The following is a 56,979-nucleotide window of genomic DNA, read 5'->3' on the forward strand; positions in this document are numbered from 1 at the left end:
CGGCCCGCCCGCGGCCTGGCGCGCCCGTCCCCGGCGCGGCGGGCGCCGCCCCGCGTGGCCCCGCCTCGCGCGGCCACGCTTCGCCGCGATGCGGCGCGCGTGGCCTCTCCGCGCCGCTGTTGTCGCCGTGCTGGCCCTCGTCGGGCTCGGATTCGTTCCACCTGCGGCCGGGGCGGCGACCCCGGGGCGGTTCGTCGTGCGTCAGTGCACCGCGGGGGCGGCGTTCAGCGCTGTGGCGTGGAGCGCGAACACCGCCGTGGCGCAGACGTGTTACGCGCAAGGCGGGTCGGTGGTCATGACCGCGCCGGCGCATCGGCTCGCGCACTACGGCAGCGCGCTGCTGACGTTCGCCGTGCCGGCGTCGATGCCGAACACGACGATCGCCTCGTTCACGACGAGCTATCGGTCGACGCCGCAGGCGCCGAGCACCAACCCGGCGTACCTGCAGCTCGGGTCGGGGTCGACCCAGCTCAAGGACACCCCGTCCGGGACGGCGGGATGGGGCGAGTACTTCCAGACGCCCAGCGGAGCGCGCACGCTGCACTTCCACACGTGGTGCTCGCCGGCGAACGGGCCCGGCTACTGCAACTGGTCCGGGCCGCTGTTCTCGCTGTACGGCGTCGACCTCACGCTCGCGGAGGCGGTGCGGCCGACCGCGAGCGGCAGCGGCGCGGTGCTCGGGTCGGGGAGCCAGCGTGGGGTCCGGGCGCTGAGCGTGGTGGCCGCCGACGCCGACTCGGGCGTCAGGAGCGTCACGGCGACGCTCGGGGGCACGGCGGTCGGCGGGCTGTCGCCGGCCTGCGCCGACGACGTGTTCCCGCCGTGCCCGCAACGCGTCGACGAGATCATCGACATCGACACCACGCGCGTCCCCGACGGCACTCGGCTCCTTCGTCTGGTGACGGTCGACTACGCGGGCAACAGCGCGACGACGGATGTCGGCTTCGTCACGATCGACAACGTCCCGGCGCCCTCGAGCGCCAGCGCGCCGGTCGTCGCGGGCGTCGCGCGGCACGGCGAGACGCTCACCGCGTCGGACGGCACCTGGACCGGCACCGGCCTCACCCTGACGCGCCGCTGGCAGCGGCTGGAGTCCGGCACATGGACGGACATCTCCCGGGCGACGAGCTCCGGCTACGAGGTGACCCCAGCCGACTACGGCAAAGCGCTGCGGTTCTGGGTCCGCGCCGTCAACGCGGAGGGCGCCGCGGACGCGTACTCGGACCCGACCGACCCGGTCGCGGCCCCCGCCGCTCCGCGCCCCGAGCCGACGCCGGACCCGACCCCGGCGCCTCCGCCGGCCACGCCGCTGCCCGCTTCGCCGCCGGGACCCGCACCGGCGCCGCCCGAGGCGCCGGTGACGCTGCTCGCCGCGTTCGAAGGCTCGGACCGGACCTGGGCCAAGGTCACGTGGGGCGAGCGCCCCGTGATCGTCGGCACGCTCCGCGGCGGCGAGGGGCAGCCGCTGGCGCACGCGCGGGTCGAGATCGCGGCCGCGCCGCACGTGCTCGGCAATCCGGCGCCGGCGCTCGATCACGTGGTCAGCGACGCGGACGGTCGGTTTCGCTACCGCGTGCCGGCGGGGGTGTCGAGGACCCTGCGGCTGCGCGCCGGTTCCGCACGAGCGGTGGACCTGGTCGTGCACGTCACGCCGAAGGTGACGCTCACGGCGGAGCGCGAGCTGTTGAGGCCCGGGCAGACCGTCGCGCTCAAGGGCAAGATCGCGGGCGCGCCGGCCGGTGTGCGCAAGCCCCTCGAGCTGCAGGTCCGCGTGGGAGCGCGCTGGTGGACGTTCGCGACCACGCGCCTCGCCCGCCACGGCGGCACTTTCAGCGGCCGCTACCGGGTCACGGGCGCTCGGGTCCAGCAGGTCCGTGCTCTCGTGCGCGCGGACGAGGGCTGGCCGTTTCTCGCCGGGCACAGCCGTGCGGTGACGGTGCAGGTGCGGCCGTAGAGACAGAAATTCTTCTGTACACCGGAAGGGGTCCGGGCGACGGCACCGAACAGCGGCTCGATGGGCCGATCGCAGCAGCCGCTTGAACATCGACTGCTGCTCACTGCCACTTTCTGCCTGCTGGCGGGCGGGGCGGTGATGGTGTACTCGGCGTCGAGCGCCCGGACCGTGCTCCAGGGCCAGGGCGACGGAACGATGTACCTCGCAAAGTACGTGGGCTACGGGTTCTTCGGCCTGATCGCGATGCACATCATCTCGCGGCTGCGGCTCGATCTGATCCGCCGCTACACGTCCGTGCTGCTCGGGGCCTCGTTCGTCATGCTCGTGATGGTCAAGGTGCCGGGCTTGGGCGTCGAGGTCAACGGCGCGACACGCTGGCTCGGGTTCGGCCCGCTGCAGTTCCAGCCGAGCGAGATCGTCAAGCTCGCACTGGTCCTGCACGTCGCGGCCGTGATCGCGGAGCGGCCCAAGATCGCGCGCAACATCAGGACGGTCGTCGGACCCGTGCTGGCCGTCGGCGGCGGGGCGGTCCTGCTGATCGCCGCCCAGCCCGACCTCGGCACGTGCCTGGTGATCTGCTTCACGATGGCGGTGCTGCTGGTGATCGCGGGCCTGCCGATGCGCCAGCTGGGCCTGATGACGGGTGCCGGCGCGGTGCTGGTGCTGCTGTTCGCGATCCTCGAGCCCTATCGGCGCGAGCGCCTGACGTCGTTCCTGGACCCGTGGGCGCACGCGCACGACGAGGGCTTCCAGATCGTCCAGGGCCAGATCGCGATCGGCTCGGGCGGCATCTTCGGCAACGGTCTCGGGCAGTCCATCCAGAAGATCTTCTACGTTCCCGAGGCCCACACGGACTTCATCCTCACGATCATCGGGGAGGAGCTCGGCCTGGCGGGCATCGTCGGCCTCCTGAGCCTGTACGGCATCATCGCGTACGCCGGGTTGCAGACCGCCAAGAAGGCCAAGGGCATCTACGCCACCCTCGTCGCCGCCGGCATCACCTCACTCATCCTGTGCCAAGCCCTGCTCAACGTCTACGCCATCCTCGGCCTCGCGCCGCTGACCGGCGTCCCGCTGCCCTTCATCTCGTCCGGTTCGACGAGCCTGATCACGCTGATGGTCTCCATGGGCGTGCTGCTCAACGTCGCCTCGGGCGGCCACGCCCACACGCTCAGTGCCGTCCCGCAACGCTCCAAGTCCGCTCGTGACCGCGCCGCCGAGGATCGTCATCGCGGCCGGCGGGACGGCGGGGCACGTGGTGCCGGCGATAGCCGTCGCCGACGCGCTGCGAGCTGAGGGCGCCGAGGTCAGCTTCGTCGGCGGCCAGCGCGCCGAGGCCGAGCTCGTCCCACAGGCCGGCTACGAGCTGGACCCGATCAACGTCGAGGGCATCAACCGCTCGAATCCGGTGAAGGCCGCGCGCGCCGTCGGCAAGGCGGGCGGCGCGCTCCTCGCGGCGCGCCGGATTCTCAAGCGTCGCGGCGCGGACGCCGTCCTCGGGGGCGGCGGCTACGTCGCCGGCCCGGTCGGGCTCGCGGCCACGCTGGCGAAGCTGCCGCTCGTGCTCACCGAGGCCGACTCGCACCTGGGCCTGACCAACCGGCTGCTCGCCAAGCGGGCCGAGCGCGTCTGCCTCGCGTTCCCGCTCGCGGGACACGAGGGCGAGCGCTTCCGGGTCACGGGCCGTCCTGTCCCGGAGACCTACAGCGACCGGGCCCAGGCCCGTGCGCAGCTGGGCATCGGCACGGACGAGACCGCCGTGCTGATCTTCGGCGGCTCGCTCGGCGCCCGCTCGATCAACCACGCCGCCGTGGAGGCGTTCAAGGACGCGCCGTACCGCGTCGTCCACGTCGCCGGCACGCGCGACTACCCCGACCTCGAGGCGCCGGACGACAACTACGTCCTGCTCGACTACCTGACGCCGTTCGGCGTCGCGCTGGCCGCGGCGGACGTCGCGGTCGCCCGCTCCGGCGGCTCGATCTTCGAGCTCGCCCAGTACGGCCTCCCCGCCGTCCTGATCCCGTACCCGCACGCCACCGCCGACCACCAGACCACCAACGCGCGCTGGATGACCGAAGCCGGCGCCGCCCGCGTGCTGCCGGACGCCGAGCTCAGCCCGGAGCGGCTGCGCGCCGAGACGGACGCCGTGCTGGCCGCGCGCGCGGACATGGCCGCGGCCGCCCGCGCGCTGGCAAAGCCGGACGCCGCGCGCGACATCGCTCACGAGGTCCTCGCCGCGGTGGACCGGCACCGCTGAGGCGGGGCCGCGGGCGGGGCGGAGCGCGGGGATACCCGCACCCCGAACCGGCACGGGATCAGGGTCGTCCCTGAGGCGCGGTGGCCAAGCGGGCGGCAGAGTCCGGTGCGTGCCGACCCCAACCACTCCCCCAGGAATTGGCCGTGGAGCTAGCCGCACCTGGATCGACGCGGTAACCCCGCGGCGCGTGGGGGCGAGGCACGAAAGAGTTGTCCTCTCCTCCCCAAGAAAAGGAACTCCAATGATTCGTAAGTTGCTCACCTTTGCCGCCGTCGCCGCCTCTCTGACCGTCGTCGCCTGCGGCAACGAGGGCATCGACCAGGACGAGGCCGACCGCATCCAGGAGCGCGCCTCGCAGGTGCAGGAGGACGCCCAGCGCACCGCCGAGGAGGTCCGTGCCGGCACCAAGGACGCCGAGCAGGCGGCTGAGGAGATCCAGGAGGACGTCAACGGCCTGGCCAACGACACGATCGACGCCGCCAAGGACGCCGACATCCCGGACGAGGCCCGCGAGCAGCTCGAGGCCGCCCAGGAGCAGATGAACGCCGCGCAGGGCCAGAACTAGCCCTTGGGGGAGAGACCCCGGCGGGCGGCCACGCGGCCGCTCGCCGGCGGGCCCCCACACGGCGGCACCGGCGCGCAGCGCGCGGGCGCGCCTACACCGCGGTCAGCAGCTCGCGCTCGCGCACCACTTCCAGCGCGAGCGTCTTGTAGCCGGCCTCGTCGAACAGGACGACCATCGAGCCGTCGTCGTAACGCTGGACGACGCCCTCGCCCCACGACTCGTGGGCGACGCGCGCGCCGACCGGGAACGGCACGTCCGACGGCGGGGCGCTCACCCGACCCGACTCGCAGTTGTCGCAGTAGCCGCACGGCGGCTCGAACGGCTCGCCGAAGTAGGACAGGATGAATGCGCGGCGGCAGTCGTCGGTCTCGGCGTAGGCGCGCATCATGTCCACGCGCGAACGGTCGAAGGAGCGGCGCATCTCCTCGGCCTCCGCGGCGGCCGTCACCAGCTCCGACGACGGCGCGTCCGACATCGGCGCGATCTCGCCGTCCATCGCCACGCGCACCGCGCCCGCGTCCTCCAGGCGCGACAGGGCGGAGGCGAGCCTGGTGTCCGACAGATGGACCGAGTCCCCCAGGTCCGCCGCCGGAACGCCCTGGCGCACGGCGTCCAGCACGTGCGCGAGCTCGTCGACCTCGACGTGGCCGCCGGCGAAGAACCGGCGCAGCCCGACGTCCTCGCTGCGGTAGAAGAGCACGATCTCGGCGGGCTCCCCGTCGCGGCCGGCGCGGCCCGCCTCCTGGTAGTAGGCGTCCAGCGACTCGGCGACCTCTGCATGGAACACCCAGCGGACGTCGGCCTTGTCGATGCCCATGCCGAACGCGGTGGTGGCGACGACCACGTCGATCGAGCCGTCCATGAAGCGCTCCTGGACGTCGTCGCGCTCGGCCGACTTCATCCCCGCGTGGTAGGACGCCGCGCGCAGCGAGCCCTCGCACAGCTCGTCGGCGAGCTCTTCGGCCTCGCGCCGCGTCGACACGTAGACGATCCCGGGCGGAGGCGAAGCCGCGATCCGCTCGACCAGCGCCCGCCGCTTGCGCTCGGCGCCCTGCTCCCCGTGGAAGCGCTCGACCGAGAAGCGCAGGTTCGGCCGGTCGAACCCGCGGATCAGCAGCACCGGGTCACGCAGCCCGAGCCGCGTGACGATCTCCTCGCGCACGGGCGGCGCCGCCGTCGCGGTCAGCGCGAGCACGGGCGGGCGGCCCAGCGCCTCGATCGCGGCGCCCAGCCGCAGGTACTCGGGCCGGAAGTCGTGCCCCCACTCGCTGACGCAGTGCGCCTCGTCCACGACGAACAGCGAGATGTCCGCCACCGCGAGCTCGTCGAGCACGTCCTTGCGCGCCAGCTGCTCGGGCGCGAGGAACAGGAACTCGAGCGCGTTCTCGGCCAGCTCGTGCAGCGCCTCCTCGCGCTCGGCCCGCGGCAGCGAGGAGTTCACCTGCGCCGCGCCGCCCGCCGCGAGCTCGTTGAGCCCGTCCACCTGGTCGCGCTGCAGCGCGATCAGCGGGGAGACGACGACCGTCGCGCCGGGCGTCAGCAGCCCGGCGATCTGGTAGATCGCCGACTTGCCCGCGCCCGTGGACATGACCACCAGCACGTCGCGTCCCTCCAGCGCCGCCTCGATGGCTTCTCGCTGCCCGGCGCGGAGCTCGGCGTAGCCGAACGCCTCTCGCGCAACCCGTTCGATCCTCGATTCGTCGGCCAAGCGCCGTAGGGTGACAGGCGTGAATCAGCCGTGGTCAGGACGCAAACTGCACTTCGTCGGCATCGGCGGCATCGGGATGAGCGGGCTCGCGAAGGTGGCCCGCAGCCTGGGCGCCGAGGTGACCGGCTCCGACCGCGCGCAGGGCGGGCACGACGCGCGCAACGTCCCCGCCGGGGCGACCGTCGTCTTCTCGACCGCGATCGGCGCCGACAACCCCGAGCGCACCACCGGCGCGCCCGAGCTGCACCGCGCCGACCTGCTGGCCGAGCTCACGCAGCTCAAGCCGACGATCGCGGTGTCCGGCACCCACGGCAAGACGACCACCACGTCGATGCTCGTACACGCCATGCCGGGCGAGAGCTACCTGGTCGGCGGCGAGGTCCGCAGCACCGGCACCAACGCCGACTGGCACGAGGACAGCGCCTGGCTGATCGTCGAAGCCGACGAGTCCGACCGCAGCCTGCTCAAGCTGCACCCGACGATCGCGGTCGTGACCAACGCCGAGCTCGACCACCACACCACCTACGCGAGCTCGCGCGACGTGGACGACACGTTCGCCCAGTTTCTCGCGCGCGCGAGGGACGCGGTCGTCGCGCCCGACCTCACGCGCCTGCGCGCCGACGCGCACGTGTTCGGCGAGTACGACGGCCCGCTGGCCGTGCCCGGGGCGCACAACCGCAAGAACGCGGCGGCCGCGCTGACGGCGATCGAAATCGCCCAGGGCACCGCCGAGCTGGCGCGCGAGCTGCTCGCGACCTTCGAGGGCGCGGGCCGGCGCTTCGAGGTGGTCGGCACCGCCAACGGCGCCACGGTCGTCGACGACTACGCGCACCACCCGACCGAGGTGCGCGCGACGATCGAGGCCGCCCGCAGCCAGCACCCGCCGCGGGTGATCGCGCTCTTCCAGCCGCACCTGTTCAGCCGCACCCAACGCGAGGCCCGCGCGTTCGGCGAGGCCCTGGCCGGGGCGGACATGGCGGTGCTGCTCGATGTCTATCCCGCGCGCGAGCGCCAGGAGGACTACCCCGGCGTCAGCGGCCTGCTCGTCGCCGAACACGCCTACGACGCCCGCCCGGGGATGCCCGTGATCTGGGCCAAGACGCACGCCACAGCGCGTGCGTACCTGCAACGGGCGTTGCAGGAGGGCGACCTGTTGCTCACGATGGGCGCCGGAGACGTGAACGCGATCGGCAGGGACCTCGTCGCGCATAGCGAACCCCCCGGACGATGACGCGTCTCAAAGTCGGCCTCGCTGTCGTCGCCGTAATCGTGCTGACCGGCGGCGGCTTCCTGTGGCTGCGCGGGTCGAGCCTCGTCGCGGTCCAGGACGTCCAGATCACGGGCGTCACCGCCTCCGACGGGGACAAGGTCCGTGCCGCGCTCGAGTCGGTGGCCAAGGACATGACGACCCTCAACGTCCGCGAAGAGGTACTGCGCGAAGCCAGTGCCTCATACACGTCGGTCGACGACGTGAAGGTGCAGTCCGACTTCCCGCACACGCTCCGCATCCAGGTGATCGAGCGCCGGCCGGTGGCCGCGGTCTCCCGGCCGGGGGAGCGGCGCGTCCCGGTGACCAGCAACGGCACGCTGCTGCGCGGCGTGACCGCCGAGCGCGATCTTCCCAGCGTCAAGCTCAAGCGCGACCCGGCCGGAGCGCGGATCACGGACCGCCGGATCCTCAACGCGCTGACGGTTGCGGGGGCGGCGCCCGACCCGCTGCGCGGTCGCACCGACGAGGTCAAGGTCGACAAGCGCGGCGTGATCGTCGACCTCCAAGAAGGCCCCGAGCTGATCTTCGGGGGAGGCGACGAAGCGGACAAGAAGTGGGCGGCCGCAGCCCGTGTCCTGGCCGAGATCTCCGCGCAGGGGGCCACATATCTCGACCTTCGGATCCCGGGCCGAGTGGCCGCGGGCGGACTCGCCCCGATCGCCACGCCGACGCCCGACCCGAACGCTCAACCTGAGGCTGAGAATAGCCCAACTCTGAATCCGTAGTCGAGACTTCGGCAGTCTGCAACGATGCTTGCGCCGGTTCGCTCCCGTTGACATCGGGAACGAAATCCCCGTACCTTGCGGTAATCCGCGCCGTCGGCGAGCCTGCTAAAACGCTCGACCCTAACTAGAGGTCCGGACGGAAAAACCCACATGGAAGCCAGCGGTTATCTCGCAGTCATCAAGGTCGTCGGCGTCGGCGGCGGTGGAACCAATGCCGTGAACCGGATGATCGACGCCGGTCTCAGCGGCGTTGAGTTCATCGCGGCCAACACGGACGCGCAGGCGCTCCAGATGACGGACGCCGACCTCAAGCTGCACATCGGCAGCACGCTCACGAAGGGCCTGGGCGCGGGCGCCAACCCGCAGATCGGTCAGGGCGCCGCGGCGGAGTCGCGCGACGACATCAAGGAGGCGCTCAAGGGCGCGGACATGGTGTTCGTCACGGCCGGCGAGGGCGGTGGCACCGGCACGGGCGCCGCACCCGTGATCGCCGAGATCGCCAAGAACGAAATAGGAGCGCTCACGGTCGGCGTGGTCACACGCCCGTTCGCGTTCGAGGGCTCTCAGCGGGCCCGCCAGGCGCAGGAGGGCATCGACCGCCTGCGCGAGATGGTGGACACGCTGATCGTGATCCCCAACGAGAAGCTGCTCGCGATGGTCGAGCGGCGCACGAGCATCCTCGACGCGTTCCGCGAGGCCGACAACGTCCTGCGTCAGGGCGTTCAGGGCATCACGGACCTGATCACGATCCCCGGCCTGATCAACCTCGACTTCGCCGATGTGCGGGCGATCATGGAGAACGCCGGCAGCGCGCTGATGGGCATCGGCACCGCCCAGGGCGAGAACCGCGCCAGCGAAGCGGCCAAGGCCGCGATCAGCTCTCCGCTGCTGGAGGAGTCGGTCGAGGGCGCGACCGGCATCCTGCTCAACATCACCGGTGGTCGCGACCTGGGCCTGTTCGAGGTCAACGAGGCCGCGGAGCTCATCCACTCCGCCGCGGACGCCAACAGCAACATCATCTTCGGCGCCGTGATCGACGAGGGCATGTCGGACGACATCCGCGTCACCGTGATCGCCACCGGCTTCGACCACGGGGGCGTCCGTGCCGCCCGCGAAGAGCGCTCGCGCGCGCCGCGCGACCGCAACCCGCGGATCGACGAGCGCCAGCGCGATTCGCTCGTCATCCGCGACGACGATCTCGACATCCCGCCGTTCCTTCGCTGACCCGCCCTCCGTGTTGTCGGCCGATCGGCCGATCAACGCGGAGGAATGCTGTCGCGCCGGCCGATCCTGCTCGTCCCGCTGTTCGCCTGCGCCGCGTGGCTGCTGGGCTACGCCGTGAACGTCGTGGCTTTCGCCGGCGCGGATCTCGGCCCGCTCAGCTCGCGCTTCGCCCATGACGTGGTGCTCGCCGTCGCGGCGGGCATCTGCCTCACGCGCGGCGCGCTGGCCGCCCGCGAACGCTGCGCCTGGCTGCTGATCGGCGCCGGCGTCGCCGCCTGGACCGCGGGCGAGATCTACTACACCGCCGCCCTGTGGGATGAGAGCGCCCCGCCCATCCCGAGCTTCGCCGACGCCGGATTCTTGTTGTTCCCGCCGTTCACCTTCGCCGGCATGCTGGTCCTGCTGCGCCGACGTGTCCGGCTGACGCCGACCCTGCTCGTCGACGGCATTACGGCCGCGCTCGCCGTCGGCGCCCTGAGCGCCGCGATCGTCTTCCAGACCGTGCTCGAGCACGCCGAGGGCGATGGTGTCGCGGTGGCCACGAGCCTCGCCTATCCCATCGCCGATCTCGTCCTGTTGGCCGTCGGCGTCGGCGCGCTGGCCGCCGCGGGCTGGAGGCTCGACCGCACGTGGGCGCTGCTGGTCGCCGGCATCCTCGCCTTCTGGCTGGCCGACTCCGTGTTCCTCGTCAAGGCGGCCGAGGGCACGTTCGAGTCCGGCGGCTGGCTGGATATGGCTTGGTGGCTCGCCCTGCTGCTGATCGCGCTCGCCGCGTGGCAGCGCGGCCCGTCGACGCGCCGCCGGCCCGCCGACGACAGCCTGCGCCTGCTGATCGCGCCGCTGGTCTCCGGCGCCGTCTCCCTCGAGCTGCTCGTCTACGCCTCGACGGGCGCGCTGAACGGGCTCGCCGTGGCGCTCGCCGCCGCCGCGATCGTGTTCGTGATGGTGCGCCTGACGCTCACCTTCCGCCAGAACGTCCGCATCCTGCGGGCGAGCCGGACCGAGGCGATGACCGACGCCCTCACCGGACTCGGCAACCGGAGGGCGCTGACCCGGGCGCTGGACGCCGCGCTCCCCGAGGCCCACGAGGACGCGCCCCGCGTGCTCGCGCTGTTCGACCTCGACGGCTTCAAGCACTACAACGACACGTTCGGCCACCCGGCCGGCGACGTCCTGCTCGCCGACCTCGGCGGGCGCCTGCGGACCTACGTCGGCAAGCGCGGCCGCGCGTTCCGGATGGGCGGCGACGAGTTCTGCGTGCTGTTCAAGCCGTCCGCCGCCGACGCCACCGCGCTGGTCGAGGGCGCCGCCGAGGCGCTGTCCGACGAGGGCGAGGGCTACTGGGTCGGCTGCTCGTTCGGCTCCATCACGCTGCCCACCGAGGCCGACGATTCCGAGACGGCGCTGCGGATCGCCGACCAGCGCATGTACGCGTGCAAGAACTCGGGCCGAATGTCGGCGGCGCGCCAGGCGCGCGACGTCCTGCTCGCCGTCCTCGGCCCGCAGGACCCCGGGATCGCCGCCCGAGCGGAGGAAGCCGCGCTCAAGCTCGGCCTGGACCGCGAGCAGCGCGAGGCGGTCCGCTACGCGGTCGAGCTGCACGCGCTCGGCGAGGACGTGATCGCCGCGGCGCCCTCGCTACGCGCCGTCGCGCGGCTCGTCGCGGAGAGCCACGCGCCGTCGTCCCCGGCCGCACGCATCGTCGCGGCCGCCGTGGGCCGCTCAGTCGTCGCCTGAGCGCGCTAGGGTCCGGGGCCGCATGGCCATCGGGTCCGACACCACTCTGCTGAGAACCCCGCTCTACGACCGCCACGTCGCCGCGCGCGCCAAGCTGGTGCCGTTCGCCGGCTGGGAGATGCCCGTCCAGTACGCGGGCATCAAGGAGGAGCACCTCGCCGTCCGCGAGCGCGCGGGCGTCTTCGACGTCTCCCACATGGGCGAGATCGAGACGACGGGCCCGCAGGCGCTCGAGTTCCTGCAGCGCATCCTCTCCAACGACGTCTCGAAGATCGCCGAGAACGGGGCGCAGTACAGCGTGCTGTGCAAGGAGGACGGCGGCGTCCTGGACGACCTGTTCACCTACAAGCTGGCCGAGAACCACTACCTCACGGTCACGAACGCGGCCAACCACGCGAAGGACCTCGCGTGGTTCCGCAAACAGGCCGAGGCGTTCGACGTCCAGCTCAAGGACGCCCTGCACGACTACGCGATGCTCGCGGTGCAGGGGCCGCAGGCGCGCGGCATCGTCGCGAACCTCACGGAAGCCGAGCTGCCCAAGCGCTTCCGCACCGCCCGCGCCACCGTCGCCGGCGTTCCCGACGTGCTCGTGTGCGGCACGGGCTACACCGGCGAGGACGGCGTCGAGCTGCTGATCGACCCGCTCGGCTCGGTCAAGGTGTGGGACGCATTGCTGCAGGCGGGCGTCGCCCCGATCGGCCTGGGCGCGCGCGACACGCTGCGCCTGGAGGTCTGTTACCACCTCTACGGCAACGACCTGATGGAGTCGCGCGGCCCGATCGAGGCCGGTCTCGGGTGGTGCGTGAAGGAGGACACGGGCTTCATCGGCGCCGAGGCGATCCGCGTCACCCGTGAGAACGGGCCGTCAGAGACGCTCGTCCCGTTCGTCACCGAGCAGGGCATCGCCCGCCAGGGCAACGCGGTGATCGGCGGGGGAGAGGTCACGTCCGGCACGCTCAGCCCGTCCTTGAACCAGGGCATCGGCATGGCCTACGTCCCGGTCGACAAGGCTGAGCCGGGCACGAAGCTCGAGATCGACGTGCGAGGCCGCACCCGCGCCGCCGAGGTGCGCAGCAAACCGCTTTACAGCAAGGAGACCTGACAGATGGCCGAGGCCAGCTACCCCGACGATCTGAAGTACCACTCCGAGCACGACTGGGCCCGGATCGAAGGCGACACCGCCACGCTCGGGATCACCTGGTACGCCCAGGACCAGCTCGGCGAGGTCGTGTTCTTCGACCCGCCCGCGGTCGGCACCAGCATCAACAAGGACAGCCCGTACGCCGAGGTGGAGTCCGTCAAGGCCGTGTCCGACGTGGTCGCGCCGCTCTCCGGCGAGATCATCGAGGTCAACGAGGCCCTCAAGGACTCGCCCGAGCAGATCAACGAGGATTCCTACGGCGAGGGCTGGCTCGTGAAGATCAAGCTCTCCGACCCGTCCGAAGGCGACAGCTTGATGGACGCCGAGAGCTACCGCCAGACCCTGTCATAAGCTCAGTGGCTCACTATGAGCCGCTACACGTCTGCGACTGAATCCGACCGGCTCCAGATGCTCGACGCGATCGGCGTCGAGTCCATCGACGACCTCTTCGCGGACGTCCCTGAGGGCGTCCGCCTCGGTCGTCCTCTGGAGCTGCCGGCCGGCAAGCCCGAGCAGGAGGTCTATGGCCGCCTGCGCGACCTCGCCGCCAAGAACGTCTCCGCCGAGGACGAGATCTCGTTCCTCGGCGCCGGGATGTACGACCACTACGTTCCGGCGCTGATCGACAACATCCTTCAGCGCTCGGAGTTCCTCACGCCCTACACGCCCTACCAGCCCGAGATCTCCCAGGGCGGGCTGCAGGTGATGTTCGAGTACCAGACGGCGATCTCGGAGCTGACCGGGCTGCCCGTGTCGAACGCGTCCGTCTACGAGGGCCCGTCGGCCGTCGCGGCCGCCGGCTGGCTGGCGCACACGCACACCAAGCGCACGAAGTTCCTCGTCTCCGAGGGCCTGCACCCGCACTCGCTCGAGACGCTGATCACGACGTCCGCGGGCTGGGGCACGACGATCGAGACGCTGCCACTCGAGAACGGGCTCACGCAGCTCGACGAGGTGGGAGACGACGTCGCCGCGATCTTCATCGGCCAGCCGAACTTCTACGGCGCGGTCGAGGACGTCGCCGCCCTGAGCGCGAAGAAGAACAGCGCGCTGCTGATCGTCCAGGCCGACCCGCTCACGCTCGGCGTGCTGCGCTCGCCCGGCGAGGACGACGTGGACCTATGCGTCGGCGAGGGCCAGACGCTCGGGAACCGGCTGGACTTCGGCGGGCCGTCGTTCGGCTTCTTCGCCGCCAAGCAGGACTACATCCGCCGCATGCCGGGCCGCATCGCCGGTGAGACCACCGACGTCGACGGCCGTAGAGGCTTCGTGCTCACCCTGCAGACGCGCGAGCAGCACATCCGCCGCGAGAAGGCGACGCACAACATCTGCACGGCGCAGGCGCTCAACGCGCTGGCGGGGATGATCTACCTCAGCTGGCTCGGCCGCGAAGGTCTCACCGAGCTCGGCGAGCTGCTCGTCTCGCGCACCCACTACGCCCGCGAGACGCTGGCCGCGATCGAGGGCGTCGAGCTCTGGCACGACCAGCCCGTCGTGCGCGAGTTCGCGGTCAAGCTCAGCAAGGACGTCCACGAGGTGCTCGAGTTCTGCGCCGAGCGCGGCGTCAACGCGGGCTACCCGCTCGCCGACAACGGGCTGCTGGTGGCCATCACCGAACAGCGCTCGAAGGCCGACATCGACCGCCTCGCCGAGGTGCTGCAGGAGGCGCTCGCATGACGATCACCGACAATCAGTTGCACGGCGACCCGGGGATCGAGGCGCACGAGCAGCACCCGCAGCGCAGCGCGATCGTCGAGACCGAGCAGCAGCGCGACCGCGCCCGCACGATCTACGAGAAGTCCAAGCCGGGCCGGCGCGCGTTCGTGGCGCCCGAGCTCGACGTGCCCAAGCACGAGCTGCCCGAGCGCTTCCGCCGCGCGGAGGCGCCGAAGCTGCCGGAGATCGCCGAGCCGGAGATCGTCCGCCACTACAACCGGCTCTCCAAGCGCAACTTCGACCTGGATTCCGGCTTCTACCCGCTCGGTTCGTGCACGATGAAGCACAACCCGAAGCTGCACGAGCGCGTGGCGGCGCTGCCGGGCAACGCGCGGCTGCATCCGCTGCAGAACCCGAAGCGCGCCCAGGGTGCGCTGGAGCTCATGTACGAGCTGCAGGGCGCGCTGGGCGAGATCGCGGGCCTGCCGCACGTGTCGCTGCAGCCGTCGGCCGGCTCGCACGGTGAGCTGGCGGGCGTGCTGTTGACGCGCGCCTACCACGAGGATCGCGGCGACCACCGCACGAAGATCCTCACGCCGGACACCGCGCACGGCACGAACCCGGCGACGGTGACCATGGGCGGCTACGAGGTCGTCAAGGTCGGCACCAACGCCGACGGCGGCGTGGACATCGAAGACCTGCGCGCGAAGGCCGACGAGCAGGTCGCGTGCCTGATGCTCACCAACCCGAACACGCTCGGTGTGTTCGACACCAACATCGAGGAGATCGCCAAGATCGTCCACGGCGTCGGCGCGACGCTGTACTACGACGGAGCGAACCTCAACGCGGTGATGGGGCGCACGCGGCCGGGCGACATGGGCTTCGACATCGTGCACTTCAACCTGCACAAGACGTTCACGCAGCCGCACGGCGGCGGCGGCCCCGGCGCCGGCCCGATCGCGGTGTCGGACCGCATCGAGCCGTACATCACCAAGCCGCAGGTGGTCAAGCGCGAGGACGGCACGTTCGACCTCGACTACGACCGGCCGAAGTCGATCGGCCGCCTGCGCGGCTTCCAGGGCAACTACGGCGTGTTCGTGCGCTCCTACGCGTACATCCTGTCGCTCGGCTCCGACGGCCTGCAGGAGGCGAGCGAGACCGCGGTCCTGAACGCCAACTACCTGCTCGCGCGCCTGCGCCAGCTCGGCGTGACGGACCTGCTGCCGCCGGCCTACGACCGCCTGTGCATGCACGAGTTCGTGCTCTCGGGCGCGCCGATGAAGCGCGAGCTCGGGCTGCGTACGCTCGACCTGGCCAAGCGCCTGCTCGACCACAGCTTCCACCCGCCGACGGTGTACTTCCCGCTGCTGGTGGACGAGGCACTGCTGATCGAGCCGACCGAGACCGAGACCAAGGAGACGCTCGACGCGTTCGCCGACGCGCTCGCCCAGATCCTGCGCGAGGGCGCCGAGGATCCGGAGATCGCCCGCAACGCGCCGTACGGCACGCCGGTGCGCCGGCTGGATGAGGCGGGCGCGGCCAAGCGTCCGGTCATCCGTCAACCGCTGTAGACGGCCAAACGTCAACGGTTGTAGACGGCATCAACACCCCTTGACGGAAAGGTTCTGAAACCACCCCACCGGTTTTCAGGACCCGACCGTCGAGGGGATGGTCCTCCCCGTCAACCGAACCGATCCTTCGTAGGGGAGGACTAGATGTCCAGGATTCGTCTGGCCGCCGTGTCGGCCATGGTCTCGTGCGGCTTGCTGCTGGTCGGCGGAACGAGCGCCGCCGGTGCGCAGGAGGCTGCGCGTCTCACGCAGGTCGTCCCGATGTCCGGCACCGTCACCAAGGGCGGGCAGAAGGGCAAGCCGTTCACCGGCACGTACACGATCGAGCGCTTCGTCAATGCGGGCGGCGCGCTGCACGCCGTCGGCACGGTGAAGGGCAAGGCCGGCAACAAGAGCGTCACCAAGAAGAACGTGCGCGTTCCGGCCGCCGTGGCGAACAGCGCGGCGGCGGGCGGGGCCCAGGCGAGCCAGGTGCCGCCGCTGCCGTTGCCGCCGTTGCCCGCGGGCAACGCGTGCTCGATCCTCTCGCTCGACCTCGGGCCGATCAATCTGAACGTGCTCGGGCTCGTCGTTCGCACGAACCAGATCCAGCTGCGCATCGACGCCGTCCAGGGCCCGGGCAACCTGCTCGGCAACCTGCTGTGCGCGATCACCGGGCTGCTGAATCCCGCCACGGGCGGCTCGCCGGTGGCGAACACGCCGCTCGGGCAGCTCGTCCAGATCCTGAACGCGCTGCTGGCCCTGAGTCCGCGCACCGCATAACCGGGTATGGGGAGACGCGTGAAGCGTCTCTCCATCGCCGCAGCAATGCTCGCCATCGTGCCCGCCTCCGCCGAGGCGGGCACGGTTGCGCGAGAGGGCACCGAGCTCGTGTACCGCTCCGCGCCGGGCGAACGCGACTACGTCGTGATGCAGGTGCTCCGGGGCCAGCCCGGCATCTCCGCGGGCGGGACCGGCGTGACGCTCGGCGCCGGCTGCCAGGACCGCACCTGCTCGCTCGACGGCGTGACCGCCATCCGCGTCCTCGCCGGAGACGGCGACGACCAGGTCGACATCTTCGCCCCCCTGCCCGTGGTTGCCGACCTCGGCCCGGGGGACGACGCGTTCCTCGGGCGCGCCCGCACCGTCACGGCGAGCGGCGGCGACGGCGACGACCGGCTCAGCTTCACGGCCGGCCAGGGCGCGCTCGACGGCGGACCCGGCTCCGACCAGGTGCGGTTCGAACGGCTCGGCGCGGGGTCGACCTCGGGCTCGGCCACCATCGCGGGTGGCGAGGGCGACGACGAGCTCACGGCCGAGGGCCGGGCGAAGGGGTCCGTCGACGTGGCGTGCGGACCGGGTGCCGACCGGCTGCGGCTCACGCTGCAGGACCGCGCGGGGGAAGGGTGCGCCCCGCACGTGGGCGTCACCACGACCTTCCGGACCCGGCTCGACGCCGTCCTGTCCGGCCCCGGGAGCCTGGCCGCGGCGTTCTGGCGCGACGGCAGGGTCACCGCGCGCGGCGCCGCCACGGCCGCCGCGGCCGGGCCGCTGCGCGTGCGCATGCGGCCGACCCGAGCGGGCCGGGGCGAGCGATCGCGCAGCGTCTTCGTGGAGCTGCGCACGCGCTTCGGGGGCGACCGCAACGCGTACCAGCTGGAGACGCGGTTCGCGCGATGAGCGCGCTGCTCGCGATCGTCGCGCTGCTGGCGCTCGCGCCCGCCGCCCACGCGGGGACGCTCGGCCGCGAGGGCAGCGAGCTGGTCTTCCGGGCCGCGCCGGGCGCCGACGACGCGTTCTTCGCCACGGCGGAGAACGGCGTGCTGCGCTTCACCGGCGACGACGTCACGCCGGGCGAGGGCTGCGGCGGCCGGGAGGTCACGTGCGCGCTCGACGGCGTGACGGCCATCCGACTGCCACGGGCGACGGCGCCGACCGGGTCGAGGCCAGCGCGCCCGTGACGGTCGCGGCCGACCTCGGGCCGGGGAACGACACCTACGAGGTGACCGCTCCCGCCGCGAGCGTCAGCGGCGGGCCGGGCGACGACCACGTCGAGGCCTTCAACAGCGTCCAGGGCTACGTCGGCCCGATCACCGTGGACGGCGGCCCGGGCAACGACACGCTGCAGATGCTCGGCCGCGGGCCGGGGATGACGCTGATCGGCGGCGAGGGCGACGACGTGCTCGGGCCCGCGCTCACCAACCCGTACGTGCATCCGATCGACCTCGTGTGCGGCCCGGGCAACGATCGCGTGACCGGCGAGCCGCAGGACCGCTTCGGCGACGGCTGCGCGCGGCCGGTGACCGGGCTGACGCGGCTCTCGCGCGTCTCGCGCGTGTTCGCCAAAGGCCGGCTGGAGGTGCCGATGCGGACCATGATCAGCGTGCGCCGGCGCACCCACCGCGGCGACCTCGATCTTCCCGCGCTCGCCCGCCGCACGCTGAACGCACCCGCGGGCCCGCTGCGCGCGCGCCTGAAGACGACGGCCGCCGGGAAGCGCTTGCTGCGCCGCGACCCCACGCCGCTGGTGTGGGTGTTCATCGAGACTCGAACCGCGTCCGACCGCACGCGGGTGATCTTCAAGTCGAGGCTAGGCTAAGCCGCACAGTGGTCATCTTCTCCGGCATCCAGCCCACCGGGCGCAAGCACCTCGGCAACTACATCGGGGCGATCCTCAACTACGTCAAGGGCCAGGACAAGGCCGACCCGGCGATCTACTGCATCGTCGACCTGCACGGCACGACCGTCCAGTACGACCCGGAGGAGCTGCGCCGGCGCACGCGCGAGACCGCCGCGCTGCTGATCGCGGCCGGGCTGGAACCCGAGCGCTGCATCCTGTTCCGCCAGGGCGACGTGCAGGAGCACGCCGAGCTGTGCTGGCTGCTGTCGAGCGTGACGTCCGTGGGCCAGCTCAACCGCATGCACCAGTTCCGCGACAAGGCGGGCGCGGCGCGTGACCGCGTGTCCGCCGGGCTGCTGTTCTACCCGGTGCTGATGGCCGCCGACGTGCTCGCCTACCGCGCGCACGAGGTGCCCGTGGGCGAGGACCAGCGCGAGCACATCGAGCTCATGCGCGACGTCGCGGAGGCGTTCAACAAGCGCTTCGGCGAGACGCTCGTCGTGCCCGAGGGCAACATCCCGACGGTCGGCGCGCGCGTGCGCGACCTCAAGGAGCCGGAGCGCAAGATGTCGACGACGGGCGGGACGCCGCAAGGCACCGTCTTCGTCGACGAGGAGCCCGAGTCGATCGTCAAGAAGTTCAAGAAGGCCGTCGCCGACAGCGGCTCGGAGATCGTCGTCGCCGAAGACAAGCCCGGCATCTCGAACATGATCGAGATCCTGGCGGTGGCGCGCGGCGTGACGCCCGCCGACATCGAGCGCGACTTCGCGGGCTCGGGCTACGGCGCGTTCAAGACCGCCGTCGGGGAGGAGGTCGCCGCGTGGCTCGCGCCGACGCGCGAGCGGTTCCTCGAGATCAAGGACGACACGTCGGAGATCGAGCGCTTCCTCGAGCTCGGCGCGGAGAAGGCGCGCGCGATCGCGGCCCCGGTCGTCGCCGACGTCCGCGAGGCCATGGGCGTCGGACCCGTCCGCACCCCCGCCTAGTCTCCGCTGCGTGCGTGTCACGCAGCTCGAACTCGATCTGGACGTCTTCGCGGGCCCGTTCGACCTGCTCCTCTCGCTGATCCTGCGGGAGGAGCTGGACCTGCTCGAGGTGGACCTGGCGGAGATCGTCGTCACCTACCTCGACCACCTCGAGTCCACGGACCAGCTGGACCTCGAGTCCGCGACCGAGTTCCTGGTCCTGATCGCGGCGCTGCTAGAGCTCAAGTCGCGGCTGATGCTCCCGAACGAGGAGGTCGAGGAGCTCGACGAGCTCGCGCCCGCCGAGGCCGCCGAGGAGCTCGTGGAGCGGATGCTGCAGTACGCGCGCTTCCGCGCCGCCGGTGCGCACCTGCGGGAGCTGGGCGAGCACGAGCGCGGGTTCCTGTACCGCAGCGCGCCACCCCAGCTCGGCCCGGCCGAGGTCACCGCGGGCGCGTACGAGCCGTCCGTGCTCGGCGCCGCACTCGGCTCGCTGCTGCGCACGCCGAAGCCGATCGACCTCTCGCACATGGCGATGCCGCGCGTCACCGTCGCCGAGCGCCTCACGCACCTGCGCGGGCTCCTCAAGCGCGCGAGCTCGTTCTCGTTCGACGAGGCGGTCAAGGACGCCGACCGCGTGACGGTCTGCGTCACCGTGTTCGCGCTGCTCGAGCTCTACAAGCGCGGCGAGGCGTCGTGGGAGCAGGAGGAGCCGTTCGGCGAGATCACGGTTCACGCGCACGCCGCCGCGCCGGTGGCCGGCGAGGCGGCGGCGGCGTGACGCGCCGCGCCCACGCCGCGCGCCCATCTCGTCCCGCGCCCGCGGAGGCCCGGCCGTGAACGCGCCGCTCACCCTGTCGGCGCGGCTCGAGGCGCTGCTGTTCCTCGCCCCCGACCCGGTCACGGTCGAGGAGCTCGCGGACGCGCTGCAGACGTCCGAGGAGGCGGTCACGAACGCTGCGCTGGCGCTGGACGAGGCGCTCGCCGAGCGCGGGCTGGTGCTCAAGCGCATCGGCGGCGGGCTCGCGCTCGCGTCGCACCCGGACGCCGAGGAGGCCGCGCGGCGGCTGCTCGCCCGGCCGCGCACGCCCGCGCTCACCCCGGCTCAGGCCGAGACGCTCGCGATCGTCGCCTACCTGCAGCCCGTGAGCCGGCCCGAGGTCGCGCGTATCCGCGGCGTCGCGAGCGAGTCCGCGACCACCGCGCTCGCCGACCGCGGGCTGATCGAGGAGGCGGGTCGCTCGCAGTTCGGCGCGGTGCTCTACCGGACGACGCCGCAGTTCCTGAAGCTCTTCGGTCTCGAGTCCCCGGAAGCGCTGCCGGACGTCGCGCAATGGGACCCGAGCCCGGAGGAGGCCGCCCAGCTGCGCGATCGCCTGCTCCGCGCCGGCGAGGCGCGTTCGGGCACCACCTAGCGGTTAGCTCCCGCTGCGTAGCGGGCACAAGCTGCGCGCCATGACCGAGCCTCCCCGCCCGTACGAGCAGGCCCCGCCGCCGCCCGACGGCCCGCCGCAGTACGCGCCGCCGCCCCAGCCGTACGGGCCGCCGCCGGCCTACTACCGCCCGCTCGAGGCACGTCTGCTCGCGGTGAAGGTCGTGCTCTGGCTGACCGTCGCCGTCACGGCGTTCGCGGTGGTCTCCGACCTGCTCGAGATCGCGCTCTTGAACCGGATGATCGCCGGCGAAGCGGTCAGCGATTCCGACGCCGACAACAACGACATGCGCCAGGCGCTCGTCGGCGGCCTGCAGCTCCTGCTGCTGATCGCGGCGGCGGTCGTGTTCATCATGTGGCTGTTCCGCGCCTACCAGAACAGCGACGCGGTCGCTCCGGGCGTGCGCCGCTACGGGCACGGCTGGGCGATCGGCGGCTGGTTCGTCCCGATCATGAACCTGTGGCGCCCGAAGCAGGTGGTCAATGACGTCTGGCGCGCCGGCGGGCCGCCGCCAGAGCCGAACGGCGTGGTCCAGGGATGGTGGGCGCTGTGGCTGTTCTCCAGCATCATCGGCAACTTCGCGGGACGGTCGGGGTTCAGCAGTGACACGCCCGAGGACATCCGGAGCGGGACCTACGCCTACCTCGTGTCCGACCTGACCGCGATTCCGGCGGCGATCCTGGCCATCGTCATGGCCGCGACGCTCACGCGCCGCCTCAACGAGCGCGCGGCGCAGGGCCCGCCCGGTTCTGCGGACGCCCCGCCCCGGTAATCGGTTGCGAGGAGTGCGGCCCGCGACGGCGAACCACGCGCCACTATGCGCAACTTCACGAGCGTTCACGGGTTGCGTTCCAGCGTGCGGAAATTGATCCTCGCGCTCGGCGCGACCGCTGCCTTCACGGGCGGCACCACAATCGTCCTGGCGCAGGCCAACGCGCAGCAAGACACGGAGTTCTCGGTCTATCCGGTCCCCGGCACCTTGACCGCGGGCGAGAAGACGACGATCTCCTTCCGGGGCGGGAACGCCGATGCGCTCGGCACGGTGACCGTGCGCGGTTCGCGCTCCGGCAGCCACCCCGGCAAGCTGGTCGCCCACTCCGACGGCCGCGGCGTCAGCTTCAAGCCCGACAAGCCGTTCGAGGCCAACGAGCAGGTGACGGTTCAGACGGACCGCAAGATCGTCGGGGCGAGCAACGGCGACTTCGAGATCAACATCGGCGACGAGACCACGCGCAAGGCGCGGCCGGTCGAGCTGCCCGACGTCGGCCGCGGCGACGTGCAGAAGTACGAGACGCGCCCGGACCTCTCGCCGCCCGCGGTGACGGTCACGACGGCCAAGCCCGGCCGCGCGCCCGGCCTGGTGTTCCTCGCGCCCAAGGCCGGTCGCGGCCAGGACGGCCCGATGATCATCAACGATCAGGGCGAGCTGGTGTGGTTCAAGGCCACGCCCGGGAAGATCCCCGCCGACTTCCGCGTCCAGCAGCTCGGCGGCAAGCCGGTGCTGACCTGGTGGGAGGGTCAGCTGTTCGTCGGTGACGGCGACGGCGTCGGCCAAGTCTACGACCAGAACTACCAGAAGGTGGCGACGGTCACGGCCGGCAACGGCTACTCGTTCGACCTGCACGAGTTCACGCTCACGCCGCAGGGCACGGCGCTCGTGCTCTCCTACGAGCGCTTCAAGCGCGACCTGCGCCCGTGGGGCGGCCCGAAGGACTCGCGCGTGGTGGACAACATCGTCCAGGAGATCGACCTCAAGACCGGCGCGGTGCTGTTCGAGTGGCACTCGTTCGGCAACGTCGGCCTCAAGGAGTCGGGCATCCCGGCGCCGACCGCACCCGGCTTCGAGTGGGAGTACTTCCACGTGAACTCGGTCGAGCTCACGCCGGACAACAACTTCCTGATCTCGGCGCGCAACACGTCCGCGGTCTACAAGATCGACCGCCGCACCGGCAAGGTCCTGTGGACGCTCGGCGGCAAGAACTCGACGTTCAAGCTCGGCAAGGGCGTCCGCTTCGACTGGCAGCACAGCGCCCGCACGCAGGCCGACGGCACGATCAACATCTACGACAACTCGGCCGCGCCGCCCACGCGCAAGAACTCGCGCGTGATCAACGTGCGCCTGGACGAGCAGGCCAAGACGGCCACGCTGGTGAAGGCCTTCAAGCACCCGCTCGGCCTGCTCTCGGCCAGTCAGGGCAACGTCGAGACGCTGCCCAACGGCAACCTGTTCGTCGGCTGGGGCTCGCAGCGCTGGTTCAGCGAGTTCGACGCGAAGGGCAACCTCGTCTTCGACGGCCGGATCGCCCGCGGCAACGACAACTACCGCGCGTTCCGCTCGCCGTGGCAGGGCTACCCGTCCAACGCGCCGCAGGTGACGGCCGAGGCCGGAGGCGGCAAGGTCACGGCCCGCGTGAGCTGGAACGGCGCGACCGAGGTCGCTCGCTGGGAGCTCCTCGGCGGCGCGGACGCGAACTCCCTCGCCCCGCTGGCGAGCGCCCCGTACAGCGGCTTCGAGACCGCGCTGTCCGCGAACGGCTCCCCGGCCGTCGTGGCCGTGCGGGCGTACGACGCGGCCGGCAAGGTCCTGACGACGTCCGGGACCACCAAGCCCGAATAGGCGGTAGCGTCCAGCGGATGATCCAGCCTGAGATCATCCGCTGGCCGTTCGCTCGCCCGGAGGAGCACGTCGCGGTGACGTGCCTGACCGTGCGCGAGCCGTGCCAGCCGAGCGTGCCCATCGTGCTCCCGCCGGTCGTGCGCCGGCCGAAGCCGGTCAGGCCGAAGCCGGCGTCTTAGCCGCGAGCTGCCCGCAGGCCGCGTCGATGTCGCGGCCGCGGGTCAGCCGGACCGTCGCGCGCAGGCCGTGCTCCTCGAGCGCGGCCTTGAAGGAGTCGATCGCGTTGCGCGAGGACCCGTCGTAGATCGAGTCCGTCGGGTTGTACGGGATCAGGTTGAGCTTGTAGATCTTCGGATCGAGGATCTGGGCGAGCTGGACGGCCTGCGCGTAGCCGTCGTTGACGCCCGCGAGCATCACGTACTCGATGAACACCTGGCGGCGCTTGCGCTCGTAGAACGCCTCGCACGCGGCGAGCACCTCCCGCAGGTCGTAGCGCTCGTTGACCGGCATGATCTGCGAGCGCAGCGCGTCCTCGGGCGCGTGCAGGGAGAGCGCGAGCCGGATCGGCATGTCGGTCTCGGTGAGGCGCTTGATGCCCGGCACCCAGCCGACGGTGGAGATGCCCGTGCGGCGGTGCGTGATGCCGACGTCGGGCAGCCGGCGGCACGTCTCCAGCACGTTGTCCAGGTTCATCATCGGCTCGCCCATGCCCATGAACACGAGGTGGTCGACGGGCTCGATGCGGCGGAAGTGCAGCACCTGGTCGAGGATCTCGGACGCCGTCAGGTTGCGGCCGAACTTCATCTTGCCGGTGGCGCAGAACGTGCAGGTGAGCGGGCAGCCGGACTGCGAGCTCACGCAGATCGAGCGGCGCCCGTCGCGGTAGCGCATCAGGACGGCCTCGACGGCGCGGCCGTCCTGCGTGTGGAACAGCGCCTTCACCGTCCCGTCGGACGCGTGGGCCTCGCGCACCAGCTCGAGCGTGCTGAACGGGACCTCCTCGGCGAGCTTCGCGCGCAGCGCGGCCGGCAGGTCCGTCATCTCCTCGTAGGACGAGGCGCCCTGGGACGCCCAGCGCCAGACCTGCCGCGCTCGGAAGGCGGGCTGATCCTCCAGCGTCTTCTCGAGCAACTGCAGATCCACGACCTCATATGGTGGCAGGGCTGTGAGACTGGCCAAGTACCTCGCCCACGCCGGCGTCGCCTCGCGGCGCGCGTCCGAGCTGATCATCGCCGACGGCCGCGTGACCGTGGACGGCGCGATCGTCACCGATCCCGCCCGCGACGTCGACGACTCCAACGCCGTCAAGGTCGACCGCAAGCGCGTCAAGGTCGCCAGCCAGACGCTCGTCGTCTACCTGGTCAACAAGCCGGCGGGGTACGTGTCCACCGCCAAGGACCCGCAGGATCGGCAGACCGTGGTCTCGCTCGTGCCGTCGTCCCAGCGGCTGTATCCGGTGGGCCGGCTGGACTTCGACACCACCGGCCTGATCCTGCTGACCAACGACGGCGACCTCGCCCACCGGCTCACGCACCCGTCGTTCGAGGTGCCGCGCACGTACCGCGCCCGCGTGGCCAACGCCCCGGTGCAGGAGCCCGCGCTGCGGGCGCTGCGCGAAGGCGTGCTGCTCGAAGACGGGATGACCGCGCCCGCCAAGGTCCGGAACATCAGCTCGGGCCATCTCGAGATCACCATCCACGAAGGCCGCAAGCGGCAGGTCAAGCGCATGCTCGAAGCGGTCGGGCACCGCGTGTACTCGCTCGAGCGCGTCGCCTTCGGGCCGCTGCGCCTCGGGTCCCTGCAACCGGGCGAGTTCCGCAAGCTCGGCCAGCCTGAGGTCGAGCGCCTGCGCTCGCTTGGTTGAATGGCGCCCATGCGGCTGGTCGCGCTCCGAGGCGCCAACGAGGTCACCGAGAACACCGCCGAGGCGATCCTCTCGGCCACGGACAAGCTGATGCGCGAGATCCTCGCGCGCAACGAGCTGGGCGCCGACGACCTCGTCAGCTGCATCTTCACGCTCACGCCGGACCTCGACGCGCAGTTCCCCGCCGCCGCCGCGCGAGCGATGGGGCTCTCGAGCGTGCCGCTGCTGTGCGCGCGGGAGATCCCGGTGCCGGGCGCGCTGCCGCAGATCATCCGGGTGCTGATCCACGCCTACATGGATCGCCCCGCCGAGCACGTCTATCTCGGCGAGGCGGCCAAGCTGCGGCTGGACCTCACCGGCGCCCAATAGCGGCGCTTCGTGTGCGCGGCCGGCTTCGCCGGCGCGTGCCCACTTCGGCTTGGAGATCGCTTCGCGGATCTCTAAAGGCGCTGGTAGCGGCGCACGCTCAGCGGCACGAAGATCGCCGTCAGCAGCGCCGCCCAGGCGAGCGAGGCGAGCACCGGGTGCTGGAGCGGCCACACGTCCGGCACGTCGCCGGTGGGCGAGCCGAACAGCTCGCGGCACGCGGTCGCCAGCGCGGTGAGCGGGTTCCACTCCGCGACCTGGCGCAGCCCGTCCGGCAGGCCCTCGACGGGCACGAAGATCCCGGACAGGAACATCAGCGGGAAGATGATGCTGAGCGCGATCCCGTCCGCTCCGTCCGGGTCGCGCACCATCAGGCCGATCCAGACGCCGACCCAGGTCACGCCGAACGCGGTCACGATCAGCAGCGCGAACGCGGCCAGCGTCTCGAGGATGGTGCCGTGCGGCGCCCAGCCGACGATCAAGCCGCAGATGACGACCACCACCAGCCCGGCGCACAGTTCCACCAGCTCGGCGATGGTGCGGCCCGCGATCACCGATGCGCGGGCGATCGGCAGCGCGCGTAGGCGATCCATCAGCCCGCTGCGGATGTCCGACGCGACGCCGACCGAGATTCCCGGGATCGTCCCGATCATCGACTGGGCGAAGATGCCGGACACCAGGTAGTCGTGATAGTCGCCGCCGCCCGGGACGGCGATCGCGGACCCGAAGACGTAGGCGAACAGCAGCACGAACACGATCGGCATCAGCAGCCCGCCGAACAGCTTCTCGGGGATGCGCGGGATGTGGCGCAGGCTGCGGCCGGCGAGCAGCCGGATCTCCAGGACCGTGTTCATGTGAGCGCGAAGAACGCCTCGTCGAGGGTGGGTTGGGCGAGCGACGCCTCTTCGACGTCGAGGTCGTCGAGCGCGTCGAGGATCCGGCGCAGGTCGTCCGGTCCGTTCGGCGCGGCGACCGACACCCGCCGCGCGCGGGGATCGACCTCGGCGTCCAGCCGTCGTGCGGCCTCCTCGAACGCGTCCAACGTGATGTGCACGCGGCGTTCACCGACGCGCCGCTTGAGCTCGGCCGGCGTGCCCTCGGCCACGGTTCGCCCGCCGCTCAGCACGACGATCCGGTCCGCGAGCCGGTCGGCCTCCTCCAGGTACTGGGTGGTGAGGATGAGCGCCGCGCCTTCGGTCACGAGGTCGGCGATCGCGCCCCACATGTCGGCGCGGGCGGCCGGGTCGAGCCCGGTCGTGGGCTCGTCGAGGAAGACGACCGGACGGCGGACGACCAGGCAGGCCGCGAGGTCCAACCGGCGCCGCATCCCGCCGGAGTAGGTGCCGAGCAGCCGGCCGGCCGCGTCGGCGAGGCCGAAGCGCTCCAGCAGTTGCTCCGTCCGTGCCGCGGCGTCCGCCTTCGACAGCCGCTGCAGACGCCCGAGCAGCATCAGGTTCTCGCGCCCGGTCAGCCGCTCGTCGAGCGACGCGTCCTGCCCGGCGACCGCGATCTGCTCGCGCACGGCGGCGGGCGCGCGGGCCACGTCGTGGCCGGCCACCTCGGCCCGACCCGCGGTGGGCTCGAGCAGCGTCGTAAGGATCCGCACGGCGGTCGTCTTGCCGGCGCCGTTGTGGCCGAGCAGGCCGAGGACGGTCCCGGGCGCCACTTCGAGGTCGAGGTCGCGGAGCGCGTCGGTCTCGCTGAACCGGCGGCCGAGCGCATCCGTTCGTACGGCGTACGAATTCATACGGCGTACGGTAGGAGTACGCTGTACGAATGTCAAGCCTCCCGCCGATCTGGGCTCGCGACGAGCCGAAGGGCCGCGGCCGGCAGTCGCCGCTCTCGCGGGCCGGGATCGTGCGGGTCGCGATCGAGGTCGCGGACGCCGAAGGCATCGAGGCGGTCTCGATGCGGCGGCTCGCGCGTGAGCTGCAGGCGGGCGCGATGTCGCTCTACCACTACTTCGAGAACCGCGACGAGCTGCTCGAGCTGATGGTGGACACGGTCGCGGGGGAGATGGTCGTGCCGGCGCTGCCGAAGAGCTGGCGGCCGGCGCTGGAGGCGGTCGCGCGCCGCAGCCGGGGGATGTTCCACCAGCATCCGTGGGTGCTGCCGATCCTGCAGGGCGTGCCGACGGTCACGCCCAACCTGCTGCGTCACATCGAGCAGTCGGCGCGGTCGGTCGCCGCGCTGGAGGGCGTTCGCCCGGAGCTGCTCTCGAACATCGTCAACGCCGTCGACGACTACACGATCGGCTTCACGCTGCGCGAGCTGGACATGCAGGACCGGCGCGAGCGGCGCAGCTGGGACGACCCAAACGTCCGCTACCTGCTCGAGAGCGGCGAGTTCCCGCTCGTGGCCGAGTTCGTGGCGAGCGACTCGCCGCTGCCCGCGCCGGACTTCGAGCTCGGGCTCAAGTGGCTGCTGGACGGGTTCGAGGCCGAAATAGACTGAGGCGCATGGCGATCGAGTACGGCGAGAAAGTTCGGCGCATCCCGGTCTATCCGGCGGCCGAGGGCTACGGGTACGAAGGGCCGGTCGCCAAGATGGCGTCCAACGAGTCGCCCTATCCGCCGCTTCCGCAGGTGATCGAGGCGGCGTCCAAGGCGCTCGCCGGCATCAACCGCTATCCGGACCCGACGAACGCGGCGTTGCGGCGCAAGCTGTCGGACCTGACCGGCGTCCCCGCGCAGCGGATTGCGATCGGCAACGGCTCCTGCGACATCCTGCTCGCGGCCGGCGACGCGCTGCTCGAGCCCGGCGCGGAGCTGGTGTACGCGTGGCCGTCCTTCTCCGTCTACCCGCACCTGGCGGCCGCTTCCGGCGCACGGGCGATCGAGGTCCCGCTCGACTCCAGCCACTACCACCAGCTCGACAAGATGGCCGAGGAGATCACGGCCGCCACGCGGCTGGTGATCGTCTGCAACCCGAACAACCCGACCTCGACGGCGCTGCCCCTGGACGAGATCGAGGCCTTCATCAACCAGGTCCCGCGCAACGTCGCGGTGATCCTCGACGAGGCCTACATCGAGTTCAACGTCCTGCAGGACCCGGACGACTCCGTGCAGCTGCTCGACAAGCACCCGAACCTGATCCTGCTGCGCACGTTCAGCAAGATCTACGGCCTGTGCGGGCTGCGGGTCGGCTACGCGCTGTGCGGGGCGGAGTCGTTCCGGACGGCGGTGGATCAGGTGCGCCAGCCGTTCTTCTGCAACGCGGCCGCGCAGGCCGCGGCGGTCGAGGCGCTGAACCACCAGGACGAGGTGACGCGCCGCGTCGAGCGCAACCTCGCCAAGCGGATCGGGCTCGAGGACGGGCTGCGCGCCCTGGGGATCGAGCCGGCGCAGTCGCAGGCGAACTTCGTCTGGTTCGACCTGCCGGAGACGGCGTCCGAGGCCGACGTGCTGCGCGGGCTGTCGATGACCGGCGTGCTCGTGCGCTCCGGTGAGGCGCTCGGCCGCGAGGGTGCGCTGCGCGTCACCGTGGGCAACCAGGCCGAGAACGAGCGTTTCCTGGAAGCGCTCGCTCCGCTGCTGTAAGGTCCGCCGTGCTTATGACGACGTCTGCCGCACAGAAGCTCCACGCGCAGGCGTCCGCGTACCCCTATTACGGCTGGCGATTTAGTTAGGCGCTCGGCCGGCGACGCACCGTCTCCGTCCGCATCCTGGGCCTGAGGGCCGAGCGCCGGAGACTCCACTCGCCGTACGTCTTTGCCAGCCTTTTCAGTCCAGGGAGTACCAGTCAGATGATGATCGTCATGCAGCCGGGCGCCACCGAGTCCGACATCGAGTCCGTCGTCGAGCGCATCGAGAGCTGCGGCGCCCGCGCCCACCTCTCGCGCGGCGAGGAGGTCACCGTGATCGGCGCGATCGGTGACCGCGAGCACGTGCAGCGGCTCGGCCTCGAGGGCCACGCGGGCGTGCAGCAGGTCGTGCCGATCCTGCGGCCGTACAAGCTCTCGTCCAACCAGTTCAAGTCGGGCGAGCGCTCCGTCATCGAGATCGACGGCCGGCGCATCGGCGGCGAGCACTTCTCGATGATCGCCGGGCCGTGCACGGTCGAGTCGCGCGACCAGGTGCTCTCCACGGCGGAGACGGTCGCCGCGGCGGGCGCGTCGATGTTCCGCGGCGGCGCGTACAAGCCGCGTTCATCGCCGTACTCGTTCCAGGGCCTGGGCCAGGAGGGTCTGCGCCTGCTGGCGGAAGCCAAGGAGCGAACGGGCTTGCCGATCGTCACCGAGTTGATGGACGCACGTGACGTCGAGCCGATCCTGGAAGTGGCGGACGTGATCCAGGTCGGCGCGCGCAACATGCAGAACTACCCGCTGCTGGCCGAGATCGGCCGCACGGGGCGGCCCGTGCTGATCAAGCGCGGCTTGTCCTCCACGCTCGAAGAGCTGCTGATGGCCGCCGAGTACGTGCTCAAGGAGGGAAACCCGAACGTGATGCTGTGCGAGCGCGGCATCCGCACGTTCGAGACCGCCTACCGCTTCACGCTCGACATCATGGCCATCCCGATGCTCAAGGAGCTCTCGCACCTGCCCGTGATCGTCGACCCGTCGCACGCGCCCGGGCGCCGCGACATGGTCCTGCCGCTGTCGCTGGCCGCCGCCGCGGCGGGCGCGGACGGCATCATCGTCGAGGTGCACCCGAACCCCGAAGAGGCGATCTGCGACGGCCCGCAGCAGATCTACGCCGAGGAGTTCGCCGCCTACCTCGAGCAGGTCGAGCGCGCGGCCGCTGTCGCCGGCAAGGTCCTGAGCGCCGCGGCGTGAAGGTCGCCGTCGTCGGTGTCGGGCTGATCGGCGGTTCGATCGGCCTTGCGGCTCGCCAGCGTCTGGGGGCGCACGTGGTGGGCTGGGACCCGTCGGCGGGTGCGTTGGAAGCGGCGGTCGCGCGCGGCGCGATCGTCGAGGCGTGCGCTTCGTTGGTGGACGCGGTCGGGGACGCCGACTTCGCGTTCGTGGCCGCGCCCGTGCACGTGCTGGCGGGCGTGGTCAGCGAGGTGCTGGCGGTGGCCGGGCCGCAGTGCGTGGTGACCGATGTCGGCTCGGTCAAGCGCGCGGTCGCGGGCGCTGTCTCCAATCCGCGCTTCATCGGCGGGCATCCGCTGGCGGGCGCGGAGACAGCGGGCGTCGAGCACGCGCGCGCGGACCTGTTCACCGACGCGACGTGGTACCTGACGCCGACGCCGAACACCGAGGGCAGCGCGTTCGAGCGCCTGCACCGGCTGATCACGCGCATCGGGGCGTGGCCGACCGCGGTCGAGCCCGAGACGCACGACGTGATCATGGCCTCGGTGTCCCATCTCCCGCACGTGCTGGCCAACGTGCTGGTGGCGCAGGCGGCGCGCGTGCTGGGGGAGGAGCGCCTGCCCGCCACGGGGCCGTCGTTCCGGGACGTTACGCGTGTCGCGGGCGCGAACTCCGTCGTGTGGGGTGGGATCTACGCCGCCAACGCCGACGCGCTCGTGGCCGCGATCGACGACCTCGTCGCTCGCCTGTCCCACGCGCGTGACATGCTCGCGGCCGGCGACGCGGCCGGCATCGCCGAGTGGAACGACGGCGCGCGCGATGACCGCCGGCGCCTGCTGGAGGCCGGCCTGGCCGGCGGCGAGGTCCACGAGCTGCGCGTGCTGGTCCCCAACCGCCCCGGGATCGTGGCGGAGATCGCGCTGGCCCTGGGACGCGAGACGATCGACATCGTGGACATGGGCCTGTATCCCTCGTCCGGCTCCCACGGCACGGTCGCGCTGTGGATTCGCGGCGCCGTCGTGGCGCAGCAGGCCGAACGACTTGTCCGAGAACTTGGGTTGGAGGTTGTGAGAGCGTGAGGTTCGATCCGTCTGGTCCGTTGAAGGGCACACTGCGTGCGCCCGGCGACAAGTCCATGTCGCACCGTGCCGCGCTGTTCGGGGCGATGAGCGCTGATCCGGTGCACGTGACCGGCTACCTCGACGCGGCCGACACCCGGTCCACTCTGGCTGCCGTGCACGCGTTGGGCGCGCTCGTCGAGGACGGCTCGCCGGGGACGCTGACGATCCGTGGCCCGGGCCTACGCGCCGCGGGCGAGGCGTCGATCGACGTGGGCAACGCGGGTACGCTGATGCGGCTGCTGCCCGGCTGGCTCGCGGGGCAGGACGGCGGCACGTGGACGTTCGACGGCGACGAGTCGATCCGCCGCCGGCCCGTCGACCGGATCGCGCGGCCGCTGCGTGAGATGGGCGCACGGATCGATGCCGTGGACGACCGCCTGCCGCCGTTCACCGTGCACGGCTCGCCGCTGCACGGCATCGAGTACGCGCTGCCGGTGGCGAGCGCGCAGATCAAGTCGTGCGTGCTGATGGCGGGCCTGCTCGCGTCCGGCACCACCACGATCGTCGAGCCCGAGCCCTCCCGGGACCACACCGAGCGCCTGCTCGCCCGCTCGGGCGTGAAGATCGCGCGCGACGGCGACCGCATCTCGCTCACCCAGCACGACGAGCTCGAGCTCGGCTCCATTCACGTGCCCGGCGACCCCTCGTCCGCCGCCTTCCACATCGCGGCCGCCGTGCTGGTGAAGGGCTCGCGGATCGTGATCACGGACATGAGCGCGAACTGGACCCGCGTGGGTTTCGTCCGGATCGTCGAGCGCATGGGCGGCGTGGTCGTCGGCGACCTCGAGTCCCCCGACGCGTCGACGATCCGCCCGGACGAGCCGGTCACCGAGCTCGATGTCACCTCCGGTCCGCTGGTCGGCACCGTCGTCGAACCGCACGAGGTCCCGCTCGCGATCGACGAGCTGCCGCTGGTGGCGCTGCTGGGCTGCTTCGCCGAGGGCGAGACCGTCGTCACCGGCGCGGCCGAGCTGCGTGTCAAGGAATCGGACCGGATCGCCACCGTCGTCGACGGCCTGCGCGGCCTCGGCGCCTCGATCGAAGCTACCGACGACGGCTTCGTGGTCCAGGGCACCGGCGGCCTGCGCGGCGGCACGATCTCCTCGCACGGCGACCACCGCCTGGCGATGCTCGGCGCGGTCGCGGGCCTGGCGAGCCGCGAGGGCGTCACGGTCGACGGCATGGAAGCGGCCGCGGTCTCGTATCCGGGCTTTGAGCGCGATCTTGGCTTACTTTTGTAACGGTTACGCGTAGATCCGCGCGTGCCCCTCGCGCATGATCACGGGGTGGTCGACCTAACTCGCGAAATCCGCGACTTTCGTCGACCACCCGAGGTCGAAATCGCGCGGGTGGCGGCGCGGCAGCACGGGCTGGTGACCGTTGCGCAGCTGGGCGCGGCCGGGTTGGACAAGGACGCGATCGCGCGGCGAGTGCGCTCTGGGCGGCTCCATCGCCTGCGCCGGGGTGTGTACGCGGTGGGGCACACCGCGCTCTCGCGTGAGGCGCAGTTTCTCGCGGCGGTCCTGACGGCGGGCGAGGGGGCGGCGCTCAGCGGCCTGGCGTGCGCTGAGCTCTACGAGGTCCGGCGTTGGCGCGCCCCCTGTATCGATGTCGTTGCCCCGAAGGAACGCCGCGTCCGCACCAACGCGCGCATTCACAAGGCCAGGCTGCACCGGGACGACGTCACGGTCCACAAGGGCATCCCGTGCACGACGATCGCCCGCCTCGTCGTCGATCTCACCGATCAGATCACCTCGTGGGAGATCGCGAACGTCATTCACGAGGCCGCGTTCCGCGGCCTGTTCCGGCTCGAGGACACGTGTGCGGCGATCGAGCGCGGACGGGGGCGGAAGACGAGCGTCGCGAAGAAGGCCGTCCAACTCCACCTCGACGGCAGCGCCGGCGTCCGCTCCCGCGGCGAGCTCCGCTTCCTGATCGCGCTCGAACGCGACGGCCTCCCCGAGCCGCGCCTCAACACCGACCTCAACGGCCACGAGGTGGACTTCCACTGGCCGGCCCTCAAGCTCGCGATCGAGTTCGACGGCCCGCACCACGCCCGCACGCGCACGCAGCGCCAGGACGAACGGAAAGCCGAGGCGTGGCGATCCGCCGGCTACGAGCTCCTGCGGTTCGCACCCGAACACGTCGGCGCGGCCCTTCGGGCGGTAACCATGAGGTAACCGGAACCCCGCGATATGCAGGCACTCTGCGCGGTGCATGGTCACTCGGCGCCGCCTCGGCTCAGCCGCGGGGGTCGCGCTTGCGCTGGTCGCGCTCGGGGTGTTGTGCTGGAGCCGAGCGGACGAGCTGCAGCGTGCGCTCGCGCTCGTCTCAGTCGCCTCGCTCGTCGCGCTCACGGCGCTGCACCTGGTGACGTTGATCGTGCGCAGCGAGGCGTGGCGGCTCACGCTGGCGGCGGTCGAGGGGTCGGTGCCGCCGCGAAGAGCGGTGCACGGCGCGAACGCCGGCGCGTTCTTGGCCGGGTCGATCGAGTCGCACAGCGCGCTGCCGGCGCGGGTGGTGCTGCTCAAGCAGCTCGCCGGGCCGCGGGCGCCGAAGGCGACGCAGATTCTCGTGAGCGACGCGCCGATCTTCCTGCTCGAGGTGTGCGCGACCGCGCTCATCCTGTGCGGCGCGACGCCGTGGGGCCTCGCGCTGCTCGCGGGCGCGATCGTCCTGCTGTTCACCGGCGGGCACGCTTCGCAGCGGTTCGAGCGGCTCGCGGCGCTGCGCGGGCTCAAGGTGCTGCGCGACAAGCGGCGGCTCGCGGCGCTGACCGGTTGGGTGAGCGTCATCAGCGCGATCGGCGCCGGGCGGGTGGCGATCGCGCTCGCGGCGTGCGGGGTGTCGCCGACACCGGAGAGGGTCGGGATCGCGTTCACGGCTTCCGGCGCCTACGCGCTGTCGCCCGTGGGTCCGGGCGCGCCGGTGGCGGCCACCGTCACCGCGGTCGGCACGGGCGGCGCGCCGATCGCGGCCGGGCTCGTGCTCGCCGCGACCTCGATCGGAGCGGTGATCGTGTACGCGCTGCTGGTCGCCGTCACGCTTCTAGCGCTCCGACAGCCACTTTCACGGCGCGTTGACTTGCGTGCGCCGAGCGCGTGATCGGGTGCCAGGCATGAAGCGATTCATGCTGGCCACCGTGGCCATGACGGCCCTGCTCGCCCCCGCTGCGGCGAGCGCGCAGGACGCGCGTCTCGAGGCGCGCGCGATCCTGCCCGCTGACGCCACGTTCCCGGCGCCCTTCCCCGGCGTGCCGAACACCGACCCGGCGCCCGCGCCGGGCGCCGCGCAGCCGGTCGGCGGCTTCTCCGCCCTGCTCGACGCCGGCAACGGCAGCTACTGGGCGATGCCCGACAACGGCTTCGGCAACAAGACGAACTCGCGCTCGTTCATCCTGCGCCTGTACAAGGTCCGCCCGAACTGGCGCACCGAGTGGAGCGGCCGCGGAACGGTCAACATCCAGTCCGCGATCACGCTCAGCGACCCGGACGAGAAGGTCCCGTTCCCGATCGTCAACGAGACCACGCCGGAGCGCATCCTCACCGGCGGTGACTTCGACATCGAATCGGTCCGCCAGCTCCCGGACGGCACGTTCTACTTCGGCGAGGAGTTCGGCCCGTTCCTGCTGCACGTCGACGCGCAGGGCAAGGTCCTCGACGCCCCGATCGCGATCCCGCGCATCGGCGGCCAGCCGCGCGTCCAGTCCCCGGACAATCCGTACCTGTTCGGCCGCACGCCGAACCTCGGCGGCTCGTCCGGCTTCGAGGCCATGGCGCTCTCGCACGACGGCAAGTTCCTGTACCCGATCCTCGAGAACGCCGTCACGGGTGACGATCCGCTGATCCGGCGCGTGTACGAGTTCGACGTCAAGGAGCGCCGCTACACGGGCCGCACCTGGAACTACCGCATGACCCAGCCCGGCCTGTTCGTCTCGGACGCGGTCGCCATCGGCCGTGACCAGCTCATCGTCACCGAGCGCGACAACAACCAGGGCGAGGCCGCGGCCTGGAAGAAGGCGTTCGTCATCGACGTCCCGGACCGCCGCCCGAACCTGGCCAAGCGCGAGATCGTCGACCTGCTCAACATCAGGGACCGGGACGGCATCTCGCTGTTCGGCGCCCGTCCGGGCGACTTCGGCCTGGGCAACCCGTTCGAGTTCCCGTACGTGACGGTCGAGGCGGTCCTGCCGCTCTCCAACAACGAGCTGCTGTTCGTCAACGACACGAACTTCGGCTCCACCGGCCGCAACTCGGCCCTGCCGGACTACAGCGACTTCATCGTCCTGAAGGTCCCGGGCATCAGGAACTGAGCGCGTCGAGCGCCGCGTCGACGTCCGCCTCGGTGTTGTAGAGGTGAAACGACGCGCGTAGACGGCCCGCGCGGGCGGCGGCCATGATCCCCGCCCGCGCGAGCTTCTCCGTCGCGTCGTCGATCGCGGACGTGACGATCGCCGAGTCGCCCTCCGGCTCCCCGAGCCCGCGCCGGAAGCGGTTCGCGAGCGCCAGGTCGTGCGCGTGGATCGCCTCCACGCCGATCTCGTTGATCACCCGCAGCGCCGGCTCGGTCCCGACCCAGCTGAACCACGCGGGCGAGGTGTCGAAGCGGCGCGCGTTCGGCGCGAGCCGCAGCGGCGGGCCGAACTGGTCCGTGAGCGGGTCGTTGGCCGCGTACCAGCCGGCCTGGTGCGGCGTCAGCGTCTCGGCCAGCTCGGGCTTGAGCACCAGGAACGCGGTGCCGCGCGGGCTCATCAGCCACTTGTAGGCCGCGCACGCGACCGCGTCGAAGCGGGTCGCGTCGAGTGGCAGCCAACCGATCCCGTGCGTGGCGTCGATCACCGTGCGCGCGCCGTGGTGCTCGGCGGCGGCGGCGATCGCGTCCAGGTCCGCGAGCTCTCCGGTCGAGGACTGCACCGCGGACACCGCGACGACGTCGATGCTCGCGTCGATGGCTTCAGCGAGCCGGTCGAGCGGGACGAAGTCCACCGTCACCCCGCGCTCGGCCTGCGCCAGGAACGGGAAGATGAGCGACGTGAACTCCGGCTCGGGGGAGAGGACCTTCGAGCCGTCCGGGATCGCCGCCGCCACCTGCGCGATCAGCCCCGACACGTTCGCCCCGACCGCGACGTTCTCCGGGTGTGCGCGGACGAGCGTGGCGAACTCCGCCCGCGCGCGGTCCGTGACCGCCGTCCAGTGCTCCCAGCTGACCCGCCCGTGGCGCCAGTCCTCCTGCGCCCGTTGCAGCGCCTCCCACGCCGGGTCGGGTGGAAGCCCGAAGCTCGCGGTGTTCAGATAGACGGTCTCGGGGTGCCACAGGTTCGCGATCACCCGCGACAAACTACGCGGCCCCGAGCGGCCGAGGCGTCGGTGTCCAGTTGAAGCGCTCCGCGTGCGGCTTGAGGACCCCGTTCACGAACTTGCCCTTGGACGGCGCGAGCTCGAACTCCGCGAACAGCAGCTCGTCGCACGGATAGTCGTAGACCAGCCGCCCCTCCACGTACAGCAGCTCGAGGACCCCGCGCACGGCATCGAACCGGTACGCAGCGATGGCTGAGGAGTCACACCGCACCCAGCCCCGCTCGTGCACGGCCGCAACGATACGCCCCGGGGAGGCGGACGTCACGGCGCGAGGCGGCGCGGCGGCGCGGCGGCGCGGTCTACGCCGCGCGCGTGCGGCGCGGCGGGTCGACCGCGGCGGCGAGCGCGGCCGCGAGCGGCGCCGCCTCCTCGAGCTCGAGCGTGGCGATAGTGACGCGGACGGCGGGACCCGCCTCGAGCCGAAACGGCGCACCCGCGGCGACCGCGACGCCGTGGCCGAGCAGCGCGCGGACGGCAGCGTCCTCGTCGGGCACGGGCACCCACACGTTCAGCCCGCTGCGGCCTTCGGCCGCGATGCCGTGGGCCGCGAGCGCGTGCACCAGCGCCGCGCGGCGGGTGGAGTACACGTCGGCGGCCCGCCGGACCAGCGCGGCGATCTCGCTGTCCGCCCACAGCCGCGCCGCCAGGCGCTGCAGGATGGAGCTCACCCAGCCGGGCCCGAGCGAGAGCCGGCCCTCCACCCGCGCGAGCGTGAGCTCGTCCGCGGTGAGCACCGCGCAGCGCAGGTCCGGGCCGAGCCACTTGGAGACCGAGCGCACCACCGCCCAACGCCCGCCGGCGCCCGTGGCCGAGCAGTACGGCACGCCCGCGACCGGGCCGAGGTGGTCGTCCTCGACCACCAGCACGTCGCGCAGGAGCTCACGCAGCTCGCCGGCGCGCTCGGCGTCCAGCGCCGCGCCGAGCGGGTTGTGCCCGCGCGGTGTGACGATGGCACCCCGCGCGCCGGCGGCGAGGGCGGCGGCAAGCGACTCGGGCCGCATGCCGCGGCCGTCGACCGTGACCGGCGCAAGGCGCAATCCGAGCGCCCGCGCCAGGTCGAGCACGCCCGGCCACCCGGGATCCTCGACCGCCAGGAGATCGCCCGGCGCGAGCTGCGCCGCCAGCACCCGCTCGATCCCGTCCAGCGCCCCGTTCACCACCACGACGCGCTCGGCGGCCACGCCGTCCGCAATGAAGGCGGCCCGCGCCAGCTCGGCGAGTCCACCGTCGACCGGAGCCTCGCCGTAGAGCCGCTGCGCGAAAGGGCCGCGCTGCGTGGCCGCGGCGGAGCCGGACCCCCTCGTGGAGGCGCCGGACGCGAGCGCCGTGAGCGCGGGCGCGAGGTCGGGAAGGAACGCCGGATCCGGGTTGCCGAGCGCGAGGTCGCGCGTGCCCGGTGGGAGGGGGGAGGGCGCCCGCGGCGATCGCAGCGGCGGGCGGTCGGCCACGCGCGTCGCCGAGCGGGCGCGGGAGACCACGACACCGCGGCGGCGAAGCTCGGCCAGCGCGGACGCGACCGTGGTCGGTGACACGTCCAGCGAGTCCGCCAGCGTGCGGACGGACGGGAGCTTCGTGCCCGGCGACAGCACGCCGGAGGCGACCGCGCGCTCGACCGAGCCGGCGATCTCTTCCGCGGACGCTCCAGATATGGCAAACTGTACTGACACAGAAGTCAATCTGTACTGTAACAGATGCTCAAGACACCGAGAACCAAGCTCACCCGCGTCCCGCAACGGGGCAGCCACGACAGCGAGACGCTGTACGCGATCCTCGACGAAGCGCTCATCGGGCACGTCGGGTTCGTCACGCCGACCGGCCACCCGGCCGTGATCCCGACGCTGATCGCCAGAGACGGCGACGAGCTGCTCATCCACGGCAGCAACGCGTCCCGCACCGTCCGCGCGCTCCGCGCGGGGCAGGAGGCGTGCGTCGAGGTCACGCACATCGACGGGCTCGTGCTCGCCCGCAGCGCGTTCCACCACTCGATGAACTACCGCTCGGCGATCCTCTACGGCACGCTGCAGCCCGCCGAGGACAAGGAACGCGCGCTCGAGGTCTTCACGAACAAGCTCGTGCCGGGCCGCTGGGAGCACGTTCGCTGGCCGAACCCGCAGGAGCTCAAGGCGACCGAGGTGCTGAGCCTGCCGATCACCGAGGGCAGCGCGAAGGTCCGCACGGGCGAGCCGATCGACGACGAGCCCGACTACGCGCTGGACACGTGGGCCGGCGTGATCCCGATCACGACCGTCCGGGGCGACCCGATCCCCGATCCGCGGCTGCCCGACGCCATGGACGTCCCCGAGCACGTAAGGTCGCTGACGGACCGGTAGCTAGCCTCTGTAAGTCATGGTCATCGCCATCGACGGGCCCGCCGGAGCGGGGAAGTCCACGGTCGCGCGCGCAGTTGCGCAGCGGCTCGGCTTCACCTACCTGGACACGGGGGCGATGTACCGCTGCGTCGGCCTCGCCACGCAACGCAGCAGCGAGCCGGCGGCCACGGTCGCCCGGCGGATCGAGATCGAGGTCGGAGAGCGCGTCCTACTCGACGGCGAGGACGTGACCGAGGCGATCCGCGCCCCGGGCGTGTCGGAGGCAGCCTCCAAGGTCGCGGCGGACCCCGAGGTGCGCCAGGCGCTCGTGGCCAAGCAGCAGGCGATCGTCGCCGACGGCGACTGGGTGGCCGAGGGCCGCGACATCGGCACCGTCGTCGCGCCCGACGCGGCCGTCAAGGTCTTCCTCCACGCCGACCCGGAGGAGCGCGCGCGCCGCCGCGCCGCGCAGCTGAACCTGGACCCGCAGGACGTGCTGGCCAAGCAGCGCACCCGCGACGAGCGCGATTCCAGCGCGGGCCGCTCCACGCTGCAGGCGCCCGAGGACGCGACCCCCGTCGACACGACCGGCCTCACGCTCGACGAAGTCATCGACCAGGTGGTCACGCTCGCGATCGAGGCCAAGGAGATCCAGGCATGAAGGTCGCCGTCGTCGGCTACCCCAACGTGGGCAAGTCGTCCCTCGTGAACCGGCTCACGCAGTCCCGCGAGGCGGTCGTCCACGAGCGCCCCGGCATCACGCGCGACCGCAAGGAGCTTCAGACGGACTGGAACGGCCGCACGTTCACGCTGATCGACACCGGCGGCGTGGACACCCAGGACGAGGACCCGCTCGCGGTGTCGATCCAGGATCAGGCGCGCGAGGCGCTCGCGGACGCCCAGGTCGCGCTGTTCGTCGTCGACGCGCGCGCCGGCATGCGCCCCGGCGACGCCGAGATCGCGAACATCCTGCGCCGCGGCGAGATCCCGATCGTCGTCGCCGCCAACAAGATCGACAGCCCGAACGACCTCCCGCTCGCGCACGACTTCTACGGCCTCGGCCTGGGCGAGCCGCTCGCCGTCTCCGCCGCACAGGGCCTGGGCACGGGCGATCTGCTGGACCGCCTCGTCGAGCTGCTGCCGGAGGAGGAAGAGCTCCCCGAGGAGGACGAGGACCTTGTCCGCCTCGCGGTGATCGGGCGCCCGAACGTCGGCAAGTCCAGCCTCGTCAACGCCTTCCTCGGCCGCGAGCGCGTGATCGTGTCCGACATCGCCGGCACCACGCGCGACGCGATCGACACGCCGATCGAGGTCGACGGCCGCAAGGTGATCCTCGTCGACACGGCCGGCATGCGCCGCCAGGCCAAGGTGACCGAGTCGGTCGAGTACTACACGAACCTGCGCAGCCAGCGCGCGGCCGAGCGCGCCGACGTCGCGCTCGTCGTGTGCGACGCGCAGGACGGCGTGACCGCCCAGGACCTCCGGATCGCCGAGCTGGCGATGAAGGCCGGCTGCGCGACGGCGCTCGTGCTCAACAAGTGGGACATCACGGGCGGCGACCAGGAGGCGCGCGGGCCCGGCGGCGGCGTCGGCGCCGAGGAGCTGGACGCCGAACGCGCCCGCGTGAACCAGAAGCTGCGCCTGCGGCCGCGGGTGCTGACCGCGTCCGCCAAGACGGGCCGCAACATCGCGCGCGTGCTGACCGAGGCGCTCGCGATCGCCGACCGCGCCAAGCACCGCATCCCCACGCCGGAGCTCAACCGCTTCCTGGCCGACGTGATCGCCGCGCGCCAGCCGCCGGCCAAGCAGGGCCACCGGCTCAAGATGCTCTACATCGCCCAGGTCGGCGAGGCGCCGCCGCGATTCGCCATCCAGGTCAACTCCCGCCAGCGTGTCACCCGGGACTACGCCTACTTTGTGGAGAACCGACTGAGAGAGCGGTACGGGCTCGACGGAGTGCCCGTGATCATCGACTTCGTGGAGCGCAAGAACCGCTCCAAAGCTGAACGAATGGCCTAATAGCCAACAACCTGAAACCCGCTAGCCTTTCACGTTCAATGAGCCATCAAAGCGACAACGAGTACCTGTTCACGTCCGAGAGCGTGACCGAAGGCCACCCCGACAAGGTCGCGGATCAGATCTCCGACGGCGTGCTGGACGCCGTGCTCCGCGAGGACCCGACCGGCCGCGTGGCCTGCGAGACGCTCGTGAACACCGGTCTCGTCGTCGTGTCCGGCGAGATCTCGACCTCGACGTACGTCGACATCCAGGAGATCGCGCGCGAGACGATCCGCCGCATCGGCTACACCGACGCCGAGCTCGGCTTCTCCGCTGATTCCTGCGCCGTCATCAACGCGATCGACAAGCAGTCGCCGGACATCGCTCAGGGTGTCGACGAGGCGCTCGAGCATCGTGTCGACGAGTCCGACACCGACGAGCTGGACATCGCCGGCGCCGGCGACCAGGGCATGATGTTCGGCTACGCGTCCAACGAGACCGAGGAGCTCATGCCGCTCCCGATCTCCCTCGCGCACCGCCTGGCCGAGCGCCTCGCCGCGGTCCGCAAGGACGGCACGCTGAACTACCTGCGCCCCGACGGCAAGACCCAGGTCTCGGTCAAGTACGTCGACGGCAAGCCCGTCTCGATCGAGAAGGTCCTGATCTCCACGCAGCACGCCGAGTCGGCGACGCGCGAGCAGATCACGAACGACCTGTGGGAGCAGGTCGTGCTGCCGATCCTGCCGGCCGACAAGTTCGACGCCGAGAAGCTGCGCAAGAACTTCCTCGTGAACCCGACCGGCCGCTTCGTCATCGGCGGCCCGGTGGGCGACGCCGGCCTCACGGGCCGCAAGATCATCGTCGACACCTACGGCGGCATGGCTCGCCACGGCGGCGGGGCGTTCTCGGGCAAGGACCCGTCGAAGGTGGACCGCAGCGCCGCGTACGCCGCGCGCTACGTCGCCAAGAACCTCGTCGCCGCCGGCCTGGCCGACCGCGTCGAGGTCCAGGTCGCCTACGCCATCGGCGTCGCGCACCCGGTCTCGGTGATGGTCGAGACGTTCGGCACGGAGAAGATCGGCCGCGGCCGCATCGCCGCCCTGGTCGACGAGTTCTTCGACCTGCGCCCGGGCGCCTTCCGCGAGTACCTGCAGCTGCACCGTCCGATCTACCAGAAGACCGCCGCGTACGGCCATTTCGGTCGCAACGACGAGGACTTCACGTGGGAGAAGACGGACAAGGCCGCCGCGCTGCGTGAGGCCGCCGGCCTCGCGGTCGCAGACTCCGTTGCGTAGCAGCTAATCCGCGCTTAAACGGGTAAAGGGGACCCCCATGAGGGGGTCCCTTTCTCGTGAATGACGTCCGGCTCGACACCAACTTCGTCGACTACCTGATCGTCGCCAGCTACTTCGTCGTCGTCCTCGGCGTCGGCTTCGCGGCCAAGCGCTACATCAAGTCCAGCCTCGACTACTTCCTGTCCGGGCGGTCGCTCCCGGCCTGGATCACCGGCCTCGCGTTCATCTCCGCCAACCTGGGCGCGACGGAGGTGCTCGGCATGGCCGCCAACGGTGCCCAGTACGGCGTCGCGACGGTCAACTACTACTGGCTCGGTGCGATCCCGGCCATGGTCTTTCTCGGCCTGGTGATGATGCCGTTCTACTACGGCTCGAAGGTCCGCTCGGTGCCGGAGTACCTGCTGTTGCGCTTCGACAAGCAGTCGCATGTGTTCAACAGCGTCACCTTCGCGGTGGCGACGATCCTGATCGCCGGCGTGAACCTGTTCGCGCTCGCGCTCGTCTTGAAGCTGCTGCTGGGCTGGCCGATCATCGTCGGCATCATCGTGGCCGCGGTGGTGGTCGCCGCGTACATCACGCTCGGCGGCCTGTCGTCGGCGATCTACAACGAGGTGCTGCAGTTCTTCGTGATCCTCGCCGCGCTGATCCCGATCACGGTGATCGGCTTGTTCGAGGTCGGCGGCTGGGGCGGTCTGCAGGACAGGGTCAGGGAGTCCAAGCTCGGCGAGGCGGGTCTGCACGCGCTGGAGGGCACGAACCCGGGCGACGTGACCAACCCGATCGGCGCGACGTGGATCGGGCTCGTGTTCGGCCTCGGCTTCGTGCTCGCGTTCTCCTATTGGACGACGAACTTCGCCGAGGTCCAGCGGGCGCTGTCCGCGAAGGACCTCAGCGCGGCCGAGCGCACGCCTCTGATCGGCGCGATCCCCAAGCTGTTCCTGCCGTTCGTGATGATCGTCCCGGGCATGATCGCGCTCGTGGTCATCCCGGGGCTCGGCAGCGATCAGCCGAACATGGAGTACAACAACGCGATCCCGCTGCTCATGAACGAGTACCTGCCCAACGGGATGCTCGGCATCGCACTGACCGGCCTGATGGCGTCGTTCATGGCGGGTGTGGCGGCCAACGTGAGTGCGTTCAACACCGTGGTCACCACCGACCTCGTGGAGCCGTACCTGAAGAAGGGCATGCCCGACGAGTGGTACATCCGCTTCGGGCGCATCGCGACGATCGGCGGCATCTTCGTGTCGATCTTCACCGCGTTGATCGCCTCCACCTACGACAACCTCATGAACTACCTGCAGGCGCTGTTCTCGATCTTCAACGCGCCGCTGTTCGCCACGTTCATCATCGGCATGTTCTGGAAGCGCATGACCTCGGCCGCGGCGATCTGGGGCCTGATCGCGGGCACGGTCACCGCCGCCGGGCTGTTCATCGGCTACAAGGCGGGCTGGATCGGCTTCGGCTCCGACCTCGACCAGTCGATGTGGGGCGCGGGCGCCGCGTTCGTGGTCGACGCCGTCGTCACGGTGGTCGTGTCGCTCATGACCAAGCCCAAGCCGGTCGACCAGCTGCAGGGGTTGGTGTACGGCATGGCCAACGTCGACGAGAGCGTCAAGCGCCCGCCACACTGGTGGGAGTCGCCGAAGCTGCTCGGGTTCTCGGTGCTCGCCGGGGCCGCCATCCTGACGCTCGTGTTCTGGTAGGAGAAGACCGTGTCCGATACACCGAACCGGGCCGAGCGCGCCGCCAACCTCTTCGACCTGCGCCGGATCATCGGCGGGCTGTTCGTCGCCTGGGGGGTCCTGCTGATCGTGCTCGGGCTCCTCGACGTCGGCGACGTCGACAACGCGATGAACATCAACCTCTACTCGGGCATCGGGATGCTGGTGTTGGGGCTGCTGTTCCTGCTGTGGGCGTTCACGCGCCCCCTCGGGCGCGAGTTGCGCGAGTCAGAGCAGGCGAGCGGCAGCGCCCGGAGCGACGGCGAAGGCACCCGCCGGCCGGGGGACACCGGGTCCTAGCAGCGCGAGGACCGAACCGCCGAAGCCGCCGCCGACCATCCGGGCGCCGGCGGCTCCGGCGGCCTTGAGTCGCTCCACGGTGGCTTCGACCTCGGGGACGGACGCCTCGTAGTTGTCGCGCAGCGAGGCGTGCGACTCGTCGAGCAGGTGGCCGAGCCCTTCGAGGTCGCCCGCGTCGAGCGCGAGCGCGGCGGCCTCGACGCGCTCGTTCTCGCTGACCACGTGCGCGACGCGGCGGCGGAGCGTGTCGTCGAGACCCTCGAAGTCGCGCGCGTCCCGCAGGCTCGTGATGCCGAGCGCCTCGCACGCCGCGCGGCACTCGGCACGGCGCTCGTTGTAGCCACCGGCGGCGTGCGTGTGCGTGGCGCCGGAATCCACGGTCACGAGCTGCCACTCGCCGAGGTCGAGCGGATGCGGGTCCACGTCGAGGCTGCGGAAGTCGATCCGCAGCACGTGCCCGTCCCGCGAGCACAGTGAGGCGAGCTGGTCCAGCAGCCCGGTCTCGGCGCCGACCCAGTCGTTCTCCACGCGCGAGCACAGCTGCGCCAGCTCGAGGAGGTCGTCGGGCTCGCGGCCGAGCAGCGCGAGCGCCAGCGCCGCCTCGAGCGCCGCGCTGGAGGACAGGCCGCTGCCCTGCGGGACGTCGCCGCTGATGGTCAGGTGCGCGGGGGCGACGTCGAATCCCGCGGCGCGCAGCTCGCCCACCATCCCGCGCGCGAACGCGCGCCAGCCCTCGGCGCGCTCGGGCGCGTCGAACTCGTCCCGTTCGCCCAGATCGAGGGCGTCGACGGTGAACATGCGCGCCGGCTCGGCCGTCACGGTGACACCCCGCTCGATCGCGAACGGCATCGCGAGCCCGTCGTTGTAGTCGGTGTGCTCGCCGATCAGGTTCACCCGACCGGGGCCGAACGCGCGCACGCTCACGGTTGACCGCCGCGGGAGCGGGGTAACGAGCCGTCATGAGGGAGACGCGCCGGGAGTTCCTGGCGGCCGCGGCCGGTGCCGCGCTGGTGCTGGCGGGCTGTGGCGGATCGTCGCGCTCGGACGGCGCCCAGGTGACGCTCGACTTCTGGAACGGCTTCACCGGCGGCGACGGGCCGCAGATGCTCGCGCTGGTGCAGGCGGTGGAGAAGGAACATCCCGAGATCCGCGTGCGGATGGTGACCGCGCGCTGGGAGGACTTCTACACGAAGCTGCCGGCCGCCGTGGCGAGCGGCGAAGGGCCGGACGTCGCCCTCATGCACGTCGACCAGATCCCCACGAACGCCGCCCACCGCACCATCATGCCGCTCGACGACCTCGTCCGTGACCTCGATCTGCAGGAGGACGACTTCGCCGCGCCGGTCTGGCGCGCCGGGGCGGTGGACGGCCGACGCTACGGCGTGCCGCTCGACATGCACCCGATCGGGCTCTATGCCAACCAGCAGGTGCTGTCTGAGGCAGGGCTCGATCCCGAGAGCCTGCCCACGACGCGCGACGAATATGAGTCCGCGCTCGAAGAGCTCAAGGGCAAGGGCGTCCAAGGGCACTGGGTGACGCCGTTCTTCTTCACCGGCGGGCACCAGTTCATGTCGCTGCTGTGGCAGTTCGGCGGCGACCTGACCGACCCGGAGGCCACGCGTGCGACGTGGAACTCGGACGCGGGCGTGGAGGCGCTGGAGTGGATGCGGAGCCTGATCGCCAAGGGCTACTCGCCCCGCAACGTCGGCCAGGACGCGGACTCGATCGCATTCAAGAACGGCCAGAACGCGTTCATCTGGAACGGCGCGTGGGCGATCGGCGACTACGGCTCGACCGAGGGCCTGGAGTGGACGCTCGCGCCGCTGCCGAAGATCGGGAGCGTGGCGGCCGCCTGGTCGAACTCCCACAACTTCACCGTCATGCGCCAGCCCACGCCGGATCCGCAGCGGCTGGAAGCGGTGAAGGTGCTGATCGACGGCGTCACCCGCTCGCCCGCGTGGGCCGAGGCGGGGCAGATCCCCGCGCGCCGGAGCGCCCGTGAGAGCGAGGCGTTCCGCAAGCTCGAGGCGCAGTCCGCGCTCGCCCGGCAGGTGCCCGATCTGCGCTTCGCGGCCGCGGCGCCCGGGCTGTCCGACGTGCGCGAGTCGACGCTGGACATCGCCGTCGCGCAGGCCATCAACGGCTCGCGTCCCGTGCGGGAGGCGCTCGACGACAGCGCGCGCCGGGCGAACGAGCTGCTCGCGCTCAACCGGGAGAAGTACGGCACATGAAGCGCGCCACGCCCTGGCTGTTCCTCGCGCCGTACCTGCTGCTCTTCAGCGCCTTCGTCGCCGCGCCGGTCCTCTACGGCCTGTGGATGTCCCTGCACAACTGGGACCAGTTCCTGCCGGAGAAGCCGTTCATCGGGCTGGAGAACTACGCGAACCTGTTCACGCCCGGCTCGGCCAAAGCGGGCCCGTTCTGGGACGCGATGCTCGCCACGGGCATCTTCACGCTCTTCAGCGTCCCGCTGCTCGTGGTGCTGCCGCTGGGCGTCGCGCTGCTGCTCAACCGCCGCTTCAAGGGCCGTGCCGTGTTCCGCGCGATCTACTTCGCGCCCTATGTCCTGGGCGTGGTGGTCGTCAGCATGGTGTTCCGTTTCGTGCTGGACCCGAACATCGGCGCGCTCAACCACCTGCTCGGGACGACGACGCCGTGGACCACCGCGCTCCCATGGGCGTGGGTGTCGCTGATCGGCATGACCGTGTGGTGGACGCTCGGCTTCAACGCCGTCATCTACCTCGCCGGCCTGCAGGACATCGACCGCTCGCTCTACGACGCCGCCGCGGTGGACGGCGCCGGCCGCTGGCAGCAGTTCTGGAACGTCACCCTGCCGTCGCTGCGGCCGGTGACCGTGTTCGTGGTCACGGTGACGATCCTCGCCTCGGCGAACTTGTTCGGCCAGTCTTACCTGATGACACAGGGCGCGCCCGAGGAGAGGACCCGCTCGGCGATCATGTTCATCGCCGAGGAAGGCTTCCAGGACTTCAACCTCGGCTCCGCCGCGGCGATGAGCTACGTGCTCGCCATGTTCCTGATGGCGCTCAGCGCGGGTGTGTTCTTCTTCTTCCGCAAGCGGGGTGCGGCGTGAAGCGCGCATGGGTGTGGGTGGCGTTGATCGCGCTGTCGGTCATCTACCTCGCGCCGATCTTGTGGATGTTGGTGACCGCGTTCAAGACCGAGGAGGAGTCGGCCGCCTCACCGCCGACATTGCTGCCGTCGCAGTGGTCGACGGAGGCGCTCGACACGATCTTCTCCTCCTCCGCGCAGACGCCGGTGCCGCGCTGGTTCGTGAACTCACTCGTCGCCGCGCTCGGCACCGGCCTGGTGGTCGTGCTCACGGCCGCCCCCGCCGCGTACGCGTTGGCGCGCATGGAGTTTCCGGGCAAGCGCCTCGTGTTCGGGTTGATCGTGGCGACGCTGTTCGTGCCGCCCATCATCTTCCTGGCACCTAACTATGAGATCGTGGAAGCACTCGGCTGGCTGGACTCCCTTCCGGCGGTGATCTTCCCCGTCTCGGCCGGCGCGTTCGGTGTCTTCTTCCTGCGTCAGTTCTTTGTCGGTCTCCCGAAGGAGCTCGAGGAGGCAGCGCTGCTGGACGGCGCGAACCGCCTGCAGGTGTTCCTGCGGATCGTGGTCCCGCTCTCGCGCCCGGCGCTCGCGACGCTCTTCCTGCTGTCGGTCTTGACGAACTGGAACGACTTCCTGTGGCCGCTGTACGTGCTCTTCAACCCGGAGAACCTGACGCTCGGCCCCGGTCTCGGGTTGCTACAGGGCGCCAACCAGACCAACTACGCGCTGCTCATGGCCGGCGGCCTGGTCGCCAGCGTGCCGGTGCTCATCCTGTTCGCCGTCGCCCAGCGCTACATCATCGAAGGCGTCTCGCGCAGCGGGCTCAAAGGGTGAAGGTCTACGACGGATATTTCGCCGACCCGTTCGTGTTGCGTCTGCCCGAGGGTGGCTACGCCGCGTACGGCACGGGGTCGATGGTCGACGGCCGCGCGTTCGAGATCCTGCGGTCCGCGGACCTCGTGCACTGGGAACGGGTGGGTGGAGCGCTGGAGCCGCTCGACGGCTTCACCGACTACTGGGCGCCCGAGGTCGCGTTCCACGACGGTGCCTACTACCTGTACTACTCGCCCGGCGTCGGAGACCAGGGACACCGTGTGCGGGTGGCGGTGTGCGAGTCACCCTGGGGCCCGTTCCGTGATGCGGGTGTGGTGCTGACTCCCGGCGAGCGCTTCGCGATCGACGCGAGCCCGTTCCGTGACGCTGACGGTCAGTGGTACCTGTACTACGCGTGTGACGTGCTCGAGGGCGAGCGCGTCGGCACGACCGTCGCCGTCGACCGCCTGGTGACGATGACCGAGGTGGCCGGCGAGCCGCGCGTGCTCCTGCGCGCTTCCGACGACTGGCAGATCTTCCTACGCGACCGTGAGATGTACGGCGCCGTCTATGACTGGCACACACTGGAAGGCCCGTTCGTGGTCCGGCGGGACGGGCGCTACGTGCTGTTCTACTCCGGTGGTTCATGGGAACGCGACACCTACGGCGTCTCGTACGCGATCGCCGACCACCCGCTCGGGCCGTTCACCGAACCCGAGGTCGGACCGGTGGTGCTCCGCGACGGCCGCGGGCACAACTGCGTCGTCGACGACTCGATCGTCTACCACGCGTGGGAGGGCGAGCGGCGCGTGATGTGCGTCGCGCCCCTGCGATGGGACGGGCTCAGGCCTCGAGCCGTTCCCGCATGACCCGGATCGCCTCAGGGCTCTCGTCGATCAGCAGATAACGACGGCCGAGCTTGGCCGCGACCGCTCCGAGCGTCCCGGAGCCCGCGAACGGGTCCAGGCACAGGTCCCCGGGCCGGGAGCTCGCCTGCACGAAGCGGCGCAGCAACCCCTCCGGCTTCTGTGTCGGGTAACCCGTCTTCTCACGGCCCGTGGGGGAGACGATGGTGTGCCAGATGACGGACGTGGGCCGCTTGCCCTTGGCGGCCTTCTCGGGCGTCACCAGCCCGGGCGCCATGTACGGCTCACGGTCCACGCTCTCACTGTCGAAGTAGTACTCGCGCGGATCCTTCACGTACACGAGGATCGTGTCGTGCTTCTGCGGCCAGCGGCCCTTCGGCTTGGCGCCGTAGTCGTAGGCCCAGATCAGCTCGTTGAGGAAGTTCTCGCGACCGAACAGCTCGTCAAGGAAAAGCTTGACGTAATGAGCCTCGCGGTAGTCGACGTGCAGGTAGAGGGTGCCGGTCGGGTCGAGCACCCGCCACAGCTCCTCCAGCCGCGGGGCGAGGAAGCCCAGGTAGTCGTCGAAGTGATCCTTGTATGACGATTCCGCCAAGAGCTTGGTGGTGTAGCGACGGCCACCGAAGCCGACGCGGTCACCGTCGTCGGCGGGGGTCATCACCAGTGAACGGCGGGTCTGCGTGCGCCCGGTGTTGAACGGTGGATCCGCGTACACCATCTGCGCCATCGCGTCAGGCAGCTCGCGCAGGTGAGTGAGGTTGTCGCCCTCGAGGATCAGCGCCGGCCGCCCGTCAACACTGCGGCGGCACCGAGCGCGATGTACACCGCGCCGGTGACGCGGTGCCCGTGGCGAAAGCCCTTCAGCCGCTGGGCGGCGGTGGAGGCGGCGAAGGCGTAGGCGCAGTCGAGTGCGAACCCGAGCGCGCCCAGCACGGCGCCGAGCACCAGGATCTGCGTCGCGACCGGGCCGCGGCCAGGATCGACGAACTGCGGCAGGAAGGCGAGGAAGAACAGCGTCACCTTCGGATTCAGCAGCTGCACGACGATCGCCTGTCGGTACGCGCTGCCGCGCGGGGTCTGCGCGGCAGCGTCGCCGCCGCGGCTGAGCAGCGCCTTCACGCCGAGGAAGACGAGGTAGGCCGCGCCCGCGTAGCGGATCACGTCGTAGGCGGTGTCCGAGGACGCGATCAGCGCGCTCAGTCCCACCGCGGCAGCGACCACGTTGATCGCCGTGCCCGTCAACAGCCCGAGCGCCGATGCGATCCCGGCCGAGCGGCCCTCCGCCATCGAGCGCGTGGCGATGTAGACCATGTTCGGCCCCGGGATCGCGATCAGCGCGAGCGCGGCGAGAGCGAACAGGGCGAGCGTGGACGCGGACGGCACCCGCCGAGCCTATCGGCGCGCCCGGGGGAATCGCCCTCTGGGCGATTCCCCGAGCGACGTGAGCCGCAAGGCGAGCGTCGCCACCGTCAGAGCAGGTCGGATATCAGCGCTGCCGCGCGGGTCGCGCCGTAGGTGTCCACCGCGAGGTATTCCGGCTGGCGGCCGATCTCCTGCGCGATGGCGTCCGCGATCTGCTCCGGCCCGTCGGTCTCGAAGTCCATGAAGCGGCCCGCGCCGTAGCGCTCGAGCCGGTGGCGCACGTGGAAGTTCTGCTCGAAGTGGTGGCGCAGCGGGAACGCGAGGAAGGGGCGCTGGTTGGCGGTCAGCTCCATCGCGGTCGTCAGCCCGCCCTGGACGACGGCCAGGTCGCACGCCGCCAGGTGCTGGTAGAGGTCGCGGACGTACGCGCGGATCTCCAGCCCGGGATGCGGGGGCAGCGTCGCCGGGTCGATCCGCGGGCCGGCCACGACGATCATTCGCAGCCCCGGCACGCGCTCCCGGGCCAGCGGGTACGCGGCGATCACGCTCCGCAGCAGCGCGCCGCCGACCCCCGAGCCGCCGACCGTGACCAGGCAGACCGGCTCGGGACCGTACCCGAGCGCGCTGCGGAGCCGCTCGCGGTCCGGCACCGGCGCGAAGCCGGTCACGTAGCCGGGGAAGTCGAAGTGTCGCTCGGTCCAGTCGCGGATCAGCGGCAGGTCGGCGCCGAACGCGTCGGGGACCACGTCGTCGGGTTCGCCGACGAACAGCGCGCGGTCGCGCAGCCCGGGATGGCGGTCGATGTGCTCGATCATCTCGGCGTTGTAGTCGGCGGTCAGCGCGGCCTCCCCGTCCACCGGCAGCCAGCCGACGAAGTCCGTCAGCCACACGTAGGGCGCGCGCTTGAGGGAGGGATTCTCGTGCAGGAAGTAGTCGAGCTCCCACGCCTCGTCGCCGATCCAGAGGTCGTAGTCCTGCGCCTCCACGACGTCGTGGAAGACCATGAAGTTCGCGATCAGGATCTCGTCCATCCGGCGCCAGGCCTGGAAGCAGTGCAGGTCGTGCTCGGCCGACTCGGACTCGAAGTGCGCGGACTCGTTGGCCAGGTGCGCGCTCGCCGGGTGGATGCGCTCACCCTCGGCCTCGAGCACGCGCGTGACGGGATTCTGCGCGAGCCAGTCGATGTCGAGGTCGGGGTGCAGGCGGCGCAGATCCTGCGCGATCGCGACGTCGCGGCGCGCGTGGCCGAGGCCGATGGGGGAGGAGACGAACAGCGCGCGGGGGCGCTTGGAGCGGACGCGCCGCGGCGGCTGGCCGCCCGCGAACTCGTATAGGAGCCGGTTGACCTCCACGGGCTTGCGCGCCTGCGGCCCGTGGCCGACTCCCTCCATCGTCACCAGCCGTCCGCCGGTGGCCTCCGCCAGCGCGGCGCCCTGCGCGTGCGGCCGGATGCGGTCGTCGTCGCCGTGGATGACCAGGACCGGACACTGGATCCGTGAGACCGTGTCCTCGAACGACTCCAGCCGGCACAGGGAGAGCGCCGACATGGTGTTCGCGAGCGTCTCCGGGTCGGTCTCCAGCGCCCACTCGATGCAGTCCTCGATCTGCTTGGTCGAGTGCGGCTCGGTGAACATCTCGCCGAAGAAGAACTCCAGGAACCCGCGGTAGTCCTTGCGCCAGTAGTGGCGGTTGTACTTCGCCCACGGGTCGGTGGAGCCGGTCAGGTCCTCCTCGAAGCGGGCGCAGATCGCCCGCTCCGGGTGATTGGGCGCGAGCGAGGTCGAAGGGCCGATGTAGGCCACGCCGCGTACGCGCTCCGGGTGGTTCGCGGCCAGCAGCGTCGCCCACAGCGCGCCGCACGACAGACCCGCGAGGAAGGCCTCGCGGGTCTCGGTCGCGTCCAGGACAGCGAGCGCGTCGGCCGCGAACTCGGCCTCCGCGTACGCCTCGACGCCGGGCGGGCGGTCCGACTTCCCGTTCCCGCGTCCGTCGAACGTGATCACGCGGAAATGCCGCGCCAGGTACGCGATCTGGGCCTTCCACAGGCGCGAGTGGATGATCGACCACGTCGGCAGCAGCAGGATCGTGTCGCGCCCGCTCCCGGAGACCTCGTAGAACAGCCGCACGCCGTTGCGGGTGACGTAGCCCTCGTGGTTCGGGTGGCGGGCGCGGCTCACCGGCGGACCTCGAACACGAGGTTGAACGGCGTCTCGGCCACGCGCCGGAAGCGCGTGAAGCCGGCGGCGGTGACGACGTCGCGCAGCCGCGCCTCGCCGGCCTGCGCGCCGAGCGCGAGCCCGACGTCCTGGCTGAGCGACGCGGGCGTGCACACGAGCGTGGACACGGCGTAGTAGACGCGGCCGACCGGGTTCAGGTTCTCCTCGACCGTGTCGCCGGCGAACGGCTCCACCAGCAGCCACGTGCCGTCCGCGGCGAGCGCCTGGCGGATGTGGTGCGCGGCGCGGACCGGGTCGCCCATGTCGTGCAGGCAGTCGAACGTGGTCACGAGGTCGTAGTCGTGGCCGGGGAAGTCCTGCGCGCTGGCGACCTGGAAGCTGGCGGCGCTGGCCTTCGCGTTGGCCGCCGCGATCGACGCGTCGTGGTAGTCGAAGCCGCGCACGTCGGAGGCGGGGTAGGCGTCGGCCATGATCAGGGTGCTGGCGCCGTGGCCGCAGCCGACATCGGCGACGCGCGCGCCGGCGCGCAGCTTGTCCTCGACGCCCTCGAGCGCGGGAATCCAGGTCTGCGTGAGGTTGTGCTGATAGCCGGGGCGGAAAAAGCGTTCGCAGCCCTCGAACAGGTCGTGGCCGTGCTGGTGCCAGCCGACGCCGGCGCCGCTCTTGAACGCCTCGGCGATCTTCGGCTCGTCCCGCACCGCGGCGGTCATCAGCTGGAACGCGCCCGGGAGGAAGACGGGGCTGTCCTCCTCGGCGAGCGCCATCGCGTGCTCGGCGGGGAGCGCGTAGCGGCCGTCCTCGTAGGCGACGTAGCCGCCCGCGGCCTGCGCGTTGAGCCACTCGCGCACGTAGCGCTCGCTCGTCTGGGTCTTGTCCGCGAGCTCGCGCGGCGTGAGCGCGCCGGCGCCGGCCATCGCCTTGTAGAGGCCGAGCCGGTCGCCGATCACCACAAGGGCGGCGTTGAGCGTCGCGCCGAGCTCACCCACCGCGGTCATGACGAAGTCCTGGAGCTTGGCCTCGTCGATTGTCTGTGTCGTCATGGCGCGACGCTAGATCTGCGGTTGCGGCGCTCGCATCGGGAGGGGGTCCTGGTCCTGGGTCAGGACCCGCGCCAGCGCGGTGCGCGAGTCGATCGCGAGCTTGCGGTAGACGCTCTGCAGGTGGTGGTCGACGGTCTTGGGCGAGAGGAACAGCTTGCCCGCGGCCTCGCGGATCGTGTGGCCCTCGGCGAGGATCAGCGCGACCTGCAGCTCGCGCGGGGTGAGCGCGTCGAGCGTGAGCGGGGTCCGACGGCGGGCGGTCTCGCCGCTGGCCTGCAGCTCCCGGCGGGCGCGCTCCGCCCAGGGGACCGCGCCGAGCGCGTCGAAGGCGGCGATCGCGGCGCGGAGCGGCTCGCGAGCCTGGCTGCGCCGCTTGGCGCGCCGCAGCGCCTCACCCTGGGCGAGCAGGGTGCGGGCGGTCTCGAAGCGATCCGGCGTGTGGGCGTGCAGGGCAAGCGCGGCGTCGTAGTCGCCGCGCGCGCGGGCGAGGCGGGCGAGCGACCAGGGCTGGCCCTTGGCCTGCGCCGCGGCGGCGAACGCGTCCAGCGGCGTCTCCGGCACGAGCCCGGCGAGCTCGGGCGCGGGTGAGACGTCGGGGTCGGCGATGCCGCGGTCGTCGAGCAGGTGCTGCTTGGCGGTGAGGTGGGTGATCGCGGCGTCGAGGTTGCCGCGGCCGAGCTCGAGCTCCGCGTGCGCGTCCAGCGCCCACAGCTCGAAGAACGCGAGCCCGCGCTGCCGGGCGAGCTGCAGGGCCTCGGCGGCGTGCGGGGTCTCGCGCCCCTGGCGGGCCTCGACGCACGCGAGGCCGGCGAGCGCCGCGCACAGGTTCGTGGCCTGGCCGGTCTCGCGCGCGAGCCGGATCGCCTCCTCATAGAGCGCGACCGCGACGTGCGGGCGGTCCGACGTGGCCGCGTCCCGCGCGGCGAGCCACAGCGGAAGCGGCAGCTCGCCGACCGCGCCCTGGCGGCGGGCGGTCTCAGTCGCGCGCTGGATGAGCTCCCGCCCGCGCTCGGCTTCTCTGAGCCACAGCGCGCCGGTCGCGGCCGCCGCGAGCAGCGCCGGGTCCGAGGAGTCGTCCAGCAGCGCGGTCGCCTCCCGCAGCAGCGGGACGCCCGCGTCGTCGCCGTTGTAGATGAGCGCCATGCCGAGCGCGAGCGTCGCCCGGACCCGCGTGCGGACGGGCGCCGCGGGCGTGAGCGCCGCCCACGCCGCGCGGGCGGTCGCGAGCATGCGCGCGGGATCGGCGGCGCAGATCGCGGCGTCGGTGGCCTGCGCGAGCATCTCGGCCGCGCGCTCGGGCGGCGCCTCGCGCGCGGCCGCGACGAGCACGTTGTGGGCCAGCTGCACGTGCCCGCCGTGCAGGGCCGCGTGGCCGCGCAGATGGTCGATCTCGACTCGCAGCGGCGGGTCGGTGCACAGCTCCCGCGCCTCGGCCAGACGCTCGTCGGCGCGCTCGGCGTGCCCGGCGAGCCACGCGGCCTCCGCCGCGTGGAAGAGCCGCTGCGCCCGGCGGGGCTGGTCGGCCGTGAGCCGCGCGGCCCGCTCGAGCGAGCTCGCCGCGGCCGTGTACGCGCCCCGGCCTCGGGCGCGCAGCCCGGCCCGCTCGAGTTCCTCCGCCACCCCGTCGTCCGGCCCGAGCGCCGCCGCCGCTCGATGCCACGCCCGCCGGTCCGGGTCCGGCTCCACCCGCGCGAGGGCGGCGTGCGCGGTTCGCCGCTCGTCCGGCGCGGCGCACCGGTACGCCGCCGAGCGCGCAAGGGGATGGCAGAAGCGGACGCGATCGAGCGCGAGGGTGATGAGGCCGGCCCGCTCGGCGGCGGCGAGCGGCGCGAGGACCGCGGCGGCGCCGCCGGCCGCGCCGCTCGTGCCGGCTGGGCCGCTCGTGCCGGTCGGGCCGGTCGGGCCGTTCGTGCCGCTCGTGCCGGTCGGGCCGCTGCCGCCGGCCGCGCCGCTCACGCCTGGCGCCGCCATATCTCTTGCGGCGGCCGCGATCACGCCCAGATCTCCCTCCTCGTCGGCGGCCGCCAGCGCGAGCAGGCGCCGGGCCGGCTCCGGCAAGCCCCGCACGCGCGCGGCGAAGGTCTCCTCGACGCTCGTGCGCACGGGCACGGCCGGTTCCAGCGCAAGCCCGGCGGCGGACGCGGCCAGCTCGACCAGCGCGAGTGGGTTGCCGAGGGTCGCCTCGAAGGCGCGGTCGGCGGCGCCCGGGGGCAGCGGGCGGCCCGCGTGGCGCTCGAGCAGCGCGGCGGCGGTCGCGCGGTCCAGGCCGGACAGCGACAGCTCGGGCAGGTCGAGGCGGACGCGGCTCGCGACCAGGATCGCGAGCGCGTCGGCGAGCAGGCGGCGGGCCGCGAACAGGATCGCGGCCAGGGAGGACGCGTCGAGCCACTGGGCGTCGTCGATCACGACGAGCACCGGCGCCTGCTCCGCGCACGCGGTCAGGAGCGTCAGGGTCGCGGCGCCGATCAGGAAGCGGTCTCCGGCCGCGCCCTCGGCGAGCCCGAGCGCCGCGCGCAACGCGGCGGCCTGGGGCGCCGGCAGGGTGTCCACGCGGTCGAGCACGGGCCGCAGCAGCGAAAGCAGGCCGGCGAACGGGATCTCGGACTCGGACTCGACGCCGGTCGCGCGCAGGACGGTCATCCCGGACGCGCTCGACAGCGCGTACTCGAGCAGCGCGGTCTTGCCGATGCCCGCTTCGCCGGTGATCGTCAACGCCTCGCTGGTGCCGAGGCGCGCGTTGGCGAGCAGCCGGTCGATGCGGGCCAGCTCTTCGGCGCGGCCGATCACCATGGCGCGATCCTACGGTCCGGCGACCGTGCCACGCTAGGGCTCGCCGATGATCGCCCGGGTCGAGCCGCTCACCACCACGCGCCGCCTGTCGGGCCCGTTCGACTACAAGGCCGACGGGCTCGCGCTGGACGTCGGCTCGATCGTGCGGATCCCGTTCGGGCACCAGCAGCTCGACGGCGTGGTGGTCGCGCTGACCGACAGCACGGACGTGCCTGAGGAGAAGCTCGTCGTGCCCACGGACGTGCGCGACGACAGCGTCCCGCGCGACCTCGTCGACACCGCGCTGTGGATCGCCGAGGAGTACTGCTCCACGCCCGCGCGGGCGCTGCAGATCGTCACGCCGCCGCCCG

Annotated in this window: 55 protein-coding genes and 1 pseudogene (1 of these 56 only partly in view); 43 read left to right on the forward strand and 13 right to left on the reverse strand. The window is 71.6% G+C overall.

Annotated elements, in window-relative coordinates:
* The 4 genes and pseudogenes from OJ962_RS26125 to OJ962_RS26140 form a co-directional block, all read left to right on the forward strand.
* A pseudogene (locus OJ962_RS26125) lies at positions 1-1,954 on the forward strand (hypothetical protein); the annotation flags it as partial.
* A gap of 60 nt (positions 1,955-2,014) precedes the next feature.
* Complete coding sequence (gene ftsW / locus OJ962_RS26130; RefSeq protein WP_202952307.1) at positions 2,015-3,250, forward strand: putative lipid II flippase FtsW; 1,236 nt, start codon at positions 2,015-2,017, stop codon at positions 3,248-3,250.
* Positions 3,213-4,211, forward strand: a complete 999-nt coding sequence (locus tag OJ962_RS26135; RefSeq protein WP_270006708.1) for a UDP-N-acetylglucosamine--N-acetylmuramyl-(pentapeptide) pyrophosphoryl-undecaprenol N-acetylglucosamine transferase — start codon at positions 3,213-3,215, stop codon at positions 4,209-4,211. Before ftsW ends, OJ962_RS26135 begins: the two co-directional genes overlap by 38 nt.
* Positions 4,212-4,464: 253 nt before the next feature.
* On the forward strand, positions 4,465-4,776 hold the full coding sequence (locus OJ962_RS26140) for a hypothetical protein (RefSeq protein WP_202952309.1): 312 nt from the start codon (positions 4,465-4,467) through the stop codon (positions 4,774-4,776).
* A 91-nt stretch (positions 4,777-4,867) separates the two neighbouring features.
* Here the strand turns inward: OJ962_RS26140 and OJ962_RS26145 are convergent, their stop codons facing one another.
* Positions 4,868-6,484 carry a RecQ family ATP-dependent DNA helicase gene (locus tag OJ962_RS26145; RefSeq protein ID WP_202952310.1) on the reverse strand — a complete coding sequence of 539 codons (1,617 nt, stop codon included), beginning with the start codon at positions 6,482-6,484 and terminating at the stop codon, positions 4,868-4,870.
* Positions 6,485-6,503: 19 nt separating this feature from the next.
* Here OJ962_RS26145 and OJ962_RS26150 point away from each other — a divergent pair, with 19 nt between their 5' ends.
* The 18 genes from OJ962_RS26150 (at position 6,504) to OJ962_RS26235 (ending at position 23,601) form a co-directional block, all read left to right on the forward strand.
* Entirely contained in the window at positions 6,504-7,715 is a 1,212-nt protein-coding gene (locus OJ962_RS26150) for a UDP-N-acetylmuramate--L-alanine ligase (protein WP_270006709.1), read from the forward strand.
* Entirely contained in the window at positions 7,712-8,479 is a 768-nt protein-coding gene (locus tag OJ962_RS26155; RefSeq protein WP_202952311.1) for a cell division protein FtsQ/DivIB, read from the forward strand. Before OJ962_RS26150 ends, OJ962_RS26155 begins: the two co-directional genes overlap by 4 nt.
* 150 nt (positions 8,480-8,629) lie before the next feature.
* A complete protein-coding gene (gene ftsZ, locus OJ962_RS26160; protein WP_202952312.1) occupies positions 8,630-9,703 on the forward strand; it encodes a cell division protein FtsZ in 1,074 nt (357 codons plus the stop codon).
* A 45-nt stretch (positions 9,704-9,748) separates the two neighbouring features.
* Entirely contained in the window at positions 9,749-11,440 is a 1,692-nt protein-coding gene (locus tag OJ962_RS26165; RefSeq protein ID WP_202952313.1) for a GGDEF domain-containing protein, read from the forward strand.
* Between the two features lie 22 nt (positions 11,441-11,462).
* Positions 11,463-12,542 (forward strand): glycine cleavage system aminomethyltransferase GcvT, encoded by a 1,080-nt coding sequence (gene gcvT / locus OJ962_RS26170; RefSeq protein WP_202952314.1) that lies wholly within the window; start codon positions 11,463-11,465, stop codon positions 12,540-12,542.
* Between the two features lie 3 nt (positions 12,543-12,545).
* Positions 12,546-12,932 carry a glycine cleavage system protein GcvH gene (gcvH, locus tag OJ962_RS26175; RefSeq protein WP_202952315.1) on the forward strand — a complete coding sequence of 129 codons (387 nt, stop codon included), beginning with the start codon at positions 12,546-12,548 and terminating at the stop codon, positions 12,930-12,932.
* A gap of 15 nt (positions 12,933-12,947) precedes the next feature.
* Complete coding sequence (gene gcvPA / locus OJ962_RS26180) at positions 12,948-14,258, forward strand: aminomethyl-transferring glycine dehydrogenase subunit GcvPA (protein ID WP_202952316.1); 1,311 nt, start codon at positions 12,948-12,950, stop codon at positions 14,256-14,258.
* Positions 14,255-15,808, forward strand: coding sequence for an aminomethyl-transferring glycine dehydrogenase subunit GcvPB (gene gcvPB, locus OJ962_RS26185; protein ID WP_202952317.1), 1,554 nt, complete (start codon positions 14,255-14,257; stop codon positions 15,806-15,808). Before gcvPA ends, gcvPB begins: the two co-directional genes overlap by 4 nt.
* A gap of 144 nt (positions 15,809-15,952) precedes the next feature.
* Complete coding sequence (locus OJ962_RS26190; protein WP_202952318.1) at positions 15,953-16,570, forward strand: hypothetical protein; 618 nt, start codon at positions 15,953-15,955, stop codon at positions 16,568-16,570.
* 18 nt (positions 16,571-16,588) lie between these two features.
* Positions 16,589-17,467, forward strand: a complete 879-nt coding sequence (locus OJ962_RS26195) for a hypothetical protein (RefSeq protein WP_202952319.1) — start codon at positions 16,589-16,591, stop codon at positions 17,465-17,467.
* The gene (locus OJ962_RS26200; RefSeq protein ID WP_202952320.1) at positions 17,464-17,748 is read left to right on the forward strand and encodes a hypothetical protein; all 285 of its coding nucleotides are present in this window, start codon (positions 17,464-17,466) and stop codon (positions 17,746-17,748) included. Before OJ962_RS26195 ends, OJ962_RS26200 begins: the two co-directional genes overlap by 4 nt.
* Positions 17,745-18,386 carry a hypothetical protein gene (locus tag OJ962_RS26205; RefSeq protein WP_270006710.1) on the forward strand — a complete coding sequence of 214 codons (642 nt, stop codon included), beginning with the start codon at positions 17,745-17,747 and terminating at the stop codon, positions 18,384-18,386. The genes OJ962_RS26200 and OJ962_RS26205 overlap by 4 nt, the downstream gene beginning before the upstream one ends.
* An 8-nt stretch (positions 18,387-18,394) precedes the next feature.
* Positions 18,395-19,393 carry a tryptophan--tRNA ligase gene (gene trpS / locus OJ962_RS26210; RefSeq protein WP_202952322.1) on the forward strand — a complete coding sequence of 333 codons (999 nt, stop codon included), beginning with the start codon at positions 18,395-18,397 and terminating at the stop codon, positions 19,391-19,393.
* Positions 19,394-19,403: 10 nt separating this feature from the next.
* A complete protein-coding gene (locus OJ962_RS26215) occupies positions 19,404-20,153 on the forward strand; it encodes a segregation and condensation protein A (RefSeq protein WP_202952323.1) in 750 nt (249 codons plus the stop codon).
* Between the two features lie 55 nt (positions 20,154-20,208).
* Positions 20,209-20,787 carry an SMC-Scp complex subunit ScpB gene (gene scpB, locus OJ962_RS26220; RefSeq protein ID WP_202952324.1) on the forward strand — a complete coding sequence of 193 codons (579 nt, stop codon included), beginning with the start codon at positions 20,209-20,211 and terminating at the stop codon, positions 20,785-20,787.
* Between the two features lie 40 nt (positions 20,788-20,827).
* Positions 20,828-21,577, forward strand: a complete 750-nt coding sequence (locus OJ962_RS26225; RefSeq protein ID WP_202952325.1) for a DUF4328 domain-containing protein — start codon at positions 20,828-20,830, stop codon at positions 21,575-21,577.
* 84 nt (positions 21,578-21,661) lie between these two features.
* Positions 21,662-23,422: an arylsulfotransferase family protein gene (locus tag OJ962_RS26230; protein ID WP_202952326.1), complete on the forward strand. Its 1,761-nt coding sequence runs from the start codon at positions 21,662-21,664 to the stop codon at positions 23,420-23,422.
* Between the two features lie 17 nt (positions 23,423-23,439).
* On the forward strand, positions 23,440-23,601 hold the full coding sequence (locus OJ962_RS26235) for a hypothetical protein (protein ID WP_202952327.1): 162 nt from the start codon (positions 23,440-23,442) through the stop codon (positions 23,599-23,601).
* Here the strand turns inward: OJ962_RS26235 and rlmN are convergent.
* Positions 23,579-24,565 carry a 23S rRNA (adenine(2503)-C(2))-methyltransferase RlmN gene (gene rlmN / locus OJ962_RS26240; RefSeq protein WP_202952328.1) on the reverse strand — a complete coding sequence of 329 codons (987 nt, stop codon included), beginning with the start codon at positions 24,563-24,565 and terminating at the stop codon, positions 23,579-23,581. The genes OJ962_RS26235 and rlmN overlap by 23 nt on opposite strands.
* 22 nt (positions 24,566-24,587) lie before the next feature.
* Here rlmN and OJ962_RS26245 point away from each other — a divergent pair, with 22 nt between their 5' ends.
* Together OJ962_RS26245 and aroH are read left to right on the forward strand one after the other, a co-directional pair.
* Positions 24,588-25,286: a pseudouridine synthase gene (locus OJ962_RS26245; protein WP_202952329.1), complete on the forward strand. Its 699-nt coding sequence runs from the start codon at positions 24,588-24,590 to the stop codon at positions 25,284-25,286.
* 9 nt (positions 25,287-25,295) lie between these two features.
* Positions 25,296-25,655, forward strand: coding sequence for a chorismate mutase (gene aroH, locus OJ962_RS26250; protein WP_202952330.1), 360 nt, complete (start codon positions 25,296-25,298; stop codon positions 25,653-25,655).
* Between the two features lie 71 nt (positions 25,656-25,726).
* Here aroH and OJ962_RS26255 read toward each other — a convergent pair whose 3' ends face one another.
* Both OJ962_RS26255 and OJ962_RS26260 read right to left on the reverse strand, forming a co-directional pair.
* A complete protein-coding gene (locus OJ962_RS26255; protein WP_202952331.1) occupies positions 25,727-26,506 on the reverse strand; it encodes an ABC transporter permease in 780 nt (259 codons plus the stop codon).
* On the reverse strand, positions 26,503-27,399 hold the full coding sequence (locus OJ962_RS26260; protein WP_202952332.1) for an ATP-binding cassette domain-containing protein: 897 nt from the start codon (positions 27,397-27,399) through the stop codon (positions 26,503-26,505). Before OJ962_RS26260 ends, OJ962_RS26255 begins: the two co-directional genes overlap by 4 nt.
* A 29-nt stretch (positions 27,400-27,428) precedes the next feature.
* Here OJ962_RS26260 and OJ962_RS26265 point away from each other — a divergent pair, with 29 nt between their 5' ends.
* The 8 genes from OJ962_RS26265 to OJ962_RS26300 all read left to right on the forward strand — a co-directional run bounded on the left by OJ962_RS26265 (position 27,429) and on the right by OJ962_RS26300 (position 35,838).
* Complete coding sequence (locus OJ962_RS26265) at positions 27,429-28,106, forward strand: TetR/AcrR family transcriptional regulator (RefSeq protein WP_202952333.1); 678 nt, start codon at positions 27,429-27,431, stop codon at positions 28,104-28,106.
* A gap of 5 nt (positions 28,107-28,111) precedes the next feature.
* Positions 28,112-29,191, forward strand: coding sequence for a histidinol-phosphate transaminase (gene hisC, locus OJ962_RS26270; RefSeq protein WP_202952334.1), 1,080 nt, complete (start codon positions 28,112-28,114; stop codon positions 29,189-29,191).
* A 206-nt stretch (positions 29,192-29,397) separates the two neighbouring features.
* Positions 29,398-30,426 carry a 3-deoxy-7-phosphoheptulonate synthase gene (gene aroF / locus OJ962_RS26275; protein ID WP_407697547.1) on the forward strand — a complete coding sequence of 343 codons (1,029 nt, stop codon included), beginning with the start codon at positions 29,398-29,400 and terminating at the stop codon, positions 30,424-30,426.
* Positions 30,423-31,484 carry a prephenate dehydrogenase/arogenate dehydrogenase family protein gene (locus OJ962_RS26280; RefSeq protein WP_202952336.1) on the forward strand — a complete coding sequence of 354 codons (1,062 nt, stop codon included), beginning with the start codon at positions 30,423-30,425 and terminating at the stop codon, positions 31,482-31,484. The genes aroF and OJ962_RS26280 overlap by 4 nt, the downstream gene beginning before the upstream one ends.
* Positions 31,481-32,767 carry a 3-phosphoshikimate 1-carboxyvinyltransferase gene (gene aroA / locus OJ962_RS26285; protein WP_270006711.1) on the forward strand — a complete coding sequence of 429 codons (1,287 nt, stop codon included), beginning with the start codon at positions 31,481-31,483 and terminating at the stop codon, positions 32,765-32,767. Before OJ962_RS26280 ends, aroA begins: the two co-directional genes overlap by 4 nt.
* 108 nt (positions 32,768-32,875) lie before the next feature.
* Entirely contained in the window at positions 32,876-33,706 is an 831-nt protein-coding gene (locus tag OJ962_RS26290; RefSeq protein ID WP_202952338.1) for a type IV toxin-antitoxin system AbiEi family antitoxin domain-containing protein, read from the forward strand.
* Positions 33,707-33,743: 37 nt separating this feature from the next.
* Entirely contained in the window at positions 33,744-34,631 is an 888-nt protein-coding gene (locus OJ962_RS26295; protein ID WP_202952339.1) for a hypothetical protein, read from the forward strand.
* Between the two features lie 13 nt (positions 34,632-34,644).
* Positions 34,645-35,838 carry an esterase-like activity of phytase family protein gene (locus OJ962_RS26300; protein WP_202952340.1) on the forward strand — a complete coding sequence of 398 codons (1,194 nt, stop codon included), beginning with the start codon at positions 34,645-34,647 and terminating at the stop codon, positions 35,836-35,838.
* Here the strand turns inward: OJ962_RS26300 and OJ962_RS26305 are convergent.
* The 3 genes from OJ962_RS26305 to OJ962_RS26315 form a co-directional block, all read right to left on the reverse strand.
* On the reverse strand, positions 35,828-36,862 hold the full coding sequence (locus OJ962_RS26305) for an aminotransferase class V-fold PLP-dependent enzyme (RefSeq protein ID WP_238930945.1): 1,035 nt from the start codon (positions 36,860-36,862) through the stop codon (positions 35,828-35,830). The two genes, OJ962_RS26300 and OJ962_RS26305, sit on opposite strands and share 11 nt — an antisense overlap.
* A 1-nt stretch (position 36,863) precedes the next feature.
* Complete coding sequence (locus OJ962_RS26310) at positions 36,864-37,049, reverse strand: hypothetical protein (RefSeq protein ID WP_322101344.1); 186 nt, start codon at positions 37,047-37,049, stop codon at positions 36,864-36,866.
* Positions 37,050-37,182: 133 nt separating this feature from the next.
* Positions 37,183-38,550, reverse strand: coding sequence for an aminotransferase class I/II-fold pyridoxal phosphate-dependent enzyme (locus tag OJ962_RS26315; protein ID WP_202952343.1), 1,368 nt, complete (start codon positions 38,548-38,550; stop codon positions 37,183-37,185).
* 24 nt (positions 38,551-38,574) lie between these two features.
* On the opposite strand from OJ962_RS26315, the gene OJ962_RS26320 reads away from it, so the two are divergent.
* The 6 genes from OJ962_RS26320 to OJ962_RS26345 are packed head-to-tail and all read left to right on the forward strand — an operon-like array spanning position 38,575 to position 44,509.
* A complete protein-coding gene (locus tag OJ962_RS26320) occupies positions 38,575-39,213 on the forward strand; it encodes a pyridoxamine 5'-phosphate oxidase family protein (RefSeq protein ID WP_202952344.1) in 639 nt (212 codons plus the stop codon).
* Positions 39,214-39,229: 16 nt separating this feature from the next.
* Positions 39,230-39,853: a (d)CMP kinase gene (gene cmk / locus OJ962_RS26325; RefSeq protein WP_202952345.1), complete on the forward strand. Its 624-nt coding sequence runs from the start codon at positions 39,230-39,232 to the stop codon at positions 39,851-39,853.
* On the forward strand, positions 39,850-41,211 hold the full coding sequence (gene der / locus OJ962_RS26330) for a ribosome biogenesis GTPase Der (protein ID WP_202952346.1): 1,362 nt from the start codon (positions 39,850-39,852) through the stop codon (positions 41,209-41,211). The genes cmk and der overlap by 4 nt, the downstream gene beginning before the upstream one ends.
* Before the next feature lie 38 nt (positions 41,212-41,249).
* Positions 41,250-42,485 carry a methionine adenosyltransferase gene (gene metK, locus OJ962_RS26335; protein WP_202952347.1) on the forward strand — a complete coding sequence of 412 codons (1,236 nt, stop codon included), beginning with the start codon at positions 41,250-41,252 and terminating at the stop codon, positions 42,483-42,485.
* A 56-nt stretch (positions 42,486-42,541) separates the two neighbouring features.
* Positions 42,542-44,191: a sodium:solute symporter family protein gene (locus OJ962_RS26340; protein WP_202952348.1), complete on the forward strand. Its 1,650-nt coding sequence runs from the start codon at positions 42,542-42,544 to the stop codon at positions 44,189-44,191.
* A 9-nt stretch (positions 44,192-44,200) separates the two neighbouring features.
* Positions 44,201-44,509, forward strand: a complete 309-nt coding sequence (locus tag OJ962_RS26345; protein ID WP_202952349.1) for a hypothetical protein — start codon at positions 44,201-44,203, stop codon at positions 44,507-44,509.
* Here the strand turns inward: OJ962_RS26345 and galK are convergent.
* Positions 44,438-45,433, reverse strand: coding sequence for a galactokinase (gene galK / locus OJ962_RS26350; protein WP_202952350.1), 996 nt, complete (start codon positions 45,431-45,433; stop codon positions 44,438-44,440). The two genes, OJ962_RS26345 and galK, sit on opposite strands and share 72 nt — an antisense overlap.
* Positions 45,434-45,468: 35 nt before the next feature.
* Between galK and OJ962_RS26355 the strand changes: the two genes are divergently transcribed.
* From OJ962_RS26355 to OJ962_RS26370, 4 genes are read left to right on the forward strand one after another with little or no spacing between them, the layout of a single operon-like run.
* Positions 45,469-46,740, forward strand: a complete 1,272-nt coding sequence (locus OJ962_RS26355) for an ABC transporter substrate-binding protein (RefSeq protein ID WP_202952351.1) — start codon at positions 45,469-45,471, stop codon at positions 46,738-46,740.
* A complete protein-coding gene (locus OJ962_RS26360; RefSeq protein WP_202952352.1) occupies positions 46,737-47,600 on the forward strand; it encodes a carbohydrate ABC transporter permease in 864 nt (287 codons plus the stop codon). Before OJ962_RS26355 ends, OJ962_RS26360 begins: the two co-directional genes overlap by 4 nt.
* Entirely contained in the window at positions 47,597-48,415 is an 819-nt protein-coding gene (locus tag OJ962_RS26365) for a carbohydrate ABC transporter permease (protein WP_202952353.1), read from the forward strand. Before OJ962_RS26360 ends, OJ962_RS26365 begins: the two co-directional genes overlap by 4 nt.
* Entirely contained in the window at positions 48,412-49,263 is an 852-nt protein-coding gene (locus tag OJ962_RS26370) for a glycoside hydrolase family 43 protein (protein ID WP_202952354.1), read from the forward strand. The genes OJ962_RS26365 and OJ962_RS26370 overlap by 4 nt, the downstream gene beginning before the upstream one ends.
* Here OJ962_RS26370 and OJ962_RS26375 read toward each other — a convergent pair.
* From OJ962_RS26375 to OJ962_RS26395, 5 genes are all read right to left on the reverse strand, one after another.
* Positions 49,238-49,987, reverse strand: a complete 750-nt coding sequence (locus tag OJ962_RS26375; protein WP_202952355.1) for a DNA-methyltransferase — start codon at positions 49,985-49,987, stop codon at positions 49,238-49,240. The two genes, OJ962_RS26370 and OJ962_RS26375, sit on opposite strands and share 26 nt — an antisense overlap.
* A 47-nt stretch (positions 49,988-50,034) precedes the next feature.
* A complete protein-coding gene (locus OJ962_RS26380) occupies positions 50,035-50,643 on the reverse strand; it encodes a LysE family translocator (RefSeq protein WP_202952356.1) in 609 nt (202 codons plus the stop codon).
* Positions 50,644-50,729: 86 nt separating this feature from the next.
* Positions 50,730-52,799: an alpha/beta hydrolase gene (locus tag OJ962_RS26385; protein ID WP_202952357.1), complete on the reverse strand. Its 2,070-nt coding sequence runs from the start codon at positions 52,797-52,799 to the stop codon at positions 50,730-50,732.
* Positions 52,796-53,839 carry a class I SAM-dependent methyltransferase gene (locus tag OJ962_RS26390; RefSeq protein WP_202952358.1) on the reverse strand — a complete coding sequence of 348 codons (1,044 nt, stop codon included), beginning with the start codon at positions 53,837-53,839 and terminating at the stop codon, positions 52,796-52,798. Before OJ962_RS26390 ends, OJ962_RS26385 begins: the two co-directional genes overlap by 4 nt.
* Positions 53,840-53,848: 9 nt before the next feature.
* The gene (locus OJ962_RS26395; RefSeq protein ID WP_270006712.1) at positions 53,849-56,629 is read right to left on the reverse strand and encodes a LuxR family transcriptional regulator; all 2,781 of its coding nucleotides are present in this window, start codon (positions 56,627-56,629) and stop codon (positions 53,849-53,851) included.
* 46 nt (positions 56,630-56,675) lie between these two features.
* Between OJ962_RS26395 and priA the strand changes: the two genes are divergently transcribed.
* Positions 56,676-56,979 carry the start of a replication restart helicase PriA gene (gene priA / locus OJ962_RS26400; RefSeq protein WP_202952360.1) on the forward strand. The gene runs 1,829 nt beyond the window's last position, so the window shows 304 of its 2,133 coding nt (coding positions 1-304); it begins with the start codon at positions 56,676-56,678; the stop codon falls past the right edge of the window.

Origin of the sequence: Solirubrobacter deserti, from assembly GCF_027587175.1 — a bacterium.
In the GTDB taxonomy this organism is placed as follows: domain Bacteria; phylum Actinomycetota; class Thermoleophilia; order Solirubrobacterales; family Solirubrobacteraceae; genus Solirubrobacter; species Solirubrobacter deserti.

Bases quoted from the DNA above. Each gene is read 5' to 3' on its own strand.
- ftsW (WP_202952307.1), top strand. From the start codon at position 2,015: ATGGGCCGATCGCAGCAGCCGCTTGAACATCGACTGCTGCTCACTGCC.
- OJ962_RS26155 (WP_202952311.1), top strand. From the start codon at position 7,712: ATGACGCGTCTCAAAGTCGGCCTCGCTGTCGTCGCCGTAATCGTGCTG.
- ftsZ (WP_202952312.1), top strand. From the start codon at position 8,630: ATGGAAGCCAGCGGTTATCTCGCAGTCATCAAGGTCGTCGGCGTCGGC.
- OJ962_RS26165 (WP_202952313.1), top strand. From the start codon at position 9,749: ATGCTGTCGCGCCGGCCGATCCTGCTCGTCCCGCTGTTCGCCTGCGCC.
- gcvT (WP_202952314.1), top strand. From the start codon at position 11,463: ATGGCCATCGGGTCCGACACCACTCTGCTGAGAACCCCGCTCTACGAC.
- gcvH (WP_202952315.1), top strand. From the start codon at position 12,546: ATGGCCGAGGCCAGCTACCCCGACGATCTGAAGTACCACTCCGAGCAC.
- gcvPA (WP_202952316.1), top strand. From the start codon at position 12,948: ATGAGCCGCTACACGTCTGCGACTGAATCCGACCGGCTCCAGATGCTC.
- gcvPB (WP_202952317.1), top strand. From the start codon at position 14,255: ATGACGATCACCGACAATCAGTTGCACGGCGACCCGGGGATCGAGGCG.
- OJ962_RS26190 (WP_202952318.1), top strand. From the start codon at position 15,953: ATGTCCAGGATTCGTCTGGCCGCCGTGTCGGCCATGGTCTCGTGCGGC.
- OJ962_RS26200 (WP_202952320.1), top strand. From the start codon at position 17,464: ATGAGCGCGCTGCTCGCGATCGTCGCGCTGCTGGCGCTCGCGCCCGCC.
- OJ962_RS26225 (WP_202952325.1), top strand. From the start codon at position 20,828: ATGACCGAGCCTCCCCGCCCGTACGAGCAGGCCCCGCCGCCGCCCGAC.
- OJ962_RS26235 (WP_202952327.1), top strand. From the start codon at position 23,440: ATGATCCAGCCTGAGATCATCCGCTGGCCGTTCGCTCGCCCGGAGGAG.
- aroH (WP_202952330.1), top strand. From the start codon at position 25,296: ATGCGGCTGGTCGCGCTCCGAGGCGCCAACGAGGTCACCGAGAACACC.
- OJ962_RS26255 (WP_202952331.1), bottom strand. From the start codon at position 26,506: ATGAACACGGTCCTGGAGATCCGGCTGCTCGCCGGCCGCAGCCTGCGC.
- OJ962_RS26260 (WP_202952332.1), bottom strand. From the start codon at position 27,399: ATGAATTCGTACGCCGTACGAACGGATGCGCTCGGCCGCCGGTTCAGC.
- OJ962_RS26265 (WP_202952333.1), top strand. From the start codon at position 27,429: ATGTCAAGCCTCCCGCCGATCTGGGCTCGCGACGAGCCGAAGGGCCGC.
- hisC (WP_202952334.1), top strand. From the start codon at position 28,112: ATGGCGATCGAGTACGGCGAGAAAGTTCGGCGCATCCCGGTCTATCCG.
- aroF (WP_407697547.1), top strand. From the start codon at position 29,398: ATGATGATCGTCATGCAGCCGGGCGCCACCGAGTCCGACATCGAGTCC.
- OJ962_RS26295 (WP_202952339.1), top strand. From the start codon at position 33,744: ATGGTCACTCGGCGCCGCCTCGGCTCAGCCGCGGGGGTCGCGCTTGCG.
- OJ962_RS26300 (WP_202952340.1), top strand. From the start codon at position 34,645: ATGAAGCGATTCATGCTGGCCACCGTGGCCATGACGGCCCTGCTCGCC.
- OJ962_RS26320 (WP_202952344.1), top strand. From the start codon at position 38,575: ATGCTCAAGACACCGAGAACCAAGCTCACCCGCGTCCCGCAACGGGGC.
- cmk (WP_202952345.1), top strand. From the start codon at position 39,230: ATGGTCATCGCCATCGACGGGCCCGCCGGAGCGGGGAAGTCCACGGTC.
- der (WP_202952346.1), top strand. From the start codon at position 39,850: ATGAAGGTCGCCGTCGTCGGCTACCCCAACGTGGGCAAGTCGTCCCTC.
- metK (WP_202952347.1), top strand. From the start codon at position 41,250: ATGAGCCATCAAAGCGACAACGAGTACCTGTTCACGTCCGAGAGCGTG.
- OJ962_RS26355 (WP_202952351.1), top strand. From the start codon at position 45,469: ATGAGGGAGACGCGCCGGGAGTTCCTGGCGGCCGCGGCCGGTGCCGCG.
- OJ962_RS26360 (WP_202952352.1), top strand. From the start codon at position 46,737: ATGAAGCGCGCCACGCCCTGGCTGTTCCTCGCGCCGTACCTGCTGCTC.
- OJ962_RS26375 (WP_202952355.1), bottom strand. From the start codon at position 49,987: ATGGCGCAGATGGTGTACGCGGATCCACCGTTCAACACCGGGCGCACG.
- OJ962_RS26390 (WP_202952358.1), bottom strand. From the start codon at position 53,839: ATGACGACACAGACAATCGACGAGGCCAAGCTCCAGGACTTCGTCATG.
- OJ962_RS26395 (WP_270006712.1), bottom strand. From the start codon at position 56,629: ATGGTGATCGGCCGCGCCGAAGAGCTGGCCCGCATCGACCGGCTGCTC.